We start from the raw sequence: 57,671 nt of genomic DNA, 5'->3' as shown, positions 1-57,671 counted from the left end.
AACGGAGGTTTTAAGGCCATCAAATTTGGAAAGCAAGTTCCTGATATGTATGACAAGTTAAGTTCTGAACATCCCATAGATTTATGCCGCTATCAATTGGCGAATTGTTATATGGGCAGAATCGGGATGATCAACTCAGGTGGAGCTTCTTCTGGTGAAAGCGATCTAAAAGATGCAGTAAAAACAGCCGTAATTAACAAAAGAGCAGGAGGAACAGGTCTTATCCTAGGGAGAAAAGCCTTCCAAAGACCTTTAAAAGAAGGCATAAACCTTTTGAATTCCATCCAAGGTGTTTATCTTGACCATAACATAACCATAGCCTGATGAAGGAAGTATTAGAACGAACCATATCAGCAAAAGAAATCAATGCAGTAATATTTGACATGGACGGGGTAGTTACCGATACAGCTACCCTGCACATGGCTGCTTGGAAAAAATTGTTTAATAATTTTTTAGATAACCATTACCCTGACAAAAAAAGATTCACTCCGACTGATTATTACAACCTTGTCAATGGCATTAGCAGATTGGACGGAATCAGAAATTTCATTGCCTCCAGGAACATCAACCTTCCTGATGGCTCACCCTCTGAAGAGAGGAATTCGAGACCGACCGTGCATAGCTTAGCCTATAAAAAAAATAAATATTTTAAAGAAATACTTAACCAAAAACAGGCCGAGGTATTTCAGGACACCATAGCCCTTATAAAACAGTTAAAATCCAAAAACATCAAAACAGGGCTCATTTCGGCAAGCAAAAATGCAGAAGAAATAGTAGAGAAAGCAGGGATCAAAGAGCTATTTGACATAATTGCAGACGGAAAACTTGCTGCCAAAGAGCATATCAAAGGGAAACCTGCGCCAGACATCTTTTTATATGCAGCAAAGTCGCTAAAGGTAAAATCTTCCCAAGCCGCCATAGCAGAAGATGCCAGTTCAGGCATCAAAGCAGCAAAAGCTGGAGCGTTCAAACTCGTCATAGGAGTAGACAGAGAAGGAAAAGATGAAATGCTCTACAATGCAGGTGCCGACATTGTCATAAACAACTTTAATGAAATAAAAATATCAGATTGACCATGAGTAACTGGAAGATAAGCTACGACAACAGAGATCCCGAAGAAGAACCACTGAGAGAAGCACTTTGTACACTAGGAAATGGATATTTTGCCACTAGGGGTGCAGCAGAAGAATGTGAATCATCTTGGCCTCACTATCACGGGACTTATCTTGCAGGAGGCTATAACAGGCTAGAGTCTGAAATAGCAGGAAGAACTATTGAAAACGAGGATTTAGTCAACTGGCCAAACTGGTTATATCTAACATTTAAACCAGCCGAAGGAAGCTGGCTTGATTTAAATGATGTAAAAGTAAAGTCTTACCTACAAGAACTCGATCTCAAGAACGGCATCCTCAGCAGAAATATAACTTTTGTAGATGTAGACAACAGGGAAACCACACTAGTTACCCGTAGAATAGTAAGCATGGCTGATCCCCATTTGGCAGCCATAGAATGGACATTAACGCCCCATAACTGGTCTGGAAAAATACATTTCAAATCAGCCATAGATGGCCGTGTCACCAACAACGGTGTAGCCCGGTACAGAGCGCTTAGTTCAAAGCACCTGAACATATTAAATTCAGGAGAGCTTTCAGAAGGTTTTTTCTTGCATGTTGAAACCAACAACAGCAAGATTAGGATGGCACAAGCCGCCAGAAACAGAATCTTTATTAACGACACAGAAACAAAACCAGAAGTTAGCTATTTTAACGAGGAAGGATTTTCAGGACAAGAATTAACGATATCCTGCCAACGGGGCGAGACCATCCGCTTGGAAAAAGTTATTTCCTTATTTACCTCAAAAGATTTTGCCATCGCAGAAACAGGCCTTGCGGCCAGAGAAAAGATCCGCCAAACAGGAAATTTTCCTCAACTGTTAAATGCGCATAAAAAAGCATGGAAAATACATTGGAACAGAGCAGATATTGACATTTCCGGAAATCCAGACGCCCAAAGAGTCTTACGGTTTCACATCTTCCACCTGATGCAAGTTGCTTCGAACAATACCATAGACCTTGATGTAGGCCTTCCATCGCGGGGCTTGCACGGAGAAGCTTATAGAGGGCATATTTTTTGGGATGAGATTTTTATTTTTCCATTGCTTAACCTCAGAATACCCGAGCTTGCAAGGGACCTTATGCTTTACCGCTACAGGCGACTAGGTGCAGCGCGACACATTGCGCAGAAATATGGATATAAAGGAGCCATGTACCCGTGGCAAAGTGGAAGTGACGGAAGAGAAGAAAGCCAGCAAGTTCACTTAAACCCCTTATCAGGAGAATGGATTCCTGACGACACACATTTACAAAGACATGTCAACGCTGCCATTGCTTACAATGCATGGCACTACTATCAGGTTTCTGAAGACAAAGAGTTCTTGTACTTCTATGGTGCAGAGATGATTTTGGAAATTGCCAGGTTCTGGGGCAGTTATGCAACATACAATACCGAAAAACAAAAATATGAAATCAACAAGGTAGTAGGCCCGGACGAGTACCATACCAGATACCCTAACGCTAAAGAAGCAGGGCTAAACAACAACGCCTACACTAACATAATGGCCATTTGGTGTATTAAGTGTGCTTTTAAGGTTCTTGACGTACTTGACCATGAAAGACAAGAAGAACTTATGGACACCCTTGAAATTACCCAAGAAGAACTAGACAGGATGCATGAGGTAAGCACTAATATGTTCATTCCATTTCACAATGGCATAATATCCCAATTTGAAGGGTATGAAAAACTCGAAGAGTTTGACTGGAGAGGCTATCGAAAAAAATATGACGATATACAAAGGTTAGACAGAATCTTAGGGGCAGAGGGAGATACACCTGACAATTACAAAGCCAGCAAGCAGGCTGATGTGCTCATGCTATTCTTTTTATTTTCAAAAGAAGAGCTAAACGAGCTAATGGAACACGCAGGTTATTCTCTAGACGTCAAAAAAATACCAGAAATGGTAGATTATTATCTCAGCCGTACCTCACACGGCTCTACGCTAAGTAGTCACATCCATAGCTGGGTACTAGCAAGAACCGACAGAGAAAGATCTTGGCAGTGTTTTAAGCAAGCATTAAATAGCGATATTCATGACATACAAGGAGGTACTACCCACGAAGGCATCCACTTGGGCGCAATGGCAGGCACGATAGACATGGTACATCGCTGCTATACCGGACTTGAGGTAAGGAATGATATACTGTACCTAAACCCAAGACTTGCAGACCAATTAGACCATTTGAAAGTGCGAATCAGGTACAGAGGCCACTGGATTATCCTAGAGGTATCTCACGACAACCTGAAAATACACTTGGAAAAAGGCTGGGCAGGGGAAGTTAAGCTATGTGTAAAGGGAAAAGAGTTCACCATGCGAACTGGTGAGACCTCTAATATTGCTTTGAATGAAAAGTAAGAAATACCGAGGAGCGTCATAAAGACAACTCCTCGTTTTCACCTTCACCTTTTTTATCGAGCTTCTACAAGAGCAAGATTGATTTCCTCAATCTGCTTTTCCAGATGCTTCATTATTTTCTTGTTTTTGAATTCCTGCCACTGGTCATAAAACACATCATATTCCTCTAGCTCACTTTTAAAGTTCCTAAAAGGCTTTGGCATGTTAAGTGCATCCAAGAGCTTGTCTTGCAAGTCCTCATCTGAAACATGCACAGCAAACTCTTCCATGAATATGTAAATATCCCTAGAAGACACAGTCCTAAATTCATAATAGTTTTCAGGGTTATCTTCTATTTCTTTCAAATCACCATCGACAATATAATAATCTGATGAAAACAACTCATGTGGTTTTACAAAACTTTTAGCTTCTTTAGTTCTGAAGTTGTAGAAACATTGGAAGCCGGAATCTATATCCTCGGCAATAACTTTAATCTGCTGGGGAGTTAATTCAATAAGTTTTCTGTTCATCCTAAAATTTACTTGTGGTTAATGACCTTATAGGCTCAAATAATTTAATTCAAAACTTCCTAATCCTAGGATATATTGTAAAGTAACTTGGAAAAGGAACCTCTAATATAAGAAGCTTTTAAAACGAAAACAGAACTTTTACATGTTTTTTTAGGGTAAAAAATGGAAATATTAATTTTCCTATGACAGAAATCATGTAATATATAACTGTCTCATTCACCTATACCACCGAACCAAAACATGGTTTTACCTACAAAATAAGGTTTAGAGCATTTATAGCTAATTACCCTTCCATACTCCCAGCAAATACTGCAAGTGCTTTCAGGCTTAAAATTAACGATAACAATTTTATCAAATTTAAGACATAAAGCCTCGTCCTACCAGAACATACACACCAAAAGAAAAACATAGCCTTACTTATTTGTGTATTTTTTCACAAAAAATCTCAACCACCTTATTGAAATGGTCGGGCTGATCCAGGCAAGGTATATGGCCACTGTCATAAATCACCTGCACTTGGCAATCCTTTATTTCACGTTTCAACACCTCTGCATGCTTATACAAAGAAGCAGGTTCATACTCCCCTATTATCACCAATGTCGGCACGCTTATATTAAACAGTTTCTGCTTTCGGAAAGCGTAAATTACCCGGTAAGTATTGATCCATGCTTCTTTTTCTTGCATTAACATCTGTTTGTTAATGTATTTATAGGTATGCTCTTTGCCTAACCACTTTCTTCCACGGGTAATTTTGCCCAGAAAAAAGGATAAACGGCTAAATGACTTGACCCCTGTCATCCGTAAAGACAAAACCATGACCCATTCAGGGAATAGCAGCTTCATTATCCGATCCCACCATGTTAGTGTCAGGGTAACAGCAGAGTCTGCGACAATTAGTCCACTAATTTTGTCCGAATACCTTGCGGCATAAGCTTGAGCAATCATCCCTCCTAAAGACAATCCACAGATTACCGGTTTTTGGCCAGCGCAAGTTTTGTCTATCAAACTATCCAGATCCTGCACATAAGCGTCAAAAGAATATTCACCTGCCTTCCCTTGCGTTTTTCCATGCCCCCTCAAATCATAGGTAATAACTTTATAATTCTTAGAAAAGTAACTTACTTGCCTATCCCACATAGAAGAATCTACAAATGCCCCATGAATAAAAATTACAGGCATTCCATGACCTTTTACCCAATAAACAGTTTTCATACCGACGTTATTTAAGTTGTAAAACAGACAGGGCAAAAAAAAAGCCTCCGTTAAGAGGCTTAAAGTTCTTGAAAGCTTATTCCATTAAGCGCCTGAGGATTTTACCAACATTGGATTTAGGTAATTCATCCCGGAATACAATTTCCTTAGGCACTTTATAACTAGTGAGGCTTTTCTTACAATGCGCTTTAAGTTCATCTGCTGTCAAAGATGGATCTTTCTTTACCACAAAAGCCTTTACAGCTTCCGTAGTTTTTTCATCAGGCATGCCCTTTACCCCTACTTCCAAAACTTTAGGATGCTGGCCAATTACATCTTCTACTTCATTTGGATATACATTGAACCCTGATACTAAAATCATCTCCTTTTTTCTGTCGACAATCCGGAAGAACCCTTCTTCATTTACAGTGCCCACATCCCCGGTTTTCAGCCACTCTCCTTCCATAACATTCTTAGTATCTTCAGGTTTCTCCCAATACCCAGCCATTACCTGAGGTCCTTTGACCCAAATTTCTCCCGGCTCATTGACCGGCACTTCGTTTCCATCATCATCCATAATTTTCAACTCGGTAGATGGCAGCGGCAAACCAATAGAGCCGATTTTCATTGTTCCATCTACAGGGTTACAAGCTACCACAGGGGAAGTTTCCGTAAGTCCATAGCCTTCCGCTAATTTTGTTCCTGTTACCTTTTCCCACCTTTCTGCAACAGCTTTTTGAACTGCCATACCACCACCTACGGCAAGTTTAAAATTAGAAAAGTCTACATTATGAAAATCAGGTTGATTCAGAAGGCCATTAAACAATGTATTAACCCCGGTCATCAGTGTAAACGGTGTTTTTTTCAGCTCTTTTATAAAAGCTGGCATATCCCGAGGGTTTGTGATAAGTACATTTTTGGCCCCATATTTAAGCATTGCCAAACAGTTTGCGGTTAATGCAAAAATGTGGTACAATGGAAGCGCTGTTATTACAGTTTCTTGTTTATCCCTCAATACCGGTTTAAACCACTCGTAAATCTGCTCCATGTTGGCCAGAATATTTCTATGGGTAAGCATAGCCCCTTTTGAAATACCAGTGGTTCCCCCTGTGTATTGCAAATAACAAATATCTGAACCTGTCAATTTTGGCCTGGAATAGCTTTGCCCCTTGCCCTGGTTCAACACCTCTTTAAAGCTTATTGCACCATCTAAGTGGTAAGGAGGCACCATTTTTTTGATATTCTTAACCACAAAATTCACGATATACCCTTTAAAACCAAGCATATCACCAATATTTGCGACAATAACAGTTTCTATTCCCGTATTTTTCTTAATTGCCTCAAGTTTACTGGCAAAATTTGACAAAATGACAATACCTTTAATTTTAGCATCTTTAAACTGATGTTCCATTTCCCGCTCAGTATATAGAGGGTTGGTGTTGACCACTACCAAACCCGCCTTAATAGCACCAAACATCGCTATCGGAAATTGCAGCAAGTTAGGCATCTGAATGGCTATACGGTCGCCTTTCTTTAAGTTGGTTTTGTTTTGGATATATGCCGCAAAAGAAGTTGCATATTCATCTACCTGACGGAAGGTCAAGGTTTTGCCCATGTTCACATAGGCAGGCATATCTTTATATTTATCAATGCAGTCTTCGTAAAATTCGAGAACTGATTCGTTATTATCAGGATTAATTTCATCACTAACCCCTTTAGGATAATTTTTAAGCCAAGTTTTTGTTGCCATGGTGGTAGCTTTAGTGTTAAAAATGCTTTAAACCAGATACAGTATTTCTCAAACGTATTTATTGAGAAAATTGTACAGTTTTTATATGTAATAAAACTTTAAAAATATACGTAACAAATAAAAAAAAGGATAACCTATAATCATCATTTTCACATTACTTTTCTGATGTGATTGATTATCATTTCAGCATGAACCCTTGAATTTTCAATAAACCACTTATGTGTTTGCAATCCGCCACATATAACCCCAGCCAAATACAGCCCTGCCTGATTAGTTTCCATTGTCACTGGATCATATTCAGGCACCTGGTATTGGCTGTCCAAAATATTAATTCCTAAACGATTAAGCAAAGAAAAATCAGGTTTATATCCAGTCATAGCCAAAACATAATCGTTTGAGATCGTTTCTATACCGTTGGGTGTTTGAATTTCCACCTCCCTTTCAGTAATTTTTATTAATGAAGAGTTAAAGTAAGCTTTGACAGCACCTTCCTTGATACGGTTTTCAATATCAGGTTTTACCCAATACTTGACCCGATCACTGATCATCCGATCACGAACAACCATAGTCACATCAGCACCTTTACGGTAGGTTTCCAAGGCAACATCTACCGCAGAATTGGCCGCACCTATCACTACAAGCTTTTGTCCAAAGTAAGGGTGAGGCTCTCTATAATAATGATGCACTTTAGGCAACTGCTCCCCCTCTACTCCCAACATACACGGAATATCATAAAATCCGGTAGCCACAATTAACTTAGATGCACGATATTGCCCCTTGGCAGTATTTATTTCAAAAGTTTGCTCCACTTTTTCTGCACTAATCACTTCCTCGTAGAGCTTGACATTAAGGTTAGAAGTCATGGCCACCCGACGATAATACTCCAAGGCCTCTCCCCGGTTGGGCTTAGGATGATGGCTGACAAAAGGTACCCCTCCTATTTCCAACTTCTCAGAAGTTGAAAAAAAAGTCATGTTCAAAGGGTAATTGTATAAAGAGTTCACAAGACACCCTTTGTCCACCACCACATAAGAAAGACCTGCTTTTGAAGCTTCGATCCCGCAAGCCAAGCCAATAGGCCCTGCACCTATAATAAAAACATCTACATATTGAAATCCCAATTTTTTATAAATTTTCCGGTTACTTTTTTAACTATTCTGGTATATATAACAAAATAAATGCAGAACCTTCTTAATAACCAAACCATGAAAAGAATTATTTTTTAAAACTTTGGGTATGCGGTAGCAAAATCCACCTTTACGAAGCATATCTAGAGCGGCTCCTTCAAGAGTCGCTTTTTTTTATCTTCCCCTCTAGAGCAATAGCTCCATCAAATTCTCAAAACTAACAGACTGTAAACCAACTATATCAGATAAAGTCTACAATAATATAAGCTTGGCAGAGGCCAAAGTCGCCTATCTTCAGTTCTCAGAGCAAACATGAAGCCTATTGAAGCCTCATTATTATAAATGATGAAATCAAATTTCGCCCACATTTACCAATAGCACAAAAAAAAGCCGGAAGCAGTTTCTGGCCTTTCACCGTTGGGTTACATATCGTTTAAGCCATTGTTCCGCTTCAGCTTCACGGTCCAGAGCAGGTAAAAAGCAGAACAACAGGATAAACAGGATCTAACTCATACCATTTCACACCAAATTGGATCTTCCTCCGAGTTTATAATGGTTGTTATAATACCCAGCCCTTATTTTCTAAAAATCATACTGGCTTTTGCCCTATAAAGACCCAGCTTCTTAAAATCTTGCTTTCTCCATTAAATTGCACTGGCAGATCAGTCTGCTCCATGAGTTCCACATTTTCAAAACCTGCTTGTTCCAAAAGCCCCATAGCTTCATCTTTACTGTATAGCTGAAAGCCATATTTAGTGGCCGGAAGCTTCTCTGCTTCCTCTTTGGGTCTAATTCCTAAATAAACTTTTGCGCCTGGCTTTAACACTCTCAGTATTTCTTGAACATTACTAACAGGGTCAGGCCAAAAATACAATGTATTAATGCTACACACGGAATCAAAGCTCTCTTCTCTAAAAGGCAGGCTTTCAACACTTGCTTCATACAACTCAATTTCACCGTTTTCTATATATTGACACAAAATTCTTTTTCCTTCAGCTACCATATCTTCAGAAAAGTCCACACCAATTAACTTCAAACCTTCGGCTTTTGATAGTAGTTCTGGCATAAGTTTACCATTGCCAAAGCCTATCTCCAGAATTGTCTGCTTGTTTTTAGGATTTACATTTAAATAGGTAAACTCGGTAATATACCGGTTAGTATCGTTTAGCAACTCCGCCATCTTTAATCCTTTTTCCCCTTCCGGTTTTCTTAATAGAGCCGCTATTTCTTTTGGATCAGGTTGGTCTGTCATATCAATTATTCATCATGAATTACAAAAATAATTTGGCTTATCACCTAGCATCATAGCCACGTGTGCCTTAAGGTTTAACGATTTGTTACCGTTTCACAGAATCGTTCCTCTATCAAAAAAGCTAAAGGCTCAAATTTAAGCTTTACGCTCAAAGAAATTGATTATTAAAATATTTTATTACAAAAAAATACTTGTATACCAAGTATGCAACCTTAGATACTATACATATGATAAACCCTACCACACCTAACAACATCAAAACTTTAAGAAAATAAAGAACCTACAACCTACTAATAACCAATAAATCTATGTCATTTTTTTTTCCAATGCTTTCCTATCCCAATTTGCAAGATCCGCCGCTGCATTGTAAGAACTATGCAAGAAATCCAATATTAAGCCAGAAGGATCTGATGCCCGACGAACTTCTTCATATGGTAAGACAAATTCTTTTAGCCCATCATGGTAAAAAGCTGAATCAGTTTGCAAGTTAATATCTTTAAACCCTGATGGCTCAGGATAAATATAGGAATAAAATGCAGCATGGGGAAAAGATTCACTTCCGGGCCAAAAACCAGAACTAAAAACCTCATGAGAGTAAGCTTCTTGAACGACCCAGTCAGGCAGATTAGGAATGCCTCCGGGATGATCAGGTGCCAAACGACCTGAGAAACGTGAAAAAGCTACATCAAAGCTTCCCCAGAAAAAATGCAAAGGGCTACATTTCCCTACAAACTCCGCCCTAAATTGAGAAAAAACGGGAAAGCTTCTTAAAATAGCTTTATGTAAAGCTTCAGCCACTCCCGGCACGTATGTATTATGAACATGATCCTCCTGAAATGCTATGGGGTTAATTACTTCATTGGGAAATTTATTAATAACAACATCAATATTAAATAATTTTAAGCTCTCAAAAATTTTATTGTAGAAACCTGCAACCGAAAGCCCCTTCAGACTAAAGAAGACCCTTTGACAGTCACTATCCATAACATAAGCCTCATGCTTCAAAAAGTCCAAACTTATTTCAAAAGATTTATTTCCTTTTGAAAGTAGCCCGGTAGAAAGACCTGAAGGTGTAAATTGTAAAGCTACATGCCAAGAATGGTTTACCCAAGGCATACACTTCAACTTGACCTTTCCAATAATTTGTGTCCACATGTGTATGGTCTCATAGGTTTTTTGCCCTGCGCCATAAGGCAATTCCGGCCAAGCTAATGTTTTGCTCATATCAAGATTAAGTTAAAGTCTTTTGGCATTGAGAATGTTTATTACTCAGCCCTGTCAATACTATTTTCAGGTTTCTCCCCAAGAAACTCAACCCAATGTTTTTTCATGCACGGATAATGTTTGGCAGCTTCTACCAAGTTTAAGAAAGCAATAATATTTTCCTCAAACCGTATTTGCAATGTCTCATTATTAAGCCGGCTTCCGTTATCACTAAAAGCCTCATGAGCTAAGGCTAAAGAAAACATATGCGGATAAATATGTCCCCCTAAATGCTCTAATGGAATCCTCAAAGACCAAAGTCCCCTATTCCCTCCAGCCATAGAAGGTGAAGCGGACATCAACAAGCCATGCTTTTCATTGAAAGGTTGAGGGCGAAACCGAGATACCCAATCTATAATATTTTTTAATACACCTGGCATTGAAAAATTATACTCAGGACTACTTATCATAAATGCATCATTTGCATTAAGCCGGCCCAACAAAGCTTTGGCGCCTTGAGGAAACTCGTCAACCTCTAAATCCTGGTTATACGAAGGGCAATCAAATTCGCTTAAGTCGGCAAAATCCACTATACCACCATTTCTCTCTACAATAAAAGCTGCCAAACTTGCCAGTTTCTTGTTAATTGAGTTATTTTTAAGAGACCCTGCAAATATGAGAACTTTAACAGAGCTATCCGGAATGTTTGTTTTTCCTTTATCCATTTTTCACTTACAAAAAGCATGACATTTAATTTAAAAGAACCGACCTTACCTGCATTTGTTTGTATTCTTTTGCTAGAAAAAAGTAATAAATAAACAGGATGTTTTATAATGCCAAGCATTATGTTTGAAGGCCATAGCCATTTTCAACCACTCTTTTGATAACTGCTACAAGGTACAAGAGCGGGGCAGCCCATGTAAGAAGTTCCTTGGCAACCAAGATTTCCTTTTCTCCTTTACCAATAACACATAAATAAAAAAAGACCAGAAGTAGTTTCTAGCCTTTTATTTTTAGACGCCGTTTCTGGTCACATATAATTTAAGTCATTATTCCGCTTCAGCTTCACTATCCCGAGCAGGTTAAAGAGCAGAATGACAGGATAGGCAGGATCAAACTCATGCCATTTCACTCCAAAATTGGCCCTTCCTCCTAGTTTATGATGGTTATTATGGTACCCCTCCCCCATCATCAGAAAATCAAAAGGCAAAAGGTTTTTGGCCGTATCATTCACTTTAAAATTGATATACCCATATTTATGTGCAAACCAGTTGATAATAGCACCGTGAACAGGCCCCATTAGAAAATGAATGGGCAAAAGCAGGAACATCCACCATGCAGTAGCAAACTGTACATAAAACAACACATACAATGTCCCCCAAGCAATTCTAATATACCAGTTATCTCCAAGCTTTTCCATAACATCCCAGTTAGGTATATTCTTTTTAAACTTCTCATCAACGTTAGCTTTGTCTTTGAGGATATCATTATAAATATTCTTAGTTTTCACCATCATATCCATCAAGTTAGCTGAATATTTTGGAGAATGAGGGTCTTTTTCTGTATCAGCATAAGCATGGTGCAGGCGATGCATAATACCATAAGCACGAGGGCTTAGAAATGAGGAACCCTGGAAAATGAATGTCATAATATAAAATACCTTCTCCCAAAACCTGTTCATCGTAAACATCTGATGGGCAGCATATCTGTGGAGAAAAAATGTTTGAGCAAACAATGAAAGATACCAGTGAGCTACAAAGAAAATAAGAATTGCCATTTAACCTAATATTTTTAATTGCCAAAATTAAGGCTATGCTCAAACACACTTAATGCCAACTGTCAGCAGAAGAACTGATAAATATCATTGTATGGCAGAAACACGATCTTAGGTGCAAAATAAAAGAATTACAAAATCCTATTCTTTGACCGTAAGATTTAGTTATATTAGCTTTATAATAATGAAAAGCTATTTAAGAAAACGTTTTTACCACCTGCCCATGCAACTCATAGCATGGCGAACCCGAAATATTAGTAATAAGAATTTCCTTATTCTGGCAAGTATAATTGTAGGTATTATAGCAGGTCTGGCCGCAGTTTTTTTAAAATCACTGGTGCATTTTATAGAAGGATTGGCCGCTGGTTTTGGCGATACCAGCAATGAAAACTATGTTTTTTTCATCTTTCCTGCCATAGGCATTTTACTGACGACATGTTATGTTCAATTTTTCCGCAATGGGAAACTCGGCCGTGGACTAAGCAACATATTATACTCTATTGCCAGAAAAAATGGCAGGGTACACAGAGACAAGACATATTCACACATAATATCAAGTGCGCTCACTGTTGGCTTTGGAGGATCTGCAGGTCTGGAAGCCCCCATTGCAGTGACAGGCTCGGCCATTGGCTCAGTGTCCGCCACTTTTCTAGGATTAAGCAACAGAGAGCGAATATTACTATTAGCTTGTGGCACTGCGGCGGGAGTATCTGCCATTTTCAACTCCCCCATTGCCGGTGTAATTTTTGCCGTTGAAGTTTTGCTCCCAGAAATGACAGTTTCAGCCTTCATCCCCCTTATTATTTCTTCTGCCACTGCCGCCGTCTTATCAAGAGCGTTACACAACCAGCAACTTTTTCATTTAATCACTGATGGCTGGGAGCCTGAATCTGTTCCACTATACATTGTTCTGGGGATATTTTGCGGCCTGGTTTCAGTCTATATTACCAGAATGACCCATAAGACCGAAGAATGGATAGGAAAAAACAAAAGTATTTGGAAGAAAGCTATAGCTGGCGGTTTTGTATTAGGTGCATTAATCTTTATACTCCCCCCATTGTATGGAGAAGGTTACGGTACAATAGATCATTTATTAAACGGCCGGTATGAAAACCTGCTGGACAACAGCCTTTTTTACGACCTTAAAAACTACCCATGGTTCCTCCTGCTGTTTGGAGGAGTGCTTATATTAGTTAAAGTCTTTGCAACTTCTATTACCATTGCCTGCGGAGGAAATGGCGGCATTTTTGCAACTTCACTAATGACAGGAGCGTTGTGTGGTTTCTTTTGTGTTTACAGTGCAAACCTGACAGGGATTGTCAGCTTCAATGAAACCAATTTTATAGCAACAGGTATGGCAGGTATACTTAGCGGTGTCGTGCATGCCCCACTTACTGCTATTTTTCTTATTGCAGAAATTACAGGTGGTTATGTTCTTTTTGCCCCCTTAATGATCGTTTCGGCCCTGGCATATTTCACTGCCAGATTTTTTGAACCACATACAGTCTACACGAAAAAGCTTGCAGAAAAAGGCGTCCTTACGGACAAGGACAAAGACAAGGCTGTTCTAAGAAAAATGGGGCTCAGAAGAACATTGGAAAAAGATTTTTTACCAGTAAAACCTAACCAATGTTTAGGAGAAATAATCCCTGTCATATCAAAATCAAAAAGGAATATATTTCCGGTACTTGATGAAAAGGACATCCTCGTTGGCTTACTAAGCCTTAATCAAATCAGAGAGATTATGTTCAAAACAGACATGTACGATAAAATACATGTTTACCAGATCATGGAAAAAAGCTTTCCGGTAGTAGAAATAGGAGAAGAAATGGTCAATGTTGTCCGAAAGTTTGAAGACTACCATGTTTTCAACATCCCGGTAACCGAAAAAGGGGTATACAAAGGATTTATTTCTAAATCAAATATCTTTACTACTTATAGAAACCTATTAATCAAAGAAAGCGAACCTTTAAGTAGTTTATAGAAATGTGGAATCACCTGGGCGGCCATCAAAAGTTGTTAAAACTTGCAAAACAAACAAGTAACAGCACCCCGAGAATATAATCTCAGTTCATTAATTTGCATTACAATGCCACAAAAAGGCAGGGCAGGTAGCAGGATCAAACACCCTCCTCTTACATCAGGATGGTATTAGAACCTCCTAGAAACTAAGACTGGAAAACAAAGGTAGTCTGATATAAAAAAATCCGAACAATATGCCCGGATTCTATTTCCAAAAGTTTCACAGCAGATATTACGCTGTTGTAAGTGCCTTGATCTTTTTAAGAAAACCGTTCTTGGTCTTAACTTTTTTAATAGAATTGGCAAATTCCTGATCTCCTATAACTTCTGATACCCAGTTATAAAAATCGTTTTTTTCTTTATTTACATGATGAGCAAACGCTTCCTCAGAAATTTCAGGCATACAGTTAACAAGGTCATCAAGGCCGGTCAGGACTTTTCCATCCTGTACATAGAAATACTTTTCAGCAGTCATGGTAATTTTTATTTTTTCAGTTTAAGTTTGTTCGTTTTTTTTCCTTTATGTAACCCTAAGGCAACAACTTGTAAATTAGTTCCATTTACTCTGCAAAAGAAAAGTATCTAAATGTAAGAAACAAGAACAATTTATTCCATTTGCAGATAAATGATAAAAGTCATCAAAAGCAATAGTCTCCCCTACTCCCTTTCATGTATTATCAGAAGCAACACACACTACACTTCCTCCAAAACCAAAAGGCCAAACTACATAATAATAGACAAAAAAAATACCGCCTCAATCACTCCATTTAGGCTAAATATTTCGGAAAAAGAATTATTTATTCTTACCCTACTCCACCATGACCTTTTGCACCTCTTCCCCCACTGACGATGCTATATGAAGAAAGTAAAGGCCTGAAAACTCTACAGGGACTACAAATGCACAATTGCCGCCTGATGCAACAGTTTCAGGCTTTAGAGAAACGACCTTTCCAAAAACGTCTACCATTTTAAATGAGTCGATGGTATGACACTCCCGGTTAATCCAGAGCCTACTACCTCCTGTTACAGGAACAGGATAGACACGCAAAGGTGCAGCTTTTGGGGCTTCTGAAGCAGACAAAATACTTTCACACACATCTACGCCATTACCTGAGAAAGAGTAATGCTTATCAAAAAATCTTTGGATCACTTCGGCAGAGGCAATACTAAAAGCTTTGCGGTTCTTGTAAGAATCCCTGACCCCGCGCATATTACACTCAATTTGTATGGCATCTATGTTACCACCATTTAAAGAGCCATGCTTACGAGTATTATAACCACCTGAAAAGTAAAAATCCAACAAAGCAGGAGCAGGGTCATCTGGAGAAGGCACTGCTGAGTAACCATATTCCTCATAAAATCCACCGAAGCTATCCTCACCCCTAAGTACTTCTGAAAAAGACTTCTCTGAATCATTTTCCAAGACAAGGTGCTTAATACTGCTATTATTTACAAAATCTCGCTCATCCAGCTGCTCATCAGAGAGCCTCAGATTGGCAGCGGTAAGTAAATATCCTAATTCCAACCTTTGTTTAATATGCCCATGGCCATGTAGGTCAAGATAAAGCCCTTTTCCATATTGCTCTACCACTTGCTCTTTGGCTTGTTCGGTAAATGCATGAAACTCTTCCCACGCCTGTTCGGCATATTGATTACCGTCAGCGGCCTCCGCTTTATCACGGTTGGCATCAAGCTTGCTTCTATTGAGTTTATTGATAATCAGATGAGGTCGGCACCCAAACAAGTCAAAAATAGCACTATCAAGTTGATAGGCTAATTCTTCGGTATACAAATCAGTTGTATGCACGCAGCCACTACAGGATCTATCTGGAATTTCTTCAGGTTCTAAATATCCACCATGTGGTGCAGAAATAATTAACGGCAAGCTCCCTGGCCGATATTCAATATACCCATTGCGGCCCAGCAAAACTTCCTGTCCAAAAGCCGACCAAGCACTCCAAACCACCAAAAGAATACAAAGGAAAGCACCCCTCATAACTCCGCAATTAATTGAACTTTATAAAGTTAATAAAATAAATTTTAATCCAAAAGGACAAAAGGAAGCAAAGCATATAATATAAATCAGGTATTCTGCCGTTATAGAGGAAAACCAAACCTCTCATAACCATCTACGACATTAACCGTTCAATAAAAAACATGGCATTTCTTGCCACATTAACTTTAGGTTCCAAGAACGGACAAACAAAGGACAAAATACGCTATCACTTTAGCAGGTTCTTAAAATATGATATGGGTGAAAACCAAAGATATTATTATATTTACCATTAAGGCTTTTCCTAAAAAATGGAAAATTCTATATAAAACCAGATTTTATGAAGCATTACATGATAGATATTACCCTTCCTCAGTACTATGATGAAGGTTTTAATGAGAAAGTTCCAGAGCAGATTGAAATGATCGACGACTTAATGGAAGAGGAGTTAATTGTATCCTGGAGTCTTTCCCTTGACCAAAGCAAAGCCTGGATTATTGCAGTAGGCGATTCCGAAGAAGAAATCGTTGACCTATTAGTAGACTTCCCGCTACTTTCCTATTTCAAGTACTCGATTCACCAACTATCTCTTTTTAACACCTTTAAAAACACGGACATCCCTCCGTTTTCCTTAAATTGATATGAAAATTAAGGCTTTATTTTCTTTATTGGTTTTGTGCGTTTTTACAGGTTTTAAGCCCTTAGAAGAAGAAGACAAACCAGAGCTCATATATGTCTTTGACCCTTTGTGCGGCTGGTGTTATGGTTTTTCACCTGCTATTCAGCAACTACAGAACGATTATAAAGATAAAGTAACTTTCAGGATAATGAGTGGTGGACTTTCTACCAGCGACAAACCTCTGCCAGAAGAAGCTGTAGCATATATAACTCAAGCGCTTGGTCAGGTAGAAAAGAAAAGCGGTGTCCCGTTTGGAGAAAAATACATACAACTGCTAAAGGACAGCAAAAACAGCTATAGCTCTTTGCCTCCATCCATAGCAGTATCTGTAGTAAAAGAGATGAACAGCGATATTGCCTTTGAATATGCCATAAGCTTACAAGAGGCTATATTCCACGAAGGTATGTCCCCGAATGATGACAGCACCTATACCATGCTTGCTCAGAAACACCGTTTAGAAGAAGAAGTGTTTTTTGACAAATTCAACACAGCACTTTTTTAAAGAAAAAACCGAAGCCGAATTTGAGCTTGTAAATGAATCTGGTATTTCAGGGTTCCCTACCCTAATCCTAAAGAAAGGAGAAGGTGATTATCACATTATCACCACTGGATGGACCAAATACAAGAAAATACAAAAAGCACTGGACAAGCAGCTAAGAAAGTAGTAATAGTTTAGGGGTTACCATTTACATCACTTTTGCTTTTCCAACTTCTTTAACTCCTCTGACAATTCATCATAAGCATCTGTACAAATGCTTTCTATCTTTTGAATAAGGGGCGCAGCCAAAGAGTAGTCTTTCGATGTTTTAGCAATATCTTCTACCGCTTTTACATCCTCTGTTAATTGAGAAATGCCCATCATAGTAATGGTTGGCTTTACCTTGTGTATCACCTTCCTAAACTTTGCCCAGTCCTCTTTCTCTAAAAGCACCTTAGCTTCGGCAATAGCTCCAGGTGTTTGCCTAAGGAAAATCTCCATCATCTCCTTCACAAAGCCCACATTTCCTCCTGATGCTTCTTTCAAATAATTCAAATCAACTATACTGGCCATATTAGTATTTTCAGTTTCATATACTGCTTCCGGTTCTTGAACAACCGAAGCATTGCCTTCTTTCATTGTATACTGTCGGATTTTTAGAAAAAACATTTCAGGATCAAAAGGCTTTATAATAAAATCATTGATTCCCGCTTTTAATGCTTTATTCTTCACCTCTGAAAGAGAAGCTGCTGTTAAAGCTATTATTGGTGTTTTATTGTTTTTGTTCTTATAATCATGCCTAATATGGTGCGCTGCTTCATACCCGTCCATTTCGGGCATTTGAAGATCCATAAGTATGGCGTCATAAAGCTTTTCTTCTGTGACCGAAACAGCTTCCTCCCCATTGGCAACGATATCTGCCTCTAGCTTAAACTTCTTAAAGAATTTATCGGCTACCTTCTGGTTCATCAGGTTATCTTCCGCCATCAAGACTTTAAATCCGCTAAGGTCATTATCTTTTCCAAACTTGTTTAATGTATTTTCAACCTTAACTTTCTTACCGATCTTAAAGTCAATATCAAAGAGAAACTTCGCCCCCATTCCAGTCTTGCTTTTGACTGTTATAGCACCGCCCATTTGCTCTACCAGCTTTTTGGTAATAGTCAATCCCAAACCAGAGCCTCCATACTTTCTGGCTGTTTCTGAGCTTTCTTGCGAAAAGCTCTCAAAGATAAGATCAAGGCTTTCTTCAGAAATTCCTTTTCCAGTATCCACAACAGCAAAAACCAACCTACAAGTTTCTTTGTCTTTTTCTATTAGCCCACAATGTATTTCTATAGAGCCTTTGTCAGTAAATTTAAAGGCGTTAGAGACCAGGTTTAAGAAAATTTGGTTTAACCTTAAAGGGTCTCCTTTTAAATAAAGAGGCACCTTTTTGTCTATTTTTACTTTAAACTCAATACCCTTTTCCTTAGCCTTAAATTGGTAAGTTTTATAAATATTATCAAGCAACGTCCCTAAACTGAAGTCAGTCTCTTCCAAAGTCATCTTGCCAGAATTCAACTTTGAAAGGTCTAGAATATCATTAATAATAATGAGCAGATTGTCGGCAGATACTTTTAAGGCCTGCAAGAGTTCTTTTTGTTCTTTGGTAGGCTTGCTGTCCAGCAATAGGTTTGTCATTCCCACCACCGCATTCATAGGCGTCCTGATCTCATGGCTCATTACAGAAATGAACTGTTCTTTTGCCCGAGTAGATTCTTTGGCTATCTCAATGGACTTCAACAACTCTTCCTGTGCAATTTTCCGTTGGGTAATGTCCCTTGCATATGTTTGGAATCCTTTAACCCGGTTCCCTTCCTTCACCATAACCACATTCTGCCCCACCCAAATAGACTCACCAGATTTAGTCATGACAGGAAATTCCTTATAAGTAGAGGAAATTTTATTTTTAAACTGTCGAGCGTAAAATTCTATCACTTCCTCACGGTAGTCTGGCCTAATAAGCTCAGAAAAATGCTTTTCTATAACTTCTTCATAGCTATACCCCATACGCTGTAGTGTAATAGGGTTAAAGTATTTGAAGTAACCTTCAGGGGTATTGGTATAAATCCACTCATTGGCATACTCAACAAGTTCCTTAAAGTCAAAAACCACTTCTTCCGGCCCCAAAATAAGATTCATGGCGGTTAAGTAAGAAAGTGTTTCTATAAATTTTTTCTGATCTTGACTTTGGAGTTCTGGAACCTGAAACATGGCAATAAGCTGTCCATGCTTTACAACAGGGTAAAAATGACGTCTATTAAATGTGAAATGGCTTTTGCATTCTTCTTCAGAGTAAATCTCCTGAAGGTTTGCCGATTCATCTTCTAAGTGACCATGTAGCAGTAAAAACTGCTTGGCAACAATTGTATACAGGTTATACTTTATCTTGTTTTTAAGAAAAGCCTCATCGAGCAACGCAAATAAGTCCTTATTTGTAGTTGTTTCGGAAAATTTTTTAAGTAATGATTCTAGATCATTATTGTCTAGTGCTAAATTCATATTTCACCCATACCTGCCTTTTTCCGGATTTAAAATACCTAACAAAAAAAGTTTCGTATAAAAATAAATAAAAATATTTAAGAAACTTACAAAAAAATAGCTTCTGCCTTACATTATTCCAAACAAAAATCGTGCTAAACCATTAACCATACTATTAAAACCAGGAAACTTATGCGTATAAAGACCTTATTTCTTAATTGTACTTTAAAGAAAACTCCTGAGACCTCTAATACAGAAGCTTTAATCAAAAAAGCAGAAGCAATATTTAACTCATTAGGAGCCCAAACAGAAATCTTGCGCTTAGCTGATTATCATATAAGCCTAGGGATAGTTCCGGAAAAAGTTGATGAAAAAGATGAGTTCCCCTTGATTTATAATAAAATTAAAGAAGCAGATATTCTCATTGTAGGTTCGCCCATTTGGTTTGGCAATCGCTCCTCTCTGGTACAGCAACTCATGGAGAGGCTTGACGGCTCTTACACCCAAGCAAATAAAGACAATGGTCAGTACCCACTTTATAATAAAGTAGCAGGCACAATTATAACAGGCAATGAAGATGGCGCCCACATGGTCGCTTCCCAAACATTGTTCAACATGATGCACTTGGGTTGCACCATTCCGCCAAACTCAGACTGCTACTGGGTGGGCGAGGCAGGTCCTGGCGAAAGCTACATAAAAGAAGGAGGCGCTAAACATTTATATACCAATAAAACTTGCCATTTTTTGGTGCATAATACTTTTTGGTATGCGCAATTGCTTAAACAGCACCCCAACCCTAACAACCTAAACACACTTTACGAAGCAGCCCAAAAAGAAAGTTAGTAAAACGAAACATAGCCCCAAGCTCTACCTTAGTGAACTTAGGGGCTAGTAATTATCTAAAAATATTGCTGATTAAACCAACCATTTGATATTGCACCCTACACTTGGCTTCTGCTCGGATGAAACAGGATTTCCAGCAAGCATGGCATCTAAAGCAGCTCTAATATCTTTCCCTGTTACCGGCACATCGCTTTTTGGTCTTGAATCATCCAGTTGCCCACGGTAAGCCAGGTTTAAGCTACCATCATAAATATAAAAGTCAGGGGTACAAGCGGCATCGTAAGCTTTGGCTACCTTTTGCGTTTCATCATACAAATAAGGGAAAGGGTACCCTTCCTTTTCAGCATGTATTTTCATTTTGTCCGGTGCATCATCTGGGTAGTTTTTGACATCGTTGGAGCTAATAGCAATAACAGAAACACCTTTGGGAATATAATCTTTGGCCAGCCGGACCAATTCATGATTGATGTGCTTAACGAATGGACAATGGTTACAGATGAACATGATTACTGTAGCCTTATCAGATTTTAAATCTTGCAGTGTAAATTCCTTGCCCGTTACTGTATCAGGAAGCGAAAAGTCTGGGGCTTGAGATCCCAAGGGAACCATATTTGAAGGAGTTTGTGCCATAATAAATCAAAAATAAAATATTAACAATCCTAAAATTTAAAAAAGCTGCCCCACAAATCCAACTGAAACCTCATAACAGCATTCATATTGCTCCCGAACCATCCAAGAAACATCTAAACATTATTACTTTTGCCGATCAAGATATCGGTTTCGCAACACCCTTCTCATTAACTTATTCGAAGCCGTTCTTGGGAGATTTTCTGTTTTTACAACATCAAAAATTCTAAAAAGTGGGTTTAGCTCCTTGGACAGTTTATCCTGCATTTCTTTTTTCAATATATTCAAATCTATATTTTTCACCAAAGGCTTGACATAAACAACCAGTTTTTCAGGCCCTCCCCCAGCACCAGCAATAGCCACAGCAGCACATTCAAATACATCTTCATGCTTATTCAGCACCTCTTCAATTTCCACCGCACTTATTTTGATACCGCCTAAGTTCATGGCATCATCTACCCTTCCTGAACTTTTAAAGAACTCAACCCCCATTTCTTCATGGACTTCAAAAGCATCTCCATGTTTCCTCAAAGCCTCACCATTCGGACCAGCAGGCACATGCTGATAATATTCTTCATGATGGTCCCGGTTAAGCAGTTTTTGGGTAAGCCCTATAGAAGGTGGCACGATAAACACTTCTCCTGCCACGCCTTCCCCTACTGGTTTCCCCTGCTGATCAAGAAGGTAAAAATCTAACCCGAGTGCAGGTGTAGTAAATACCGATGGCGATGCCGGTTGAACTACAGTGCCAGTGATGTAAGCACCTCCAATTTCTGTACCACCACAATACTCCACTATAGGAGCTTTGAAGCCGCTCAAATACATCAAATAAAAGTAATCTTCCGGATTGGAAGGCTCGCCTGTAGAACTCCACAAGCGAACTTTCCAATCTACTTTTTTATGAAAGTCTTTAGCACGCCACGCTTTGACCACAGAAGGTATAGTGCCCAGCACAGAGACTCTTGCTTCTTTTACAAATGATGCATAGTCTTCACCAGTAGCTGCACCTGTATAAATAGCCATAGTGGCTTTATTAATTAAAGTGGCAAAAATAAGCCATGGAGCCATCATCCAACCCATACCAGTAGTCCAAGTCACCACATCTTCAGGTTTGATGTCTTGATGATAAAAGCCATCAGAAGCACATTTGATAGGTGTCAGGTGTGTCCACGGAATAGCTTTAGGCTCTTTGGTCGTACCTGACGAAAACAAAATATTGATCAAATCGTCAGGTTTAGCTTCTACTGCTTGAAATGCATCATTGCCAAGTAGTTCTTCAAAATACATTTCCCCGGATTTCTTCTCGTCTTCCCCTGCTAACCGGCAGAAAATTAATTTTTCAGGTACCGCTTCACGTACCCGGGAGATAACGTCAAGATATCGGCCACCATAGGTATAGCCATCACAACAAACAACACCTGAAGCATCTGTCATTTCAATCCTTTTACGCAATTCAGTAGCAGAAAAACTATCTGCCACAGAAACCACCACCATTCCGGCTTTGATAATACCCAAATAGGCTACCACCGCTTCCATACATAATGGGATATACAAGACAATACGGTCTCCTTTCTGAAAACCTACACTTTCCAGCCCTGAAGCAAATTGCTTGACTTTTTTACCTAATGCTTCGTAAGTTACCCGTTCAATATTGGCAGCACCTTCTAATGCATAAACTATAGCGTCTTGTTCTTTTCGTCCTTGAAGGCAGCTTTCTACTATATTTAAAGTAGCCCCCGAAAGCCATTCAGGATTTTCTACCCCCTTGCTCAAGTCCATGACTTTGGTAAAAGGTTTAGAAAATTTTATATCCAAGAAATTAATGGTCCGCTCCCAGAAGGCTTCACGGTTTTCAACCGACCACTGGTGCAGTTTCTTATAGGTAGGGATATCTAAACCATGCATCAAGCGGGCAATATTAGAACGCTCTACTGTACTTTCATCAGGCACCCAAGCTATAGGCACCTCTTCACTGGCAAATATTTGAAGGTAAATATGGCACAAAGATTCAAAATCAGCTTTTCCTCCTACTTGAGCAGCAATTTTCTTCCATAAATTCGCTTTCTCTTCAGTAGTCCCTTTGCCAGCCACCTTAAAGTATTCAAATGCAAGCTGAGGTGTCAGTACATTTACAGCATTTTTCATATTGTCAAAAAAATAATTCTAAATACATATACGGAAAAATCAATCTATGAATAAAAATGACCAAAAAAAATATTGGGCCGTGCTTTATAGGAAAACTTACCCTTTAAACATATTATTAATTGACTTGTTTATCAATACATACTTCCCCTCCCCTTGTTGGTGTTTTCACCAACAAGCCACCTAAACTCCCCCACACCTAACATTCATATTTTCACTCAAAGAATGACATATAATGAGTTAAAAAACCGAAATCATCCTTACCTTCTTCATAAAACCTCATAGACGAAAAATAATAATTCAACGGGCCAAGTGCTAACCGCCATTTCCCCTGTACAGGATTATTATGTATATAGTCCAGTTTCTGTTCAATAACCTTTCTAGAGCTAAGATACTTACTTAATGAATTTCTTTGCCAAAATTGGTACTTTCGATCTTTCAAATCAACACGAAAATGCTCTAATACATTAAGGTGATTTTTTGCTAAATCAAATTTAATCATTTGCCCAGTGAATTTTAGAAAATTCCTCTGAACATCCTCTAATTTACACAGTGGGGCAACCTTCCAAAGCAAATGAAGGTGATTAGGCATAATTACAAACGCATATACCTTCACCTGTCCATTATCTGACAAATATTTTAAACTATCAATGATAATTTGTTTGTATTTGTCTGGTTTAAGAAGGAGTTTCCATTTATATACTGAAGCGGTAAAAATAAACAATTTTTTCATGTTCATCTTTTAAAGCATCATTCATTGGAAGAAGTTTTTACCTAAAATATAAACTAAAGCCATTTATCGCAAATATTGAATATACAATAACTTACTTTGCCAATATCTCACAGATACTGCATATAAAACAACTATAGTAGTTGTTGGTGAAACACCAACAACGAGGGGGGGGGACTTACCCTTTAAACATATTATTAATTGACTTGTTTATCAATACATACTAAGGCAAGTTTATTTTAGCCCAAGCAATGAAGCCCCATGCCCTTATTGCAAGAAAAGCGACTAAAATCATGTACACTTGCCAATTAGCAGACGTGATTTTTTACTTTTTTCTTGAGAATATATATATGAAAATAAATATATCAAAAACACTGCCCATAGGTGTTGGTATCATTTTCCTACTCTTGTTTTATTCCATTTACCTATCCTTTGTTTCCTCTGAACAAGCAAAAGAAAACTTTGCCATGGTAGAGTATACATATAATGTAATCAACCATGTGCAACAGATTGAAGAAAATTTAGTTCGGGCAGAGAGCAACGCCAGGGCATACTATATCACGGACGGAAGAGAAGAACTACTACAGAACTTCCATGGAAATGTAGCACAGATTCATGAAAATACAGCAATGGTAAAATATTTGACCAGGCAACAAATACCGTTGCAAAAGATCATAGACTCCCTGGAAATGTGTGTAAATGTAAGAATTAAGAAAATGAACAATATGATCGGTGCTGTAGGCAACCCAGCCGTAGACTCTGACAGTATTTTCAGAATTTACCAAAGTGCTACGGAAATAAACTATAGGATCAACAGCCTATTTAATCAAATAGAAGATTATGAGCTAGATCTGCTACAACAGCGCCAAGCCAAGACAGAAGACCAAGCAGTGATAAGCAGAAACTATTTATTAATAACCACTTTTGGCGCTTTTTTCATTGCCATAATTTTTGTCTACCTGATCAGAAGGGATATAAAAGGTCGCCAGAAAGTAGAACAAGACCTAAGGGCTTTGAATCAAAATAAAAACAAGTTCTTTTCAATAATAAGCCATGATTTGCGGGGACCAATTTATGCGGCAAAACAGCTTTGGGAATTGTTAAACCAAAGCAAAGAAGATAAAGACCGCCAACAAATATCTACGATGCTGGAAAACTCTATTAACAAAGTAGCCCTGTTATTGGAAGAGCTTTTAGAATGGTCCAAAGCTCAGATGGACAAAACCGAACACAACCCAAAACCTTTAAACATTAAAGCAACGACCTCAGAAGTTATAGATAAAATACAGCCAATGGCTACTAAAAAAAATATTCGTGCAATTAACCATGTACAAGATTACCAGATATTTGCAGACCATTATATGGTCTGTACTGTCATCAGAAACTTATTGAACAACAGCATCAAGTTTTCTCAAGAAAGTAGCAACATTTATATAGAGTCTGAGAAAAAGGAGAAACACTTGCTCGTATCAATCCGTGACGAGGGCATTGGAATGGACGAAAAAACCCTTAATAAACTTTTTAAGGTAGGCTCACAAATTACTACCAAAGGGACACAAATGGAAGAAGGTTCAGGGTTAGGCTTACTGCTTTGCAAGGACTTTGTTGAAAAAAACGGTGGCAAGATTTGGGCTGAAAGCCAAAAAGGCGAAGGGGCAACTTTTAAGTTTACCGTCCCTTTATACAATGGCTAGGCCTCTTTGTTGGTGAAAACACCAGCAACGGGAGGGGTATACTATAGCAGAGCATGAGTAACAAAAGAGGCTACCGCTAAGAACGGTAACCTCTTTTTATAATAGTAAAAGTTTAAGATTACTTCACTACATTTACCTTCTTGGCATGGGCTTCTCCGTTAAGAACATACTTAACTATATAAGTACCACTAGGCCAATCACTAACATTAACTTTCACTTCTTTTAAACCAAATTGTCCACTGGCAACTTCGTCGCCTTTCATTGACACCACACTAAATGAAGTACCTTCTAGGTCAGACGCTGCTTCTATCCTTAAGGTCTCAGAAACAGGGTTAGGAGATATCCTTACAGAAGATGCTTGTTTCTTTTCTTCAGAAACTTCCATGCTTTCTGGAGAAATACGCATGCTTTTAATATACTCAGAACTTAAACATTCTCTTGATATACAGTCACCATTGCTCACATCTACGCAATATTCACGGCTTTCTCCATCATAGAAAGGCAAGTCCAGTATACGACGGTCTTCGCCAGCAAGAGCAACCCCATCTACATACCATTGATAAGACTGCGCCCATACATTCACTTCAAGATACTCTCCCCCGAAGTCTGTACTATGTCTGCTAATAGAAACCGGCTGTCCAATACCTTCAGCAGCAAAGTTTTGGTTGTACTCAGGGCCGTCAGGACAATTACCTCCGGCTAATGCCCTTACACTTACTTCGCCTCCTGTTCCATCAGTATTTACTGTTACACTGGCAGCGTCTGTGTTACCTCCTGCAAAAGACCAACCAGCAGGCAAGTCCCACTCATAACTTCCAAAGTTATCTGGATTAGCAGTAAGGGTCACTTGGTCTGCAATGCCACTGTTCAAGCATGGTTGGCTTGCATCAATAGAGTGAATGGCACCTGGAGAAACAAAAACCTCTTTCTCAACAGGCGCTGCATCTGGACAACCGTCTATTTTGGCAACCACAGAAATAGTTCCACCGGTAGTATTGCCACTATGAGGGTTTATAGATGCTCCTCCCAAAAGGCTTTGTGGGCTGAAACCTTGTGGTAAGTTCCATTGATACGTATCGCCATGCCCGTCAGTAACACTGTACTCGTAGTTGGTATTTTGGCTAATACACTCAGGCCCTACAATCTCAGATGGTGCCGCCGGCCCTTTTTTAAGCCATTTCGTAATAGTAGTTACTCCCTCACAGCCACCAGAGACAGAAACGTTTCCTTCAACAAATGATTCGCCTACAGAAACACTTACCGAGGCAGCATTGTCCGGGTTGCTCTCTATAGTTATGCCCTGAGGGAAATCCCATGTAACAGGTCCACTGCCCTCCACACTAAACTGATACGTTTCGCCCGGCACCAAGCACTCTGGGCCGTCTATTTCTCCACCGGTAAAGCCCCTTTCAAAAGTAAATACATCTGAACGTGGCTGCTCCGCACAGAAACCGCCGCCGCTGACGGCAGAAGATATCACCGTAATGCTTCCACTTTCATCTTCACCTACATCGATGACCCTGCTGATATTGCCCCCAGTTCCCACAAATGACAAGTCTCCACCGTTGGCAAGGGTATAGTCACCTAGGTCAAGAGTATAGCGCACATCCTCTACCGTGCTTAGCACCAGCTCAATGGTATTGCTCGCAGACACACAAATCTCACTGTCAAGCACAGCTTCAGGCAAACCCAGTCCTATGGTCTTAAATTCTATCTGCGTATTGCACCTTCCCACCATTACAGAGAGTTGGTCTTGGCCAGGGTTGACGGTATTAGCATCTAAAGTTATAGAACTGTTATCTGCTGAATTGTAGTCGATCTCCCAGCCATCTGGCCAGCACCACTTATACTCGTCTATTCCAATACCATATCCAGAACTTGTTACCGCAGTACCACTTACATAATCAAAGATAGAGTAGGTAACCTTTTCGCCTTCCGACACACAGCTTGGCCCTACAATTTCACTTGTCCAATCAAATTTTTGGTAAAGGTCCATATACACACGGCCTTCCCTTCTTTTATTATAGGTAAAAGGCATGGTACCCTCTTCACATGGAATGGGTATTGTCCCTACGCTGTCATAGGTACAAATATAATCCGCTGTGATTCTCCCCTTATCATATCGGTCATCCCTCTCAACAGGCGTTACACTGATAGTATTCCCATTAATACTGTTAATTTGCAGGCCACCTTGAACATTAAAGTCTATATCCGTTTGAACATTGGATATATCGCCTCCTTCTTGGGGGCAACCAATATCGAGACTATAATGTAGAGGATCGTTTGTTTGCACACATTCATCGCCTGTAGTACCATTCACAGGCTGAAAATCCGCCCCTGAACCAAAGGTATTTTCCACATGAAAATTATTCCCGGCATTGGGAATATTGGTAGAGTCACAGGTCTGTGTCTGTGCGTGTAAAATATTTGTTGCAAAAAGCAAACAAATTCCTAATTTTAGCGTTTTCATTAAACGGGTTAAATTTAGTAAAACAATTGGTCAATAATTTTTTATTAAAAAACCCTTTTTTCTGTGTTGCCGCACAGAAAAGCGGGTAGTCGGGCCGTAAGGCCCGCTTCTGCCCGGTTCTTTCACCTGGTGACGAGCGCCGGAAACTTCTCCTTTTTTTTTCTTAGTTTTCGACTATTATTTTTTGGTTAAACATTATATCTCCATCCTTCAGGCGAAGGATATAAAGGCCGGAAGGGATCCCTGCAAGGCCAATGCTGTTGCCGGACAGCTTTTCTTCCTTCACCAGCACGCCTTTCATAGAATAAACCTCTGCCACCGCATGGTGCGACACCCCTTGTACGTACAATATGTCACGGGCGGGGTTGGGATAGACCAGCACATCGGAAAGCGTCTCTGAACCGGTAGCAGTCGATAAAAGCACTGGCACCTCCAAGCCTTCTACAGTATAGGTACAGCCATGGCTGTCGTGCACCTCCAGGTCGTAAGTGCCAGGCGCAAGCCCCTCCAAGTCCAAGAGGTCCGAAACACCTTCAAAGAAGTATGTCTCCCCTTCACCGCCCAGTTCTATGGAAAAAGGCGGCACCCCGCCGGAAAGGGAAGCCTGGCGGTGCTCGTATAGCCCATTGGTGTCCGCCAGTACGGGCTGCGTCTGGCGCATCACCAACATGGACGTGCGGATATGGCAACCTTCAGCGTCTTCGATAGTCGCACGGTGGTGGGCGTTCACCCCTAAGCCGGAAAGTTCCGTGCCTGTATCTTCCGGGTTTCCCGTGTCCCATTGGATACTGTAAGGGGGCGTGCCACCTTCAGGGGAAACAGAAAAAGCACCGTCTACCTCTCGGAAACAAGTTTCCAGAACCTCCCCATTATAAGACAGACTGCGGCAATGCTCCTGGGGCACGATGGTCACGGTAAAGTCAAGATAGCTGTCCCCACAAGGGAAAACATAGCTGGGCCATTGCCTTGAGGCCACCCTCATCCGCGTCCTGCCAAGCAATGCCCCTTCAGGAATGGTGATCTCTATGTCTTCGTAGCTGGTACTGCTGTTGCTCGTGGTCAGGTAAGCTTCCCGCTCCTCGTCAAAAACCCCGTCCTGGTCATAGTCTATAAAGACCCGCATATCGTGCCTGCCTGCCTGCTCTGTCGCCCCTATGGAAAGGGTATAGGTCTCCCCCCGCGCAAGCTCAGTGGTCCAGTTTCCCGTGTCCGGCACCAGGCGGGAGGTATTGAAAAGCCCGGGCTCTAGAGGGTTCTCAAATTCAAGGTCATTAAAATCCACTTTGTACATCAGGGTTTGGGCCCAGCCATGCGGATTTGAGTACCGGCAGTACCGGTCATTGAACTCTTCCGTCTTGGTACGGAACTCATAACTACAGGTCAGGGTATCTGTTTCTGTAGCCCCTATCACCTCCATATAATACTTCATGTCCGGTGCCAGCCCGCTGAAAGGGAACTCGGCCAAAGGCACTGCACTATGGCCGGCCCTTATGTCCACACTGTCTCCGGGCAGCTCGCTCCCAGCCTCCCACATGTCATGGGGGTCGGTGCCAAGGTAAACATCATAGGAGGCATTATGGATACCCGGACTGTACCACCACAGGGAACTCGTCGTGTTCGCCCGCTTTTCATCCAGCAGGGAATAGTCATTGTCAAAGTAAGCGTGGTAGTTCCCCTCCCGCGTACCCATCTCCCAGTGGAAAGGCTGGGGACAGCTATATGGACGGGCAAAGGGAGTATAGATTGTCCCAGGAAACATGCTGCCAGAAATTTCCGGCCGGAAACTTTCACTGAAATACCCAAAGCGGTTGTCCAGGCCATAAAAAACCTCAGGGCTGTCCCAGGAACCTCCTTCTTGAGCATATATGCCCAAGTCTTTGTCGTCCCCGAACCTGTCCAGAACAAATGCAAGCGTTTCAAATTCAACACCATCCACGACATTGGATGTATAGCTTTTAACAATCCTGCCATCTTCATATAAAGAAATCATTGAATCCCATAAAAAAGACCTTGTAAGCCCGTTCAAGGCAGGAAGTCTCATGGTATGACTTATATATATCGACATGCTCCTGTCTCCCGGGAAACCCCATGTTTTATGGTTTACTCGAAAGTTATAGACAGTCTCAGTATTCTTTCCCAACATTAACCCTGATATCAGATAAGGGTTCTGACGGGTAAAGACCGTGTCATTCTCTTCGTACCGGAGCGTATCGGCGTAGATAGTCAAACCTTCGCTGCGCTTGCCAAGTACAATATACCCCTTGCCGCTGACACCGAACACGTCAAAAGTGTCTCCCGCAAAGGGGAAATCAAAACCGATGGGAATGCCTTCCCCTTCCAGCACAGGGGCATTGCCCTGGACCTCTTCCGAAGCAATCAGGTAATCGCCCACAGGTGTACGGTTCGAAAGGCTCGGCGAGGTCAAGTTGGCAAGATCACTCCCCCCCCCTGTGACATGGCGACTGTTCCTTAAGAAACTACCCACCTCCACATCAAAGAAAGGAATCTCCTGCGCAGGCAATAGGTGAAAGGAAAACAACAGAAAACACACAAAAAAGTGCCAAGAAAATGCGATTTTATGTACCATAGCTAAAACTTATAATAAGACATTATATGGGTACATACCCACAACGCCCCATAAGTAACCCCAAAAAATATACGCCTATCTAAAAATAAATACCGAAAAGCTACACAATATTAATAAAGCCGACTGTTTATTACAACAAAAGAACATGTAATTTTTTTTCAACCAATTACATGTTTAAACATCAATTATGATCAATGCACGAGGACTTTCTGGTTAAACATTATATCTCCATCCTTCAGGCGAAGGATATAAAGGCCGGAAGGGATCCCTGCAAGGCCAATGCTGTTGCCGGATAGCTTTTCTTCCTTCACCAGCACGCCTTTCATAGAATAAACCTCTGCCACCGCATGGTGCGACACCCCTTGTACGTACAATATGTCACGGGCGGGGTTGGGATAGACCAGCACATCGGAAAGCGTCTCTGAACCGGTAGCAGTCGATAAAAGCACTGGCACCTCCAAGCCTTCTACAGTATAGGTACAGCCATGGCTGTCGTGCACCTCCAGGTCGTAAGTGCCAGGGGCAAACCCCTCCAAGTCCAGGAGGTCCGAAACACCTTCAAAGAAGTATGTCTCCCCTTCACCGCTTAGTTCTATGGAAAAAGGCGGCACCCCGCCGGAAAGGGAAGCCTGGCGGTGCTCGTATAGCCCATTGGTGTCCGCTAGCACGGGCTGCGTCTGGCGCATCACCAACATGGACGTGCGGATATGGCAACCTTCAGCGTCTTCGATAGTCGCACGGTGGTGGGCGTTCACCCCTAAACCGGAAAGCTCCTGGCCTCTATCTTCCGGGTTGCCCGTGTCCCACTGGATGCTGTAAGGGGGCGTGCCACCTTCAGGGGAAACAGAAAAAGCACCGTCTGCCTCTCGGAAACAAGTTTCCAGGACCTCCCCATTATAAGACAGACTGCGGCAATGCTCCTGGGGCACGATGGTCACGGTAAAGTCAAGATAGCTGTTGCCACAAGGGAAAACATAGCTGGGCCATTGCCTTGAGGCCACCCTCATCCGCGTCCTGCCAAGCAATGCCCCTTCAGGAATGGTGATCTCTATGTCTTCGTAGCTGGTACTGCTGTTGCTCGTGGTCAGGTAAGCTTCCCGCTCCTCGTCAAAAACCCCGTCCTGGTCATAGTCTATAAAGACCCGCATACGGTGGTCGCCCGCCCGCTCTGTCGCCCCTATGGAAAGAGTATAGGTCTCCCCCGTGCAAGTTCAGTGGTCCAGTTTCCCGTGTCCGGCACCAGGCGGGAGGTAGTGAAAAGCCCGGGCTCTAATGGGTTCTCAAATTCAAGGTCATTAAAATCCACTTTGTACATCAGGGGTTCAGCCCAGCCATACGGATTTGAGTACCGGCAGTACCGGTCATTGAACTCTTCCGTCTTGGTACGGAACTCATAACTACAGGTCAGGGTATCTGTTTCTGTAACCCCTATCACCTCCATATAATACTTCATGTCAGGCGCCAGCCCGCTGAAAGGGAATTCCACCAAAGGCACTGCCCTACGCCCGGCCCTTATGTCCACACTGTCTCCTGACAGGCTGCTCCCGGCCTCCCACATGTCATGGGGGTCGGTGCCAAGGTAAACATCATAGGAGGCATTATGGATACCCGAGCCATACCACCACAGGGAACTCGTCGTGTTCGCCCGCTTTTCATCCAGCAGGGAATAGTCATTGTCAAAGTAAGCGTGGTAGTTCCCCTCCCGCGTGCCCATTTCCCAGTGGAAAGGCCAAGGACAGCTATATGGACGGTCACGGGGGATATAGCTTGACCCTGGAAAATCAGTGACACTTTCCGGCCGGAAACTTTCACTGACATAGCCGAACCGGTTTTCTGAATTATAAGTTACCTCAGGGCTGTCCCAAGATCCTCCTTCTTGAGCATATATACTCAAGTCTTTGTCTTCCCCGAATCTGCTCAAAACAAACGCAAGCGTTTCAATATCAACCCCGTCCATCGCATTAGTCTGAAATGTTTTAGAGATTTTCCCATCTTCATACAATGAGATTATTGATGTCCACGAAAATGAGCCAGAAAGCCCATTGAGAGCAGGGAGGCGCAGGGAGCAACTTATGAAAATAGCAATATTCCTATCCCCTGGAAATCCGTGATTCCTAAAATCAACCCTCATAGAGTAAACAGTCTCTGTATTCTTTCCCAACATTAACCCTGATATCAGATAAGGGTTCTGACGGGTAAAGACCGTGTCATTCTCTTCGTACCGGAGCGTATCGGCATAGATGGTCAAACCTTCGCTGCGCTTGCCAAGCACAATATACCCCTTGCCGCTCACACCGAACACGTCAAAAGTATCGCCCGCAAAAGGGAAATCAAAACCGATGGGGATACCCTCCCCTTCCAGCACACTGGCATTGCCCTGGACCTCTTCCGAGGCTATCAGGTAATCGCCCACAGGTGTACGGTTCGAAAGGCTCGGCGAAGTCAGGTTGGCAAGCTCATACCCTCCTCCTGAAGAATGGCGGTGATTCTGGGCAACCCGCCCCACCTCCACATCAAAGAAAGGAATCTCCTGCGCAGGCAATAGGTGAAAGGAAAACAACAGAAAACACACAAAAAAGTGCCAAGAAAATGCGATTTTATGTACCATAGCTAAAACTTATAATAAGACATTATATGGGTACATACCCACAACGCCTCATAAGTAACCCAAAAAAATATACTCCTATCTAAAAATAAATACCGACAAGCGACACAATATTAATAAAGCCGACTGTTTATCACAACAAAAGAACATGTAATTTTTTTTCAACCAATTACATGTTTAAACATCAATTATGATCAATGCACGAGGACTTTCTGGTTAAACATTATATCTCCATCCTTCAGGCGAAGGATATAAAGGCCGGAAGGGATCCCTGCAAGGCCAATGCTGTTGCCGGACAACTTTTCTTCCTTCACCAGCACGCCTTTCATAGAATAAACCTCTGCCACCGCATGTTGCGACACCCCTTGTACGTACAATATGTCACGGGCGGGGTTGGGATAGACCAGCACATCGGAAAGCGTCTCTGAACCGGTAGCAGTCGATAAAAGCACCGGCACCTCCAAGCCTTCTACAGTATAGGTACAGCCTTGGCTGTCGTGCACCTCCAGGTCGTAAGTGCCAGGCGCAAGCCCCTCCAAGTCCAAGAGGTCTGAAACACCTTCAAAGAAGTATGTCTCCCCTTCACCGCTTAGTTCTATGGAAAAAGGCGGCACCCCGCCGGAAAGGGAAGCCTGGCGGTGCTCGTATAGCCCATTGGTGTCCGCCAGTACGGGCTGCGTCTGGCGCATCACCAACATGGACGTGCGGATATGGCAACCTTCAGCGTCTTCGATAGTCGCACGGTGGTGGGCGTTCACCCCTAAGCCGGAAAGTTCCGCGCCTGTATCTTCCGGGTCTCCCGTGTCCCATTGGATGCTGTAAGGGGGCGTGCCACCTTCAGGGGAAACAGAAAAAGCACCGTCTGCCTCTCGGAAACAAGTTTCCTGGACCTCCCCATTATAAGACAGACTGCGGCAATGCTCCTGGGGCACAATGGTCACGGTAAAGTCAAGATAGCTGTTGCCACAAGGGGAGATATAATAAGGCCATTGCCTTGAGGCCACCCTCATCCGCGTCCTGCCAAGCAATGCCCCTTCAGGAATGGTGATCTCTATGTCTTCGTAGCTGGTACTGCTGTTGCTCGTGGTCAGGTAAGCTTCCCGCTCCTCGTCAAAAACCCCGTCCTGGTCATAGTCTATAAAGACCCTCATACGGTGGTCGCTCGCTCGCTCTGTCGCCCCTATGGAAAGGGTATAGGTCTCCCCCCGTGCAAGCTCAGTGGTCCAGTTCCCCGTGTCCGGCACCAGGCGGGAGGTATTGAAAAGCCCGGGTTCTAGTGGGTTCTCAAATTCAAGGTCATTAAAATCCACTTTGTACATCAGGGTTTGGGCCCAGCCATGCGGGTTTGAATACCGGCAGTAGCGGTCATTGAATTCTTCCGTCTTGGTACGGAACTCATAGCTACAGGTCAGGGTATCTGTTTCTGTTGACCCTGTTACCTTCATATAGTACTTCATGTCCGGTGCCAGCCCGCTGAACGGGAACTCCACCAAAGGCACTGCACTACGCCCGGCCCTTATGTCCACACTGTCTCCGGACAGCCCCTCCCCCGCCTCCCACATATCGTGGGGGTCGGTGCCAAGATAAACATCATAGGAGGCATTATGGATACCCGAGCCATACCACCAAAGGGAACTTGTCGTGTTCGCCCGCTTTTCATCCAGCAGGGAATAGTCATTGTCAAAGTAAGCGTGGTAGTTCCCCTCCCGCGTACCCATTTCCCAATGGAAAGGCCAAGGACAGCTGTATGGACGGGCAAGGGGGGTATAAATTGAACCCGGAAAGTCTCTCACACTTTCCGGCCGAAAACTTTCACTAACATAACCAAAGCGATTGTCTAGGCCATAAAAAACCTCAGGGCTGTCCCACCCCCCCCTTCTTGAGCATATATACCCAAGTCTTTGTCGTCCCCGAACCTGTCCAGAACAAATGCAAGCGTTTCAAACTCAACACCATCCATAACATTGGATGTATAAGTCTTCACAATCCTGCCATCTTCATATAAAGAAATCATTGATGTCCACGAAAATGAGCCAGAAAGCCCGTTTAAGGCAGGAAGCCGTAGAGAGTAATCTATAAGGATAGAGATATTTCTATCTCCGGGAAATCCATGATTTCTACAAACAACCCATAAAGAGTAAACAGTCTCAGCATTTTTCCCAAGCATAAGACCTGATATCAAATAAGGGTTCTGACGGGTAAAGACCGTGTCATTCTCTTCGTACCGGAGCGTATCGGCGTAGATGGTCAAACCTTCGCTGCGCTTGCCAAGCACAATATACCCCTTGCCGCTCACACCGAACACGTCAAAAGTGTCGCCCGCAAAGGGGAAATCAAAACCGATGGGGATGCCCTCCCCCTCCAGCACACTGGCATTGCCCTGGACCTCTTCCGAGGCTATCAGGTAGTCGCCCACAGGTGTACGGTTCGAAAGGCTCGGTGAAGTAAGATTGGCCAGTTCATTCCCCCCTGCCGTAGAATAACGGAAATTACTTGGGTACATACCCACCTCCACATCAAAAAACGGAATTTCCTGCGCGGGCAATAGGTGAAAGGAAAACAACAGAAAACACACAAAAAGGTGCCAAGAAAATGTAATTTTATGTACCATAGCTAAAACTTATAATAAGACATTATATGGGTACATACCCACAACGCCTCATAAGTAACCCAAAAAAATATACTCCTATCTAAAAATAAATACCGACAAGCGACACAATATTAATAAAGCCGACTGTTTATTACAACAAAAGAACATGTAATTTTTTTTCAACCAATTACATGTTTAAACATCAATTATGATCAATGCACGAGGACTTTCTGGTTAAACATTATATCTCCATCCTTCAGGCGAAGGATATAAAGGCCGGAAGGGATCCCTGTAAGGCCAATGCTGTTGCCGGATAGCTTTTCTTCCTTCACCAGCACGCCTTTCATAGAATAAACCTCTGCCACCGCATGGTGCGACACCCCTTGTACGTACAGTATGTCACGGGCGGGGTTGGGATAGACCAGCACATCGGCAAGCGTCTCTGAACCGGTAGCGGTCGATAAAAGCACCGGTACCTCCACGCCTTCTACGGTATAGGTACAGCCTTGGCTGTCGTGCACCTCCAGGTCGTAAGTGCCAGGCGCAAGTCCCTCCAAGTCCAGGAGGTCCGAAACACCTTCAAAGAAGTATGTCTCCCCTTCACCGCTCAGTTCTATGGAAAAAGGTGGCACCCCACCGGAAAGGGAAGCCTGGCGGTGTTCGTATAGCCCATTGGTGTCCGCTAGCACGGGCTGCGTCTGGCGCATCACCAACATGGACGTGCGGATATGGCAACCTTCAGCGTCTTCGATAGTCGCACGGTGGTGGGCGTTCACCCCTAAGCCGGAAAGTTCCGCGCCTGTATCTTCCGGGTTGCCCGTGTCCCACTGGATGCTGTAAGGGGGCGTACCACCTTCAGGGGAAACAGAAAAAGCACCGTCTGCCTCTCGGAAACAAGTTTCCAGAACCTCCCCATTATAAGACAGACTGCGGCAATGCTCCTGGGGCACGATGGTCACGGTAAAGTCAAGATAGCTGTCCCCACAAGGGAAAACATAGCTGGGCCATTGCCTTGAGGCCACCCTCATCCGCGTCCTGCCAAGCAATGCCCCTTCAGGAATGGTGATCTCTATGTCTTCGTAGCTGGTACTGCTGTTGCTCGTGGTCAGGTAAGCTTCCCGCTCCTCGTCAAAAACCCCGTCCTGGTCATAGTCTATAAAGACCCGCATATCGTGCCTGCCTGCCTGCTCTGTCGCCCCTATGGAAAGGGTATAGGTCTCCCCCCGCGCAAGCTCAGTGGTCCAGTTTCCCGTGTCCGGCACCAGGCGGGAGGTATTGAAAAGCCCGGGCTCTAGAGGGTTCTCAAATTCAAGGTCATTAAAATCCACTTTGTACATCAGGGTTTGGGCCCAGCCATGCGGATTTGAGTACCGGCAGTACCGGTCATTGAACTCTTCCGTCTTGGTACGGAACTCATAACTACAGGTCAGGGTATCTGTTTCTGTAGCCCCTATCACCTCCATATAATACTTCATGTCCGGTGCCAGCCCGCTGAAAGGGAACTCGGCCAAAGGCACTGCACTATGGCCGGCCCTTATGTCCACACTGTCTCCGGGCAGCTCGCTCCCAGCCTCCCACATGTCATGGGGGTCGGTGCCAAGGTAAACATCATAGGAGGCATTATGGATACCCGGACTGTACCACCACAGGGAACTCGTCGTGTTCGCCCGCCTTTCATCCAGCAGGGAATAGTCATTGTCAAAGTAAGCGTGGTAGCTCCCCTCCCGCGTGCCCATTTCCCAATGGAAAGGCTGGGGACAGCTATATGGACGGTCAAAGGGGGTATAAATTGAACCCGGAAAGTCTCTTACAATTTCCGGCCGGAAACTTTCACTGAAATAACCAAAGCGGTTGTCCAGGCCATAAAAAACCTCAGGGTTGTCCCAAGAACCTCCTTCCTGAGCATATATGCCCAAGCCTTTGTCGTCCCCGAACCTGTCCAGAACAAATGCAAGCGTTTCAAATTCAACACCATCCATGACATTGGATGTATATGTTTTAACAATCCTACCGTCTTCATATAAAGAAATCATTGAATCCCATAAAAAAGACCCAGACAGTCCGTTTAGAGCAGGCAATCTAAGAGTATAACTTATATATATTGATATATTCCTATCTCCCGGGAACCCCCAATTGTTATAGGCCGAACGAAAATTATAAACAGTCTCTGTATTCTTTCCCAACATTAACCCTGATATCAGATAAGGGTTCTGACGGGTAAAGACCGTGTCATTCTCTTCGTACCGGAGCGTATCGGCATAGATGGTCAAACCTTCGCTGCGCTTGCCAAGCACAATATACCCCTTGCCGCTCACACCGAACACGTCAAAAGTATCGCCCGCAAAAGGGAAATCAAAACCGATGGGGATACCCTCCCCTTCCAGCACACTGGCATTGCCCTGGACCTCTTCCGAGGCTATCAGGTAATCGCCCACAGGTGTACGGTTCGAAAGGCTCGGCGAAGTCAGGTTGGCAAGCTCATACCCTCCTCCTGAAGAATGGCGGTGATTCTGGGCAACCCGCCCCACCTCCACATCAAAGAAAGGAATCTCCTGCGCAGGCAATAGGTGAAAGGAAAACAACAGAAAACACACAAAAAGGTGCCAAGAAAATGTAATTTTATGTACCATAGCTAAAACTTATAATAAGACATTATATGGGTACATACCCACAACGCCTCATAAGTAACCCAAAAAAATATACTCCTATCTAAAAATAAATACCGACAAGCGACACTCCCCCTTGTTGGTGTTTTCACCAACAAGCTACCCAAACTCCCCCACACCTAACATTCATATTTTCACTCAAAGTAGGACATATAATGAGTTAAAAAACGAAATCATCCTTACCTTCTTCATAAAATCTCCCCCTTGTTGGTACCCAACCTTACCCCACACCTAACACCTATTCAAAATAAGACATAAAATGTGCAAAATAAAGCTGGATGCTCATGAACCCATTTCGAGCCAATTATAGTAGTCGTTGGTGAAAACACCAACAACAGGGGGGACTTTGTTGAAAAAAACGGCGGTAAGATATGGGCTGAAAGCCAAAAAGGCGAAGGAGCCACTTTTAAGTTCACCCTCCCTTTATACAATGGATAAGCCTCTTTGTTGGTGAAAACACCAACAACGGGAGGGAACATCAGGAGGGGTATTTTATTCAGAAAGGTATTTCAACCCTACAATACCAAACACAATAAACAAGATAAATACGAAACGGAGAAAACTTTTGGGTTCACCAAAAAGAACCATTCCCAATAAAGCAGCCCCTACGGCGCCTATTCCCGTCCATACTGCATAGGCAGAACCAAGAGGCAGACCTTTTAAACTATACCCCAACAGAGCCATGCTCAAAGAAAGTGCCACCACCGTAATTACCGAAGGCCAAAGTTTAGTAAATCCTTCTGAGTACTTCATAGAAGTTACCCAGACCACTTCAAAAATACCTGCTACAAATAATATAAACCAACTCATAAATACTTGTTCTTAAAAAAGCAATTCACACGTCCCAGCTAACCACAAACATCGACAGGGACATGACCCAACATACAAAAGTAGCCAATTTGCTCATTTGCCACTAACCTTGATTTCTATTACCTAAATCGACCACCATTTTATAAGTCATAAAACCCAGAAAAGTTATTACAAGCCCAATAGCAAGCCACATAAAAGCAACAAAATCATTGCCTGACGAAGCTATTGTATCCTCTTTATGCCCTTCAATGGTTTGAACACCCGAAATAAGCAATACGGGTAACTCCGCAGGGATTTGCTCACTAAAATATTTCAGATCATAATCAGGCATGGCTGCCTCTTTGTTTCCAAAAATAAGGCTATAGTGAACTCCGGCAGACAGTTCCGCTTTTAGTGAAATTTCCAGTTGCTGAAAACTCATATCAGAAAACTGTAAGGCAGGGCTGTTCTTATTTTCAACAACCACCCGAAACCGCTGGCCTTTTAAAGTTTGGCTTGACACCGTATTGTCACCACCTTTTTCAAGTTCAAATTTACCTACAGGCGTCCATAAATCATTCTCACTAGTTCCACTGTTTACATAAAGCATTGCCTTTCTTTTATATTTCTCAGGAGACTCCACAGAAAATTTGATCCGATCCAACAAAAACCTTTGTGCAAATGTAAAATCCAAAAAAGTTTTTCCCAATGTGTCGTATCTAACAACTTCCGGTGCAGGCAATTCCATATAACTACCCTCTGAAACCGAAGCTGCATAAAATCCTGCATGAAGTACATTAATAGGCGCCGATACAGAGTCGTCCATCTCAAATTTCAAGTATTCGTAATCAGACAAAGGGAAAGAAACCTTTTTCTCAATAAAAACCCTTCCCTTTTCATGAAAACCCTCAACAAAAACATTGCCCTTGACAACAAACCATTGCTCCCCATCATTACTCCCACTAATCCTAAGATTTTTGTCTACATCAGCATTTTTAATCCTCAAAACCACATGGTCAACAGCCCTCTTGTCAGGGTTATGAACAATAAAATGAGAAACACCTTTAATCTTAGAAACAGACTCCACAATTTCATATGGCACAAAAGCTAGCTTCGTATGTTGCACTTGGTCTTGTTGCAAAATATAGGGCACTTCCTCTCCATGCTCGCTGACCACCCTTAAGTCATGCAGTTCTTTGCTAAGATTGCCTGTAATCTCAGGGGTAAGTTTAATTTCATAATAGCCAGCTTCTTCTACCAAAGGCAAGTCAGCCTGATAAAGGTAACTGCTCTGAGACATGGTACTGTTACTAAACAAAAGCACACTAAGCAGACATATAACTATCAGTTTCACAAAGTTCATTTTTTAGGATCAGTGTTTACAAGCATACTCTTAAGTTTCTGATACATAAAAGAAACGATCAGCAAAAGGACTCCGAGAGAAACAAAAGCTCCAATCTTACCACCCTCTGACGCATTCCTAATATCATAAAGAAATAACTTAAGTAATGTTACAGAAAACAATGCAAGAGAAGCAAATCGCAAGTACTTTATTCTCTTTTTCATTCCCACAATCATCAGAACAAAAGAGTACAAGCCCCAAACCACCGGATAACCTGCTTTGTGAGAAATATCTAAGGCTTGAGAAATGAAAGACAGGTCATTAGCATATGCTAAGACAACAAGATGGTCCAATTCACTGCTAACCAAGAACAGGACAACCAGTAAAGAAAATATAGGATAGGATAATGTACCAGCCCCTTCCCCTTTTCCTACATACAGCTTAGCCAAAGACCAATTCAAAACTAGCGACCAACATATCAACCCTATGGTCAGCGCATGCGCCCAAAAGTACCACATAGACAGTTCATCAACTATGCTGCTGTTCCTTAAGGACACCACTCCTTTATGGACAAATATGACATAGGCCAGCGTGCACAAAAGCGACAGGACAAAAGCAGCAGGCTTCAAAAAGGCAAATGCTTTCTTAGCGCTTACAAAATATACAGCAATAGAATAAATTATTGAGAAAGTACAAATAACCAATACATTATAATAATACGGATGCAGAAACGCATGCAATTGGTAAGATATCTCTAAAAATCCAGTCAAATACACTAATATACTAAAGACTATTATTAATGCTTTTTTTACCTGAGCTAAAGGAAAGCCTAAAAACTGCTTTTCATTTTCCTGATAAACTAGCTTCAGGTATAGAAACACAGACAGCAAAGCATACACTCCCGTCAAAAAACCTTTATTGAGTAACACCCTAGAAGGTGCATACCCAAGCTTTGCCCCCAAATACACATTATTGAAATCCATCAAAAGGCTTACCAACATCAAAGCTAGTACAACCACCGAACCCTTCTTCAACACTTTAATGCCTGACTTACCAGCAAGCCATAAAAGCAGCACAGCTTCTGCACCCCAGAACAAAGTAATATTATGCCCTTCAAGTTGAATAGGTGCAGCAAGGCTTAAAAAAGTAAGAATAAGCCCGATAAACAGGTAAATCATATTCAGGTCCACTTTTTTGCTTCTATACAAGAACCAAGCACACACAAAAAAGAATAGGGCTAACAAAGCAGTAAACAAACCATTGAACAAACCATTGCTCAACACATTAACGCAGTGTAAGCCCGTAAAGAAATATAAGCAGGTTACACTCAAAATAATTGAGTAATCAAGCGCTTTAAACCTCCGTTGATGCTTCAATTCGTAGACAACATTCATCAAAAGAAAGACAATGAAAAACAAGGACGCAAAAACAAGGGCAACGCCTACAGCAGGGTTAGCTTCCCCTACTACTTGGGAAAGGAACCACCCGCCAAAAAGCAAAACTGTCATTGCATAGCAAATAATATTGATAGGATACCACTTTCTAAACCAAGCCAGAACAAGCATCCCGCTATTAAGCAATAAAATATATGAAAAAAGAATGACAGGGTTACCCTCGCCAGTGCTTACCATAAAAGGAGACCCAAATCCTCCTAGAATGGCAAGGACTGCAATTTCCATTCTGTTATACAAAAGCGAAAAACCTACAGTAAAGGCTGTGATCACCATCATCAGGACAAAAGCCAAGGGCTGGCTGATTAATCCAAAAAGGTGAAAGGCAAGTGCAATAGAAACATATAAAATAGCAATTCCACCACCTAGCAAGACAGAGCTAAAAGCCTTATAACCTTTGTGCAACCGGTGGGCTACCCCGATAAGGACACCGCCACATAAAACCCCAATCAGAACACGACCGGCAGGCCCAATCCAATCCCTATCAATGGCGTATTTAACGAAAATTGCCACACCTACTATCAAGATGGCAATCCCTATCTTATTCATGAGGTTCTCACCAATAAATTTTTCCAGGTCAGGATGCTTTTCCCAAAAACTCTTACTTTTTGCGACAGGAACTTTAGGAGCCGTTTTCTTTGGTTCTCTAAGAACAGCAGCCGGCTGAAGCTCTTTTTGCCTTTTTGGAGAATCTTCTGCTTTGGCCGCAACTTTTACCGACCCAAGATCACTTTTTTGCTCCTCTTGAACCTTTTCAGCAACCACTCCAATGTCCTTTGCCATTTGCCCTTTTAAGCGCTCAATCTCATTCTGAATTCTGTCAAGTCTTAGGAGCAAGGTATTGAACTTACTCTCTAAAGTGTTTTTAACAACCAACAGAAGAATAATTAAAATACCCAACAAAAATGAAACTAATGCCATAATTTACTTTTTAGAATCTGTTTAATTTACCAGATATTTTCTAAAAAAAGGAATTTTTGACAGACATTCATAAAAAAATAAGAATATAAGGTGCTAATATTAAGGCAGAATAAAAAATAATGATTATGCCCCTTTTAGACTCCTTGAGACTTATATTATAGGTTTATTTAAAAAATATAGAAAAGACACTACCTTTTCCTTCTTCAGATTGGACGTGGATTTTCCCACCAGCATTCTCTACAATTTTCTTTACCATGGCCATCCCAACCCCTGTTCCTTCTATATGTTCGCTTTCCTGAAGCCTGGAGTACATAGCAAATACTTGATCAACATCTTTTTGCTTCATGCCCATACCGTTGTCAGAGACCTGAAGAACAGTAGCCTCTCCTTCCTTTCTAGAAATCACCTCTACCACCGGCGGCCTTTGAGGACTGTGATACTTAATTGCATTAGAAATTAAATTATAAAGTATACTCCGCAAATTTTTACGAGAAAACTTAATTTCTGGTACTTGCTCAAAGTTTTCTTTAATTATAGCCTTATTCTCAATGATTAAATCTTTAATATTTACCTTGACATCATCAAGCACCTCGCTAAAACTGACAAATTCAGATAACCCTTGGACTTCATTTCTAATTCTCCCCGTATCAGAAAGATCTGAAAGTGTAAGCCTAAGCTTAGCAATAGACTGGTGTATCATTTCAAATAGTTCGCTATCGCCAGGATTATCCTCAGAAGCACGTAATTCCAATACCTTTACCAGCCCATCGATATTTCCTATAGGAGCCCTTAAATCATGAGAAGCGACATAAACAAAATTGTCAAGATCCGCATTAGTCCGCCTTAAAAGGTCATTTTTTTCCTTGAGCTCCTGAGTCCGTTCTCTAATTTTATCTTCCAGTGTCTGATTGGCTTTAACAAGCTGTTCCTGCGCCTCTTCTATTTGCTCATAAGATGCTTGAAGCTTCTGTTTCGCTCTGTTCAACCTTTTAATAAATTTATTGATTTGAATGGACGCTGGACGAAAGATTAACAACCCTTCAAAAAGTACGGTTAAAACAATAATGACAAAAAGTGCAAAAACCAAACGCTCCGTTGAGGATACTCTAGCCCTAGCTTCCAAGTCATATTGATCAACAATCTCATCCATGAAACTAAAGAAGACACCTTCATGATTGATCAATTCACTAAGATAGCTTCTAATATTCTCTTGGTCACCATCACCATCAAATTCAGCAACCATAGCCAAGGCATTAAATTGTATTTCATACACATAAGGATCCACTTGAGTGAAAAGGCTATCTACGACTTCACTATTATCTCCTTCCAATGCTTCACTATGTTTTCGCTGTTTGAGCCGTTCATGGACATCAACCCAATGCTCTACAGTACTAACCAACGCTGCCTTACTTTCAGAATCTCCCTCCCCGCCTTGTTGAACAAGCAATAGAACCTGTTTTACAATATTCTGACTCAACATGCGCTGCCTACCAGCCAGATTTATTACATATGAGTCATGCAATTGACTTTTCAATTCATACTGAACAATCATCTGACTGACTATACTTAACAATATAATTATAAGAAGGGCAGGAATATACAACTTGGTCAAAGTTGGTGTACAGGTCTTGATTTTCTCAAAAAAGCTGCCAAAAAAACGCATACAAAATCCTTTAAATATGGCCAATGCCGTTTTGGCGTAAACCGGAATTATACAATAGACTTCTCGTCATGAGGAGCAAAATAACAGTAAATCAACACTTTTAGATCGCAATGTATAGCAGTGGCACCAAAGTGAAAAAAAGCGACTGATTTGATTTATTTTGCTACGCAATTAAAAGTTCTATTGCTTATTTCAGGTTAAACATACGACAAAACAACATTGTTTGAACAAACTAGACAAAAACACCTATATCAACATACAAACAAACACTTAGAAATGTAATCATATTAAATAAAAAAACAGTTTCTCGGAACAATAAATTAAGTTAAATGTTTCAAAAATGTATTACCTTTACTACCTTTTAAACCCTTATTTGACAAAGGCGTTTTTTTAACTTAATTGAGATAAATGAGTACTTTTGAAGCCTTTTTACTAGGCATACTTCAGGGACTAACGGAGTTTTTACCTATAAGCAGCAGCGGACATATTGAAATTGGATCTTTTATACTGGGAACAGATCCAGAAGACAACCTTATCTTTCAGCTCATTGTACATGCCGCTACCACCCTCAGCACTATAGTTGTATTCAGAAAAGATATAGGATCGCTTTTCCAAGGATTCTTTACTACCGAATGGAATGATAGCAAAGACTATGTTTCCAAACTGGTATTATCAGCCATCCCCTTAGCTTTTGCAGGTTTCTTTCTGGAAGATTATATAGAAGAAATTTTTGCAGGGCGGGTACTACTAATAGGGTTTATGTTCCTCATTACAGCCTTATTGTTAGGCTTGACCTATTATTATAAAGGAAAAGGCACTGACATCTCTTATAAAAAAGCTATGATTATAGGTATAGCGCAGTCCATAGCCATACTTCCAGGTATATCTAGGTCAGGCTCTACCATTGCATCAGCATTGCTTATTGGAGTAGATAAATATAAGGCTACCCGTTTTTCATTTCTTATGATACTCATGCCTTTGATGGGTGCCTCGCTCCTAAAGTTCATCCAATACCTACAGGATCCGACTATTGCCGGTGGAATTTCAGGGCCAGCTATGACGGTTGGTTTCTTGGCAGCTTTCTTTTCTGGTTGGCTTTCTTGTAAGTGGATGATTGACATAGTTAAAAAAGGAAAACTTATCTACTTCGCCATCTACTGCTTTATCGTAGGTATTATAGCCATAGTTACCTACATGTAGGGTCGGGATTAAATTAAAAAAAACTAACTTTGAGGCAGGAAAGAAAAACCTGCCTTTTTTCATGAAACTGCTATTAGCTTTACTCTTTACGATATTCCTTTCCAGCACTGCACTTGGTCAGGACACTACCATCACCATCACCAAAGAACAGTATCAGGAGTTAGTTGATCGAAACGTACTTCCCAAACCAGAATTGGAGCCTATTGCCACTGACCGCCCTCACCAAACAGAGACAGCACAGATCGTACCTAGCGGATATTTCCAAATTGAAAGTGGCTTTAGTGTAGAAAGAGACTACACCGGAATAAACAGAGAATATTCTATAGGATATAATGACTTATTACTAAAATATGGCCTAGGGCATAACATTGACTTGAGGGTAGGTTCCAGTTTTGTAAACCACCGGATGCCAGACTTAGGCGAAAACATAGTAGGACTAACGGGCATTTTAGTGGGCGGAAAAAAAATGCTTTACTCTGGAAACGGGTGGATACCAGTTGCCACCTTAATGACAGAACTATTTTTACCTTCTTTAGGTCACCCAGCATTCAGACCGCCTTTTTCCGGCGGAACTGTGCGCTTGCTTTTTGAAAACCAAATTACCGATAGAATTGAATTAGAATACAACTTTGGCCCCCACTGGACAGGCTACACACCCAATGCTTCCTACTTTTATGCCATTTCTCTCACATACCAGTTGTGGCGGGGACTGTCCATCTACGGAGAGTCATATGGTTTCTTTATCGAACACCCAGTGCAAAGAAGGCATCACCAAGGCCTAATTCCCGATATCAGGATTGATGGTGGCTTTGTATATTTGGTCAATGACAACTTACAACTCGATATTGAAGCAGGCGTAGGCCTTTCTGAAATTTCACCAGACGGTTTTGTAGCCTTAGGATTTTCTTGGCGTTTCCCGCATTAGTCTATCAGAGTAATGGTTGTGGGAGGTGTTAATGTTTGGTAGCCGCAGGCTACCTCTGGCAGTGCGGCTATATTTATTAGTTCGTTTAGTTCGTTTCTGTAGCCACAGGCTACAGTGAGCGTAGAAGAGATAAGACAGATTACCACAACTAAAGATATATATATTAAACTTTAAATCCTGTTAATTCTCTAATTCTGAAAATTCTGATCCAGACAACATTTCCCGCATTAATCAAGTAATCCCCTTAACAAATTGCCAGCCAAATAGGCAATAAAAGCTGCAAAACCACCCAAGGTCAAAGTTTCTAAAATCCCCCAGACCGGGTTCTTCTTATTAACATAGCTTTTGAGACTACCTACCACACAAAGTGCAAGCCCTGTAAGGATACAAGAATATATAAAAAGATAGTACGCGTCTCCAACTCCATAAAACCAATCAAAAACATAAGAAAACAAAGGAATTGCACCAATCAAAACAAATGAAACAAATGTGACAAACGCAGTCTTAACTGGAGCCTTTGGATCTGGAACAAGTTCGTGTTTTTCTTTCATTATGGTCTCAGCCCAAACCTCTTTATTGGACATAAGCACTTCTGTTACCTGATCAAGCAAAGGTCCTTTAAAACCTTTTTTTTCAAAAATGTCCCTTAGCGTTTCTTTTTCTGCTTCTGGCATATTTCCTATCCGGCAAGTCTCCATATCCAACCTTTTATTATAATTGTCACGAGCAGCTCTAGTACTGAAAAAATTACCTACGGACATTGAAAAACCGTCTGCCAGTAAATTTGCGACACCCAGCACAATTACAATCCCCAGCTCCATCTCAGCACCGGTAGCACCTGCAACTACCGCAAATGTTGTTATAGCCCCATCTATCCCACCATACACAAACTCTGCTATATAATCCTTCTTAAGAAGGAAAGGGGCACTTTTATTATCTACATTTAACCTAGAAGACATTTTCTATTATTATTGTATCTTGAAGTAGTAAACAGGAACCATGCAATATGTTAATTTTAAAATATTGATGCTACATTCTACAAAAAATTTAGCAGGCTTAAAAAACACAACCTTGTAAATGGATCACCACTTGCCAGTCATGGAAATAATACCAGAAGTAAAAGAGCTTTTGGGCAAAAAGAACACCTTAATTTTACAAGCACCTCCAGGAGCAGGAAAGAGCACGGTCTTACCATTGGAGCTATTGAACGAACCTTGGTTAAATGGCAAGAAAATAATCATGCTCGAGCCTCGAAGGCTTGCGGCAAGGTCAGTAGCTATTCGTATGGCAGCACAGTTAGGAGAACACAACGGAGAAACAATAGGCTATAGGGTACGGTTTGAAAACAAAACAAGTCCATCTACCAAGCTAGAAGTAGTTACAGAAGGAATCCTTACACGAAAGCTGCAAAATGACAATACATTAGAAGATGTAGGCATGGTTATTTTTGACGAGTTCCATGAAAGAAGCCTACATGCAGATTTAGCTTTTACGCTGTGCCGGGAAATACAACAAATATTAAGAGAAGATTTAAGGATCCTGATAATGTCAGCGACTTTAAACATGGATCAACTCAGCAATGCACTCCCAGATACACCCACAGTCCATTCCAAAGGCAGACAATTTCCTGTGCGTATAGAGTACCTTCCACAAGAGACCAACCAAAGCATTGCCACACAAATGGCCAATGCAGTGAAAAAAATAATTTCTAAGGAAGAAGGGGACATTTTAGCTTTCCTACCAGGCGCCAGTGAAATAAACCAAACAATAGAACTACTAAATATTCCGAACATAAAAGTCCTACCTTTGTATGGCGACCTCCCGTTTCAAAAGCAGCAGGAAGCCATCAACCCAAATTTAGAGGGACTTCGAAAAGTCATTTTGGCAACCTCTATTGCTGAAACCAGCCTTACCATTGAGGGCATAAAAGTGGTAGTAGATAGCGGCCTGTCCCGCAGCCCAAGATTTAACCCCGTTACAGGCTTTACAAGGTTAGAGACTGTACCCGTAACATTAGACGCTGCTGACCAAAGAGCTGGCCGGGCAGGCAGGACTTCGCCCGGTGTCTGCTACCGTCTTTGGCACAAGGCTTCCACCCAACACCTTTTACCGAACAGGAAGCCTGAAATTTTGGAGGCAGACTTGGCATCAATGATGTTAGAACTAACCTTATGGGGAGTACAAGATGTACATAAGCTTTCATGGATTACACCTCCCCCTACAGGAGCAGTCAATCAAGCTTTAGACCTCCTTATAAAACTCAAAGCGATCAAAAGCGGCAAAATAACCGAGCATGGGAAATCTATTGCCAATCTCCCAACCCACCCTCGAATTGCCCACATGCTCATAGAGGCAGAAAGTCATGATCTGCTGGTTTTAGCGACAGATTTGGCAGCCATACTGGAAGAGCGGGATCCGCTAGGCTGGGGACATGGAGCAGCTATTGCAGACAGGCTACAGGCGTTAAGGCAGTTTAGAGAAAACGAATTAAGAGAAAACCGCCGAGCATTTGAGCGCATCGAAAAACTGGCATTTCCCTGGCGAAAGATCTTCAAAACACCAGTTGACAATGATGATGCTTCTGTAGAAGATATTGGTTTCCTATTAGCGGCAGCATGGCCTGAAAGAATTGCCAAACAACAAACCAATGATCCATGTAAGTTCAAGTTGTCCTCTGGTAGAGTAGCAAAACTGCCAGACCACGATCCATTAGTAATAGAAAAGTGGTTGGTCATAGCCCAGTTAGACGCTGGTATCAATGAAGGAAAAATTTTCTTGGCCTCACCTATTAACCCTGCCAGCCTGGAAAATTTCATAACAGAAAAAGAAGTATTAAGCTGGGATAAACAAAACGAAACCTTAATTGCTAGAAAAGAACGAAGGATTGGTGAAATCATCGTAGAAACCAGTCCATTGAACCATTATCCTCAAGAGGAGAAAATAAAGGTACTGTGCCAAGCAGTACAGGCCGACGGAGAAAGACTTCTTCCGTGGGATCAGAAAGAGGTGGCTATGTTTCAGGCAAGAGTGCAATGTTTACGAATATGGCGACCAGAAGAAGGCTGGCCAGACATTAGCACCAAAACGCTAATAAACAATCCAGAACCTTGGCTAGGGATCTACTTAGGAGATGTAAAGAAAAAGACAGACTTCCAGAGGCTTGACTTATTGACCATACTGCAAGGCATAATACCGTGGGAACTGTCTCAAAAAATAGATACGCTTGCACCATCCAAATTACAAGTCCCTACAGGCTCTATGCTACAGCTAACTTACCAACAAGATGGCGCACCACCTATCCTTGCTGTTAGACTCCAAGAAATGTTTGGGCAAGCAGAGACACCGGCTATAAATGAAGGACAAACAAAGGTGTTGCTGCACTTGCTTTCCCCAGGATATAAACCGGTACAAGTGACACAAGACCTAAAGAGTTTCTGGAACAACACCTACCCGGAAGTCAGAAAAGAACTAAGGGTAAGGTATAAAAAGCACTATTGGCCAGAAAACCCATGGGAAGCCGAAGCTGTCAGAGGGGTAAAGAGGAGAAGTTAGTTTCTCAAATGAATCTTTAATTTCACGACAAACAGGATAGCACCTTACCCGCCTACAACGGCAAGTAGCTTTATTTTAAAACAAAGCTACTTGCAGGACAAATTTGCTAAACTTTACAAGCACCCATGCCTCCTCCTAAACTATGCATATTGCTGAACACGTGCCTGCACAGACTGTTTGCTTAAACCTGAAATATGCATTAAAACTTTCTATTTCGTGGCAAAATCTAATGCATAATTCAGGTTAAACATTTATGAAAGAGTTTCATTAGCAGCTTATAACCGACAAATGCTGTGGGTATGCCGGTAACGAGCCCTCCCGTAAATAGTGCCAGTATGGTTTCATATCCGCCACTAAAGATTTGTGCGGTCACCTCCTTTTGTACACTGGTTTCCGTACTATGCCTCTTAGTTTTTAACTACCTTCTTTACTATAAATTCATCACCTGAATAGATCCTGAAAAAGTACACACCACTGCTCAGACTTTCAATATTTATAAGCGTATCAGCAGTCTCAATCAAAACCTTACCGGAATAGTCCAGCACCTCTGTTTTATCTATTCCCAAATCAGCGTTTATCTGCACTAAACCGGCAGCAGGATTGGGATAAAGCTTAATCTTAGCGGAAAGGCTTTCTGATACATTGCTCACTAACCTATAGTCACATTCTCTGGATGGGGAAAAGTTAATATTAACCTCATCATCATGATAACACCTGACCGGTCCGTCAGCTTCAGGGATAATAATCTTCCCTAAGGGCAGAAACCATTCATACCCGCCGATTTTCTCCAGATAAAAATGAGAAAACCAGCCAAACTCATCAGGTTGCTTTAAAATATATTTTTTTAACTCAACCCCATCATAAATCTCAGTAATTATATCCTCCACAACAATCCGGTAAGTAGAATCTTCCCCGTTTAAATTACCGTAAGGCACATCCATCGTAAGTGTATCATCTACAGAAACATTGAAAACCAGTAGCCGGTAAAATTTATTAAGTTCATTGTTGTATAGTGATACCGTATCTCCCTCCTGATAAATGAAATATGGAGCCAGGTTTACACTATCACCCTGATACCTGTAATACGTCCTAGTGACTTTCCTTAGGTCATAATTGTTTATAACTGTATCTTTTTGGACTATAAAATGATAATACTCAGAACCACCGGGTGCCCGGCCACCTGCACTGGAGCTATAATACCACTCCGCACCCACAGGGGCAAAAGTCTGACCATAAGACAGGAGCACCTGAAAAACAGCCAGAAAAGAGAAAAATAGTTTAAGTTTCATGTTAATAGTTCTATTTAATATAGGGCGCGCTGAAAAACAGCCAAAACATTGATCTGTCAATATTTGCATAAACTATTATGAGGTATAGATGCAAGTTTTTTTTCGGTTATTTCTTATTTTTTCCGTGTACAGTAAATTGAGAAGCTTTTAATCTATTTTTTTTTGCACTAGCCACAAGCGCACAATCTACTTTATGGCCTTACATTCGAAGTATTCCAATATGTCATCATGTAAGGCCATGCGTATCTTGCACACTTGTGACTTTTTCAGCAGGCCCTAATATACCTGCCAGAAAAATTAAGGAAAGATAGGAAAGAGAACCAATATCACCAAAACATTTTAAAAGCTAACCTTAAAAATTAAAAGTTTTGCAGATATTTTCACTCACTTTGTTATACAAAAAAAATTAATGATACCTGAATCTTCCTGTTCTCATAGTACATAAAAGAATCAAGGATTTTGGATAGTATATAACACTCGTAAACATGGCATCAAATAATATGGCCCTTATGCATATTGCTTAACAGGCTGCTTGCTTGAACCTGAAACTTTAGAAAGAATTTCATTAGCAGCTTATAACCGACAAATGCTGTGGGTATGCCGGTAACGAGCCCTCCGGTAAATAATGCCAGTATGGTTTCGTATCCAGTGCTAAAGATTTGTGCGGCAAACTGCATATCCAGCTGCTCAGGAAAAACAAAAGTTGGCTGAAAACCCAGCAGCCATGTGCCGATATAATAGTTAAAGCTAAATATAAACAAGCCGGTAAATACATTAGTATTAAACACAGCAATTCCAGCAGCTACTTTATTGAGCTTAAAAACAGAGGCAAGAAAGAAGGCTAAAACCATCTGAAAACCTACAAAAGGTGTCATACCTATCAGTGTGCCAAGAGCAAAACCTCCGGCAATCTTTTCAGGCTTATCATTGATACCGGTTAGCTTCTTAGCAGCTTTTATTAGCATGTTTTTCAGAAAATTTGACTTGCCTGATTTTACTGGCGACACAGTTTTACCCATTACATTAAGCCAATCAATGGTTTGTCCTATAGCTGTATCTGTGGAAGTATTTTTCAGCCCCAGTTCCCGGAAAGCCTTAGTTCCTGAATAATAATTATCAAGACTCAAAATGCTGGCATTTACAAAATTAAGCGAAACGGCTTTGCCGCTGATCCTGCTCCATAAGGTTCCGGCCATCCCCAAGGCTTTGAAAACTGTCTTGGGAAATACGATTCTAAAAGGTTTGTGTCCGCTAATGCTGTTTACCTTATCAAAAAAAGCTGAGTAGGTAAGATTTTCGCCAGCAAGAAGATAGGTCTCTCCTGCCTTGCCTTTTTCAAGCGCCAGCAGCACGCCAGAGGCAACATCACAGGCAGGAACAAAATTTTTACCTCCCCGTGGTACAACCTGAATTTTCCGCAAGCCATGCAGGATCATTCTGGATGTACCCTGTTTATAATCCTGCGGCCCTATGACAAAGGTCGGATTAATAACTACTGCGTCCAGCCCTCTTTTTTCTACTTGTTCCAGCACATATTGCTGAGCCAGATATTTGCTGTTTATATACCCTGATCCGACTCCGAACAGGCTGAAGCCGGAAAGCTCTGTGCCTGGCTTTTCCAAAGATCCTGGACCGATTGTATTAGCAGTGCTTATATACACCATTTTTTTTACACCATGTTGAATGGCAGCCTCTGTAATATTAATGGTTCCATGTACATTGACAGCTTCATAATGTTTAAAGGAAGTTTCTGCTCCCGGTGTAAGAGATGCTACATGAATAACAATATCACACCCCTTTACCGCATCATTCACCTCTTTATGGTTTGTAAGACATCCATACATAATTTCAGAGAAACAACCTTTAATTCCTTCTGTACCGGATGACTTTCTCATAAACAGCCGGATGTCATATCCGGCCTCTGACATTTTTCTTGTAATGTGGCCACCCAACAATCCGCTGGCGCCTGTGATCAGAACTTTCATTGTATAATTGCTTGATGGTTATAATCGGTTTCTCGCTTAATAATATCAGAAACAACCTTTATTCCTGCGGAACAAGGAATCGCCTTCATCAGAAGATAGCTTAAGACATTCCAGATACCAGGTATAAAAACCGCTTTACCGGACAGGGTTCTATCGATTGATTTTCGTGCAATTTCTTCCACAGGCAGCAAGGTCAAACGAGCTTTAAGCCCCTGCGCCATAACACGGCATGAGGTGTTGAAGTTGGTAATGAACGGCCCCGGATGGGTAACGGTAACTGAGACCGGAGATTCTTTTAATTCATAATTTAATGACCTAGAGAAAGAATTCACAAAAGCCTTTGAGGCTGGATATACAGTTTTAAAAGCCACAGGACTAAAGGCTGCCATACTGGATACATTCAAAACATATGACTGTTTATGGCTCATAAGCTCCGGAAGAAAAGCCTTGGTGAGCAAGGCCATAGCCCGCATGTTTACTTTTATTATGGTATCAAGTGAATCGGCAGAAGCCTGTCCGAAGGCCGCTGAACCTCCTGTCCCTGCATTGTTTATGAGAAAGTTTACTCTGTATTTCCCAGAAATCTGAGCTAATATTTTTTCACAAAAATCCTCTTCCGAAAGGTCAGCTTCAATAGCCAGAGCATCGACTTCAAATTCATGCTTCAAATCAGAAGCCAATTGATAAAGGTTTCTTCCGGGCAGAGCTACAAGAATTAGATTCATGCCTCTGCGTGCACAGTCAATGGCGAAAGCTTTGCCTAAACCGGTACTTGCCCCCGTTATGAGGGTGTAATAATGCTTATTCATATGTATTATTGTTAAGACTTAATTTTCAAGTAAGCGTACCATTTTTTTCATAGAGCTAATAAAGGCATCTCTGACAAAGGGGTCAGTAACCCACTGAGGCACACCCGATGGTTTGGTAGCAACAGTATAGGTTATAAAAGTTTTAGAACCTTTTTCTGATACCTCCCATTTTCCAAGAACCTGCTCCATTCGTTCCACACCTTTGTATTTCGGCATTTCAGGGTGTTTAGAGCTTGAATATTCTATCAGAAATCCTTTACTTGTTTTGCTGACCAGCTGGTGTTTTAGTATGCAGTCCTGATCATTAAAAGGCCAAGGGATACCATAACGGATATAAACACTCCATTCCCGTGGAAAAACATCCAGTTCCCGGCAGGTTTTGATACTCCTATTCCAACTTGGTGTTTTTTCTACATCTCTGATAAGTTGAAAAACATCTTCTGACGTGGCATTTACACTAAACTGCAATAAGACTTCCCTTGCTTCCTGGCCTCCGGGAATGTGAATCCACCTTTCATACATGGCTATTCCGTTTGACGATTTTACTAAAACAGCACCTCCGGGACGTTCATGATCGCTTTCACCTGCCGGACAGAAAGACAGTAGCATACTTGCAATAAATACAGTAAATAATCTTTGAATAGAGTTATATCGTTTTTTCATTGTTTCATCGTTTTTTGTTTTACAAAAGACAGTTCTCTCCCAGCCCGCCCGAAGCAGGATTTTTTTTGACCGTTTTTTTTCATTAGTTTATTTACCCAGGTGAAATCTTAATCCGGCGTTAAATCCAGCCCAGATTTTAACACTTGTTTTTTCGGAAGTATTATTAAAAAGTACATTTCTGACAATCATTGACCCGGGCGCCCCTTCTTCAAGGCCGTACTGTGATACCATGACATTCAGAACAGGTCCGGCAAAAACAGCCATTCTTCCCTCTGTTTTCCAGGTAAGCGGCAGACGGAATTTATTGAGCAAATTCAAGCCACTGCCAAAAACACCTTCAGGAAAAGCACTATAGGGAGTCTCCATTACATAATAAGTCATAAGATCCGTATTTAAGCGCAGCCTCCTGCTAATTGTCCATTCGGAACCAAATCCCCCGCCAATGCCCCAGCGCCTGCCGGAACTTGTCTGAGCTCCCAGCGCAAAAATGGTATGTAACAGGGGCACTCCAAGTTTGAAAGCTGCATTTACATGAAAGTCATCTGAAGCAAAAACCTCCACATCCTTATAGGCATTATATTTAACAATGCTGATAACGCCTAAAGGGATTCCTGAAATGCTATCAGCAATATTGATAAGTCCAACTTGTCCCCCATTTACCTTGCGGGCAATGTTTATTGCTGAAAATTGCACACCTCTGACTTTTCCGGCCAGACCAATACCGGACACCTGAACACCATGCACACTTTTTGCCTGATTTAAAAAACCCAACTGAAGTCCACTGGCAGTAACCGAAAAATTGAGAAGCCCCAACTGTAAACCCTGCAAATCTGCTGTTCTGTTTACGACACCCGAAAGCTGAAAACCTCTGACTTCCTCACCCGCAATATTCACAACGAGCGAAAGCTGGCTACCACTTACCTTTCCGTTAACTAAGTTGTATACACTGCTAAGCTGCAATCCATGCATAAAACTTTCTGTTCTGTTTCCCACCAGCGATATTTCCGCACCCCGCACCCCTTTAGAATGCCCGGATATCAAATACAGTCCCAGGTTAAATACAGCCTCATCCGAATTTACTCCATATATACTAAGTGGCGGAACCAGACCTGCATTAAAAAATGATGAACGAGACACCGTTCTGACTTCCTCTGTATTTCTGATGCTGTCCTGGCCTTCCCAAACTATGTCCGGCAGAGAGTCTTTATTATTAAGTATTTCATATTCAAACACCTCATAACTGTACTTATATGCTATTTCCTGACTGCCGTTATTATCTTCCACCTTATCCGAACCTTCACCAGATGTTTCCTCAATCCCTTCAGAAGTCTTATAGTCAGGAATTTCAACAAGCTCCCTAATTTCCTTTTTGATTTCCTCTCTGGAAATGGTAAGTATAGCTTTATTTTCAGATTGATTCTGTCTATTCTTTTTTGGAACAGACTTATCGTTTTTTCCGGCATCACCGGATATCTTTGTTTCACCTTCAGACTGTTTACGGGGCAAACCAGCTTTAATAATTATTATGCCGTTTTGAAAGACAAAGCCCGCTTCAGATCCGTCTAGCAGATGTTCCAGCACTCCGGAGAGGGGTTTGTCCTTTACTTTGAGGTTAATAGTTCCGGCAGGCAGTTCATTGTTGATGTATGCAAACCTAACCTTATACCTGTCCTGAATATCATTTAGTATTTCTGGCAGGCTCTGGCCTTCAGCCGTCAAAGATACTTTCGTATCCAGGTCCTGCGTGAAACCCTGCAGCGGAACCAGACAAAGTATGAATAGAAACACTTTCTGATATTTTATATATGTTTTCATAGAACCCTCTATTTACAACCTTGCCCTGAAAGAATATAATGATTGGCTTCTTTCTCAATATCAATATTTCCTGTTAAAGAAAGGACATCAAGTACCTCTTCAAGCTGAGGGTTATCAAAAGAAGCAGTAAACCTGCAGTTCTGCAGTTCTCCAGTACGAATACTGATATTTACCTTGAAATATGCTTCCAGTGCACGTGCAATTTCTTCAAGAGGCATATTGTCAAAAGAGAGCTTCCTAGATTTCCAGGCTGAATAATTGATATCCCGGACAGGTTCCTTTACAGGCGTTACATGTGCTGTATTAAGCGTGGCCTGCTGCCCCGGTTTCAGAAATATAGCAT

44 protein-coding genes (2 of these 44 running past the window's edge) are annotated in these 57,671 nt (G+C 41.5%); 12 read left to right on the top strand and 32 right to left on the bottom strand.

Annotation, left to right across the window (positions count from 1 at the left end):
* The 3 genes in view from RCC89_07555 to RCC89_07545 are tightly spaced (at most 2 nt apart) and all read left to right on the top strand, a layout consistent with a single transcriptional unit that may run on beyond the window.
* A protein-coding gene (locus tag RCC89_07555) for a class I fructose-bisphosphate aldolase (protein WMJ73016.1) crosses the window boundary here: on the top strand, positions 1–324 show its 3' end. The gene continues 747 nt to the left of window position 1, outside the view; 324 of the gene's 1,071 nt are visible here — the last part of the coding sequence; the start codon falls outside the window, past its left edge; its stop codon occupies positions 322–324.
* Positions 324–1,073 carry a beta-phosphoglucomutase family hydrolase gene (locus tag RCC89_07550; protein ID WMJ73015.1) on the top strand — a complete coding sequence of 250 codons (750 nt, stop codon included), beginning with the start codon at positions 324–326 and terminating at the stop codon, positions 1,071–1,073. The genes RCC89_07555 and RCC89_07550 overlap by 1 nt, the downstream gene beginning before the upstream one ends.
* A 2-nt stretch (positions 1,074–1,075) precedes the next feature.
* Positions 1,076–3,469, top strand: coding sequence for a glycosyl hydrolase family 65 protein (locus RCC89_07545; protein WMJ73014.1), 2,394 nt, complete (start codon positions 1,076–1,078; stop codon positions 3,467–3,469).
* A 53-nt stretch (positions 3,470–3,522) separates the two neighbouring features.
* Here RCC89_07545 and RCC89_07540 read toward each other — a convergent pair whose 3' ends face one another.
* From RCC89_07540 to RCC89_07505, 8 genes are all read right to left on the bottom strand, one after another.
* The gene (locus RCC89_07540) at positions 3,523–3,978 is read right to left on the bottom strand and encodes a UPF0158 family protein (protein ID WMJ73013.1); all 456 of its coding nucleotides are present in this window, start codon (positions 3,976–3,978) and stop codon (positions 3,523–3,525) included.
* A 417-nt stretch (positions 3,979–4,395) separates the two neighbouring features.
* A complete protein-coding gene (locus tag RCC89_07535) occupies positions 4,396–5,190 on the bottom strand; it encodes an alpha/beta hydrolase (protein ID WMJ73012.1) in 795 nt (264 codons plus the stop codon).
* Between the two features lie 76 nt (positions 5,191–5,266).
* Positions 5,267–6,919 carry an AMP-binding protein gene (locus RCC89_07530; protein WMJ73011.1) on the bottom strand — a complete coding sequence of 551 codons (1,653 nt, stop codon included), beginning with the start codon at positions 6,917–6,919 and terminating at the stop codon, positions 5,267–5,269.
* A 149-nt stretch (positions 6,920–7,068) separates the two neighbouring features.
* Positions 7,069–8,040: a YpdA family putative bacillithiol disulfide reductase gene (locus tag RCC89_07525; protein ID WMJ73010.1), complete on the bottom strand. Its 972-nt coding sequence runs from the start codon at positions 8,038–8,040 to the stop codon at positions 7,069–7,071.
* 595 nt (positions 8,041–8,635) lie between these two features.
* Positions 8,636–9,298 carry a class I SAM-dependent methyltransferase gene (locus RCC89_07520; GenBank protein ID WMJ73009.1) on the bottom strand — a complete coding sequence of 221 codons (663 nt, stop codon included), beginning with the start codon at positions 9,296–9,298 and terminating at the stop codon, positions 8,636–8,638.
* 306 nt (positions 9,299–9,604) lie between these two features.
* A complete protein-coding gene (locus RCC89_07515; protein ID WMJ73008.1) occupies positions 9,605–10,522 on the bottom strand; it encodes a DUF5996 family protein in 918 nt (305 codons plus the stop codon).
* A 41-nt stretch (positions 10,523–10,563) separates the two neighbouring features.
* Complete coding sequence (locus RCC89_07510) at positions 10,564–11,226, bottom strand: NADPH-dependent FMN reductase (GenBank protein ID WMJ73007.1); 663 nt, start codon at positions 11,224–11,226, stop codon at positions 10,564–10,566.
* A 305-nt stretch (positions 11,227–11,531) separates the two neighbouring features.
* On the bottom strand, positions 11,532–12,278 hold the full coding sequence (locus RCC89_07505; GenBank protein ID WMJ73006.1) for an acyl-CoA desaturase: 747 nt from the start codon (positions 12,276–12,278) through the stop codon (positions 11,532–11,534).
* 181 nt (positions 12,279–12,459) lie between these two features.
* Between RCC89_07505 and RCC89_07500 the strand changes: the two genes are divergently transcribed.
* Positions 12,460–14,259, top strand: coding sequence for a chloride channel protein (locus tag RCC89_07500; protein WMJ73005.1), 1,800 nt, complete (start codon positions 12,460–12,462; stop codon positions 14,257–14,259).
* 270 nt (positions 14,260–14,529) lie between these two features.
* Here the strand turns inward: RCC89_07500 and RCC89_07495 are convergent, their stop codons facing one another.
* Together RCC89_07495 and RCC89_07490 are read right to left on the bottom strand one after the other, a co-directional pair.
* Entirely contained in the window at positions 14,530–14,772 is a 243-nt protein-coding gene (locus tag RCC89_07495) for a hypothetical protein (protein WMJ73004.1), read from the bottom strand.
* A 333-nt stretch (positions 14,773–15,105) separates the two neighbouring features.
* Positions 15,106–16,293 carry a hypothetical protein gene (locus tag RCC89_07490; GenBank protein ID WMJ73003.1) on the bottom strand — a complete coding sequence of 396 codons (1,188 nt, stop codon included), beginning with the start codon at positions 16,291–16,293 and terminating at the stop codon, positions 15,106–15,108.
* 337 nt (positions 16,294–16,630) lie between these two features.
* On the opposite strand from RCC89_07490, the gene RCC89_07485 reads away from it, so the two are divergent.
* The 3 genes from RCC89_07485 to RCC89_07475 are packed head-to-tail and all read left to right on the top strand — an operon-like array spanning position 16,631 to position 17,634.
* On the top strand, positions 16,631–16,930 hold the full coding sequence (locus RCC89_07485; GenBank protein ID WMJ73002.1) for a hypothetical protein: 300 nt from the start codon (positions 16,631–16,633) through the stop codon (positions 16,928–16,930).
* A 1-nt stretch (position 16,931) separates the two neighbouring features.
* On the top strand, positions 16,932–17,471 hold the full coding sequence (locus tag RCC89_07480; protein ID WMJ73001.1) for a DsbA family protein: 540 nt from the start codon (positions 16,932–16,934) through the stop codon (positions 17,469–17,471).
* Complete coding sequence (locus tag RCC89_07475; protein ID WMJ73000.1) at positions 17,443–17,634, top strand: hypothetical protein; 192 nt, start codon at positions 17,443–17,445, stop codon at positions 17,632–17,634. The genes RCC89_07480 and RCC89_07475 overlap by 29 nt, the downstream gene beginning before the upstream one ends.
* 26 nt (positions 17,635–17,660) lie before the next feature.
* Here RCC89_07475 and RCC89_07470 read toward each other — a convergent pair whose 3' ends face one another.
* Positions 17,661–19,991 carry an ATP-binding protein gene (locus RCC89_07470; protein ID WMJ72999.1) on the bottom strand — a complete coding sequence of 777 codons (2,331 nt, stop codon included), beginning with the start codon at positions 19,989–19,991 and terminating at the stop codon, positions 17,661–17,663.
* 171 nt (positions 19,992–20,162) lie between these two features.
* Here RCC89_07470 and RCC89_07465 point away from each other — a divergent pair, with 171 nt between their 5' ends.
* Positions 20,163–20,813: a flavodoxin family protein gene (locus tag RCC89_07465; GenBank protein ID WMJ72998.1), complete on the top strand. Its 651-nt coding sequence runs from the start codon at positions 20,163–20,165 to the stop codon at positions 20,811–20,813.
* A 72-nt stretch (positions 20,814–20,885) separates the two neighbouring features.
* Here the strand turns inward: RCC89_07465 and RCC89_07460 are convergent, their stop codons facing one another.
* The 3 genes from RCC89_07460 to RCC89_07450 form a co-directional block, all read right to left on the bottom strand.
* Positions 20,886–21,422: a thioredoxin family protein gene (locus tag RCC89_07460; protein WMJ72997.1), complete on the bottom strand. Its 537-nt coding sequence runs from the start codon at positions 21,420–21,422 to the stop codon at positions 20,886–20,888.
* A gap of 144 nt (positions 21,423–21,566) precedes the next feature.
* Entirely contained in the window at positions 21,567–23,585 is a 2,019-nt protein-coding gene (locus RCC89_07455; protein WMJ72996.1) for an AMP-binding protein, read from the bottom strand.
* 211 nt (positions 23,586–23,796) lie between these two features.
* A complete protein-coding gene (locus RCC89_07450; GenBank protein WMJ72995.1) occupies positions 23,797–24,315 on the bottom strand; it encodes a transposase in 519 nt (172 codons plus the stop codon).
* Between the two features lie 347 nt (positions 24,316–24,662).
* Here RCC89_07450 and RCC89_07445 point away from each other — a divergent pair, with 347 nt between their 5' ends.
* Positions 24,663–26,006, top strand: coding sequence for an ATP-binding protein (locus RCC89_07445; protein WMJ72994.1), 1,344 nt, complete (start codon positions 24,663–24,665; stop codon positions 26,004–26,006).
* Between the two features lie 118 nt (positions 26,007–26,124).
* On the opposite strand, the gene RCC89_07440 is transcribed toward RCC89_07445, so the two are convergent.
* The 11 genes from RCC89_07440 to RCC89_07390 form a co-directional block, all read right to left on the bottom strand.
* On the bottom strand, positions 26,125–28,476 hold the full coding sequence (locus RCC89_07440) for a T9SS type A sorting domain-containing protein (GenBank protein ID WMJ72993.1): 2,352 nt from the start codon (positions 28,474–28,476) through the stop codon (positions 26,125–26,127).
* 163 nt (positions 28,477–28,639) lie between these two features.
* A complete protein-coding gene (locus RCC89_07435; protein WMJ72992.1) occupies positions 28,640–31,063 on the bottom strand; it encodes a GEVED domain-containing protein in 2,424 nt (807 codons plus the stop codon).
* A gap of 191 nt (positions 31,064–31,254) precedes the next feature.
* Positions 31,255–31,749, bottom strand: coding sequence for a T9SS type A sorting domain-containing protein (locus RCC89_07430; protein WMJ72991.1), 495 nt, complete (start codon positions 31,747–31,749; stop codon positions 31,255–31,257).
* Between the two features lie 491 nt (positions 31,750–32,240).
* Positions 32,241–33,671 (bottom strand): hypothetical protein, encoded by a 1,431-nt coding sequence (locus RCC89_07425; GenBank protein WMJ72990.1) that lies wholly within the window; start codon positions 33,669–33,671, stop codon positions 32,241–32,243.
* Positions 33,672–33,862: 191 nt separating this feature from the next.
* Entirely contained in the window at positions 33,863–35,194 is a 1,332-nt protein-coding gene (locus RCC89_07420; protein ID WMJ72989.1) for a GEVED domain-containing protein, read from the bottom strand.
* A gap of 311 nt (positions 35,195–35,505) precedes the next feature.
* Positions 35,506–36,279, bottom strand: coding sequence for a hypothetical protein (locus RCC89_07415; protein ID WMJ72988.1), 774 nt, complete (start codon positions 36,277–36,279; stop codon positions 35,506–35,508).
* Between the two features lie 191 nt (positions 36,280–36,470).
* Positions 36,471–38,888: a GEVED domain-containing protein gene (locus RCC89_07410; GenBank protein ID WMJ72987.1), complete on the bottom strand. Its 2,418-nt coding sequence runs from the start codon at positions 38,886–38,888 to the stop codon at positions 36,471–36,473.
* A 528-nt stretch (positions 38,889–39,416) separates the two neighbouring features.
* The gene (gene sugE / locus RCC89_07405) at positions 39,417–39,734 is read right to left on the bottom strand and encodes a quaternary ammonium compound efflux SMR transporter SugE (protein ID WMJ72986.1); all 318 of its coding nucleotides are present in this window, start codon (positions 39,732–39,734) and stop codon (positions 39,417–39,419) included.
* Positions 39,735–39,837: 103 nt separating this feature from the next.
* Entirely contained in the window at positions 39,838–41,067 is a 1,230-nt protein-coding gene (locus RCC89_07400) for a hypothetical protein (GenBank protein ID WMJ72985.1), read from the bottom strand.
* A 5-nt stretch (positions 41,068–41,072) separates the two neighbouring features.
* Entirely contained in the window at positions 41,073–43,427 is a 2,355-nt protein-coding gene (locus RCC89_07395) for a DUF2339 domain-containing protein (GenBank protein ID WMJ72984.1), read from the bottom strand.
* 163 nt (positions 43,428–43,590) lie between these two features.
* A complete protein-coding gene (locus RCC89_07390) occupies positions 43,591–45,090 on the bottom strand; it encodes an ATP-binding protein (GenBank protein ID WMJ72983.1) in 1,500 nt (499 codons plus the stop codon).
* Between the two features lie 408 nt (positions 45,091–45,498).
* Here RCC89_07390 and RCC89_07385 point away from each other — a divergent pair, with 408 nt between their 5' ends.
* Positions 45,499–46,290 carry an undecaprenyl-diphosphate phosphatase gene (locus RCC89_07385; protein WMJ72982.1) on the top strand — a complete coding sequence of 264 codons (792 nt, stop codon included), beginning with the start codon at positions 45,499–45,501 and terminating at the stop codon, positions 46,288–46,290.
* Positions 46,291–46,351: 61 nt separating this feature from the next.
* A complete protein-coding gene (locus tag RCC89_07380) occupies positions 46,352–47,215 on the top strand; it encodes a transporter (GenBank protein ID WMJ72981.1) in 864 nt (287 codons plus the stop codon).
* Positions 47,216–47,442: 227 nt separating this feature from the next.
* Here the strand turns inward: RCC89_07380 and RCC89_07375 are convergent, their stop codons facing one another.
* Positions 47,443–48,174, bottom strand: a complete 732-nt coding sequence (locus RCC89_07375; GenBank protein ID WMJ72980.1) for a VIT1/CCC1 transporter family protein — start codon at positions 48,172–48,174, stop codon at positions 47,443–47,445.
* Between the two features lie 118 nt (positions 48,175–48,292).
* Here RCC89_07375 and hrpB point away from each other — a divergent pair, with 118 nt between their 5' ends.
* Complete coding sequence (gene hrpB, locus RCC89_07370) at positions 48,293–50,767, top strand: ATP-dependent helicase HrpB (GenBank protein WMJ72979.1); 2,475 nt, start codon at positions 48,293–48,295, stop codon at positions 50,765–50,767.
* 407 nt (positions 50,768–51,174) lie between these two features.
* Here the strand turns inward: hrpB and RCC89_07365 are convergent, their stop codons facing one another.
* The 6 genes from RCC89_07365 to RCC89_07340 all read right to left on the bottom strand — a co-directional run.
* Complete coding sequence (locus tag RCC89_07365) at positions 51,175–52,056, bottom strand: T9SS type A sorting domain-containing protein (protein ID WMJ72978.1); 882 nt, start codon at positions 52,054–52,056, stop codon at positions 51,175–51,177.
* A 491-nt stretch (positions 52,057–52,547) separates the two neighbouring features.
* Positions 52,548–54,041, bottom strand: a complete 1,494-nt coding sequence (locus tag RCC89_07360; GenBank protein WMJ72977.1) for a DUF2062 domain-containing protein — start codon at positions 54,039–54,041, stop codon at positions 52,548–52,550.
* Positions 54,038–54,850 carry an SDR family NAD(P)-dependent oxidoreductase gene (locus RCC89_07355; GenBank protein WMJ72976.1) on the bottom strand — a complete coding sequence of 271 codons (813 nt, stop codon included), beginning with the start codon at positions 54,848–54,850 and terminating at the stop codon, positions 54,038–54,040. Before RCC89_07355 ends, RCC89_07360 begins: the two co-directional genes overlap by 4 nt.
* An 18-nt stretch (positions 54,851–54,868) precedes the next feature.
* Entirely contained in the window at positions 54,869–55,513 is a 645-nt protein-coding gene (locus tag RCC89_07350) for an SRPBCC family protein (GenBank protein WMJ72975.1), read from the bottom strand.
* 87 nt (positions 55,514–55,600) lie between these two features.
* Entirely contained in the window at positions 55,601–57,328 is a 1,728-nt protein-coding gene (locus tag RCC89_07345) for a hypothetical protein (GenBank protein ID WMJ72974.1), read from the bottom strand.
* An 8-nt stretch (positions 57,329–57,336) separates the two neighbouring features.
* Positions 57,337–57,671 carry the end of a DUF4974 domain-containing protein gene (locus tag RCC89_07340; GenBank protein ID WMJ72973.1) on the bottom strand. The gene runs 673 nt beyond the window's last position, so 335 of the gene's 1,008 nt are visible here — the last part of the coding sequence; its start codon lies beyond the right edge, outside the window — the gene reads right to left on this strand; it ends in the stop codon at positions 57,337–57,339.

Source organism: Cytophagaceae bacterium ABcell3 (assembly GCA_030913385.1).
Taxonomy (GTDB): domain Bacteria; phylum Bacteroidota; class Bacteroidia; order Cytophagales; family Cytophagaceae; genus ABcell3.
Note: the sequence above shows the minus strand (reverse complement) of the source record. Positions and strands in the feature narration are given on the sequence as shown.

What these genes read in the sequence shown, in the direction of transcription:
- RCC89_07550 (WMJ73015.1), top strand. Translation starts at nt 324, where the DNA reads ATGAAGGAAGTATTAGAACGAACCATATCAGCAAAAGAAATCAATGCA.
- RCC89_07545 (WMJ73014.1), top strand. Translation starts at nt 1,076, where the DNA reads ATGAGTAACTGGAAGATAAGCTACGACAACAGAGATCCCGAAGAAGAA.
- RCC89_07540 (WMJ73013.1), bottom strand. Translation starts at nt 3,978, where the DNA reads ATGAACAGAAAACTTATTGAATTAACTCCCCAGCAGATTAAAGTTATT.
- RCC89_07535 (WMJ73012.1), bottom strand. Translation starts at nt 5,190, where the DNA reads ATGAAAACTGTTTATTGGGTAAAAGGTCATGGAATGCCTGTAATTTTT.
- RCC89_07530 (WMJ73011.1), bottom strand. Translation starts at nt 6,919, where the DNA reads ATGGCAACAAAAACTTGGCTTAAAAATTATCCTAAAGGGGTTAGTGAT.
- RCC89_07520 (WMJ73009.1), bottom strand. Translation starts at nt 9,298, where the DNA reads ATGACAGACCAACCTGATCCAAAAGAAATAGCGGCTCTATTAAGAAAA.
- RCC89_07515 (WMJ73008.1), bottom strand. Translation starts at nt 10,522, where the DNA reads ATGAGCAAAACATTAGCTTGGCCGGAATTGCCTTATGGCGCAGGGCAA.
- RCC89_07510 (WMJ73007.1), bottom strand. Translation starts at nt 11,226, where the DNA reads ATGGATAAAGGAAAAACAAACATTCCGGATAGCTCTGTTAAAGTTCTC.
- RCC89_07505 (WMJ73006.1), bottom strand. Translation starts at nt 12,278, where the DNA reads ATGGCAATTCTTATTTTCTTTGTAGCTCACTGGTATCTTTCATTGTTT.
- RCC89_07500 (WMJ73005.1), top strand. Translation starts at nt 12,460, where the DNA reads ATGAAAAGCTATTTAAGAAAACGTTTTTACCACCTGCCCATGCAACTC.
- RCC89_07495 (WMJ73004.1), bottom strand. Translation starts at nt 14,772, where the DNA reads ATGACTGCTGAAAAGTATTTCTATGTACAGGATGGAAAAGTCCTGACC.
- RCC89_07490 (WMJ73003.1), bottom strand. Translation starts at nt 16,293, where the DNA reads ATGAGGGGTGCTTTCCTTTGTATTCTTTTGGTGGTTTGGAGTGCTTGG.
- RCC89_07485 (WMJ73002.1), top strand. Translation starts at nt 16,631, where the DNA reads ATGAAGCATTACATGATAGATATTACCCTTCCTCAGTACTATGATGAA.
- RCC89_07480 (WMJ73001.1), top strand. Translation starts at nt 16,932, where the DNA reads ATGAAAATTAAGGCTTTATTTTCTTTATTGGTTTTGTGCGTTTTTACA.
- RCC89_07470 (WMJ72999.1), bottom strand. Translation starts at nt 19,991, where the DNA reads ATGAATTTAGCACTAGACAATAATGATCTAGAATCATTACTTAAAAAA.
- RCC89_07465 (WMJ72998.1), top strand. Translation starts at nt 20,163, where the DNA reads ATGCGTATAAAGACCTTATTTCTTAATTGTACTTTAAAGAAAACTCCT.
- RCC89_07460 (WMJ72997.1), bottom strand. Translation starts at nt 21,422, where the DNA reads ATGGTTCCCTTGGGATCTCAAGCCCCAGACTTTTCGCTTCCTGATACA.
- RCC89_07455 (WMJ72996.1), bottom strand. Translation starts at nt 23,585, where the DNA reads ATGAAAAATGCTGTAAATGTACTGACACCTCAGCTTGCATTTGAATAC.
- RCC89_07450 (WMJ72995.1), bottom strand. Translation starts at nt 24,315, where the DNA reads ATGAAAAAATTGTTTATTTTTACCGCTTCAGTATATAAATGGAAACTC.
- RCC89_07445 (WMJ72994.1), top strand. Translation starts at nt 24,663, where the DNA reads ATGAAAATAAATATATCAAAAACACTGCCCATAGGTGTTGGTATCATT.
- RCC89_07440 (WMJ72993.1), bottom strand. Translation starts at nt 28,476, where the DNA reads ATGAAAACGCTAAAATTAGGAATTTGTTTGCTTTTTGCAACAAATATT.
- RCC89_07435 (WMJ72992.1), bottom strand. Translation starts at nt 31,063, where the DNA reads ATGGTACATAAAATCGCATTTTCTTGGCACTTTTTTGTGTGTTTTCTG.
- RCC89_07430 (WMJ72991.1), bottom strand. Translation starts at nt 31,749, where the DNA reads ATGCGCCAGACGCAGCCCGTGCTAGCGGACACCAATGGGCTATACGAG.
- RCC89_07425 (WMJ72990.1), bottom strand. Translation starts at nt 33,671, where the DNA reads ATGGTACATAAAATCGCATTTTCTTGGCACTTTTTTGTGTGTTTTCTG.
- RCC89_07415 (WMJ72988.1), bottom strand. Translation starts at nt 36,279, where the DNA reads ATGGTACATAAAATTACATTTTCTTGGCACCTTTTTGTGTGTTTTCTG.
- RCC89_07410 (WMJ72987.1), bottom strand. Translation starts at nt 38,888, where the DNA reads ATGGTACATAAAATTACATTTTCTTGGCACCTTTTTGTGTGTTTTCTG.
- sugE (WMJ72986.1), bottom strand. Translation starts at nt 39,734, where the DNA reads ATGAGTTGGTTTATATTATTTGTAGCAGGTATTTTTGAAGTGGTCTGG.
- RCC89_07395 (WMJ72984.1), bottom strand. Translation starts at nt 43,427, where the DNA reads ATGGCATTAGTTTCATTTTTGTTGGGTATTTTAATTATTCTTCTGTTG.
- RCC89_07390 (WMJ72983.1), bottom strand. Translation starts at nt 45,090, where the DNA reads ATGCGTTTTTTTGGCAGCTTTTTTGAGAAAATCAAGACCTGTACACCA.
- RCC89_07385 (WMJ72982.1), top strand. Translation starts at nt 45,499, where the DNA reads ATGAGTACTTTTGAAGCCTTTTTACTAGGCATACTTCAGGGACTAACG.
- RCC89_07380 (WMJ72981.1), top strand. Translation starts at nt 46,352, where the DNA reads ATGAAACTGCTATTAGCTTTACTCTTTACGATATTCCTTTCCAGCACT.
- RCC89_07375 (WMJ72980.1), bottom strand. Translation starts at nt 48,174, where the DNA reads ATGTCTTCTAGGTTAAATGTAGATAATAAAAGTGCCCCTTTCCTTCTT.
- hrpB (WMJ72979.1), top strand. Translation starts at nt 48,293, where the DNA reads ATGGATCACCACTTGCCAGTCATGGAAATAATACCAGAAGTAAAAGAG.
- RCC89_07365 (WMJ72978.1), bottom strand. Translation starts at nt 52,056, where the DNA reads ATGAAACTTAAACTATTTTTCTCTTTTCTGGCTGTTTTTCAGGTGCTC.
- RCC89_07360 (WMJ72977.1), bottom strand. Translation starts at nt 54,041, where the DNA reads ATGAAAGTTCTGATCACAGGCGCCAGCGGATTGTTGGGTGGCCACATT.
- RCC89_07355 (WMJ72976.1), bottom strand. Translation starts at nt 54,850, where the DNA reads ATGAATAAGCATTATTACACCCTCATAACGGGGGCAAGTACCGGTTTA.
- RCC89_07350 (WMJ72975.1), bottom strand. Translation starts at nt 55,513, where the DNA reads ATGAAAAAACGATATAACTCTATTCAAAGATTATTTACTGTATTTATT.
- RCC89_07345 (WMJ72974.1), bottom strand. Translation starts at nt 57,328, where the DNA reads ATGAAAACATATATAAAATATCAGAAAGTGTTTCTATTCATACTTTGT.